Origin of the sequence: Longivirga aurantiaca (assembly GCF_042660085.1) — a bacterium.
Taxonomy (GTDB): Bacteria; Actinomycetota; Actinomycetes; order S36-B12; family CAIYMF01; genus Longivirga; species Longivirga aurantiaca.
Genome location: NZ_JBHSTI010000002.1, coordinates 616,701 through 660,413 on the forward strand (window position 1 = coordinate 616,701; position 43,713 = coordinate 660,413).

Here is a 43,713-nt window from a genome sequence, read left to right on the forward strand (position 1 = left end):
CGTCGAAGCCGACCACGTCGTGGCCGATCTCCGCCATCGCTGCCGCATGCACCGCCCCCAGGTAGCCGCAGCCGACGACGGTCACACGACGGGGCACGAACTCGTTCGACGTCATCCCTCGACCCTATCCGGGCAGGCGTGTCGAGGGTGTTTCACCCGCACCCGATCGGGGCTCGAGGCCCCGCGCGCGGCGGGGGTTACCGGTCGTTAACATCGGGAGCACCGTACGAGAGAAGGTGGCCACCATGGCCGGCAGCAGCGATTTCGACCTGTACCGCCCGCGCGAGGAGCACGACCTGCTCCGCGAGGCGATCCGGGCACTGGCGACCGACAAGATCGCGCCCCGCGCAGCGGAGATCGACGAGACCCACGAGTTCCCGCACGACGTGCTGGCCGCGCTGACGGCGTCGGACTTCCACGCGATCCATGTGCCGGAGGAGTACGGCGGCGCCGGTGGCGACGCGCTCGCCGCGTGCATCGTGATCGAGGAGGTCGCACGCGTCTGCGCGTCGTCGTCCCTCATCCCGGCGGTCAACAAGCTCGGCTCGATGCCCCTGATCCTGGCCGGGTCCGAGGAGATCAAGCAGGCCTACCTGCCGAGGCTGGCGCGCGGCGAGGGCATGTTCTCCTACGCGCTGTCCGAGCCCGGTGCTGGCTCCGACGCCGGCGGCATGACCACCAAGGCCGTGCGCGACGGCGACGACTGGGTGCTCGACGGCGCCAAGCGCTGGATCACCAACGCCGGCGTCTCGGAGTACTACACCGTGATGGTGCTGACCGATCCGGAGAAGCGGACCCACGGCGGCATCACGGCGTTCGTGGTGGAGAAGGGCGACGAGGGATTCTCCTTCGGCGCTCCCGAGCGCAAGCTCGGCATCCAGGGCAGCCCCACCCGCGAGCTCTACTTCGACAACGTGCGCATCCCCGACTCCCGCCGCATCGGCGAGGTCGGGGAGGGCTTCGCGATCGCGATGCAGACCCTCGACCACACGCGCGTGACCATCGGCGCGCAGGCAGTCGGGATCGCGCAGGGCGCGCTCGACGCGGCCGCGGCGTACGCCAAGGAGCGCAGCCAGTTCGGCAAGGCGATCGCGGAGTTCCAGGGCATCCAGTTCATGCTCGCCGACATGGCCATGAAGCTCGAGGCCGCCCGCCAGCTCGTGTACGTCGCTGCCGCCAAGAGCGAGCGCAACGACGCCGACCTCACGTTCTTCGGCGCTGCCGCCAAGTGCTTCGCGTCGGACGCCGCGATGGAGATCACCACCGACGCCGTGCAGGTGCTCGGCGGCTACGGCTACGTGAAGGACTACCCCGTCGAGCGCATGATGCGCGACGCCAAGATCACCCAGATCTACGAAGGCACGAACCAGGTTCAAAGGATCGTGATGGCCAGGAAGCTGCTCGAGCAGTACTGACCTGAGCGGTCAGAGCCGTCCGCCGGTCGACCACCTGCGTCGCCACGGCACGTCCGGGTTCGGGGCGACGACGAGGGTCTCCAGCGCGCCGGCCGGCCACCGAGCCTCGGTGCCGGTCCAGTCGAGCAGCTCGTGCTCGACCGAGTCGTCGAGCGGCTGGCCGGCGTCGTCGAACCCGGGCACGGCGGGGCTGCGCACGATCCCGACCATGCGAGCCGCCATCTCCGCAGCATGGCACCGGCCGGTGCCCTCGGGCGCGTCGACGGCGGATGTCGCCCGTTCGGGGACACTGCGACGGCAGACGGGGCCATGATCTGCCCATGCGGAGCCTCCGGTGGACGGTGCCCGTGGCTGCGGCCGGGCTGCTCCTGGCCGGCTGCGCCTCGGGGCCGTCGGCCCCCGCCGAGTCGTCCACGAGCGCGGCTGCCTCGTCGCCCGGGCCCCTGCTGCTCGGTCCGGTCGGCCTGGCGGACGTCGACGGCACCGCCTGGGTCGCCTGGTCCGCGAGCGGCGTCGTCACGTCGATCGACGCCGACGGGGTGCCGGGGGAACCGGTGCCCGTCGGCGACACCCCGCTGCGGATGGCGGTGCTCGACGGCTCGCTGTGGGTCACGACCATCGCCGACGGCCGGCTCACCGAGGTCGACCCCGCCACGGGCACCGTCGGGCGCAGCGTCGACATCGGCGATGAGCCCGAGGGGGTCGTCGCGTTCGACGGCCATCTGTTCGTCGTGCTGCAGAAGGAGGCGGCCCTCGTCGAGGTGGACCCGGCGAGCGGCGAGGTGGTGGCGCGGTACGACGTCGGGGGTGCTCCCCGGCTCGTGACCGGCGGGCTCGGCTCGCTGTTCGTCACCGACTTCGAGGGCGGTCGCATCGTGCGCGTCACGCCGCGCACGGGCAAGGTCACCGCGTCGAAGGTGGCGTGCCCCGGGGCTCAGGACGTCGCGTACGTCGACGGCACGGTCTACGCGAGCTGCATGGACGACGACGTCGTGCTCGGGCTCGACCCGGACAGCCTCGCCGAGGTGGCCCGGTTCGCCGTCCCCGGCGACCCGGACGGCCTCGCCGCGGGGGTCGCGGGCAGCCTGCTGGTCGGGCTGCAGGAGGGCCCGGGCGCGGTGTACGTCGACCTCGGATCGGGTGCGGTGTCGCCCCTGTTCGACGCCGACGCCGGTGGCCTGCGGGACCGGTCGAACGTCGACGTGCTCCAGCTCGCCGGGTCGGCGCTCGTGAGCGACGCCCTCGCCGACGCCGTGGTCGTGCTCTCGGTCGAGGGCGCCGGCTGAGCGCGCTCGCCTGATCCTGCGGCAAGGTACGGGTGACCCAGCCATCGGGGGCTTCGACCACCTCGTCGGCGCCGAGAGCGCGGTCCTGAGGGCTTCCTCAGCGGTGCACGGCGGCAGGCATGGACATCGCAGGCGCGAGGTCGCGCGCCGGTCCGGGCCGCCCGAAGTGCCAGCCCTGGCCGTAGTCGACGCCGTGCCGGCGGAGGGTCTCCGCGTCGTCCTCGGTCTCGACCCCCTCGGCGACGACGGCGGCTCCCGCAGCGTGCCCGAACTCCACGAGGGAGTGCACGAGGGTCGCGAGCACGTCGTCGTGGGTGAGGCCGTCCACGATCGACCGGTCGAGCTTGATGACGTCCGGCTTGGTCAGCACGATGTGGCGCAGCGAGGAGAAGCCCGCGCCGACGTCGTCGATGGCCAGGCGCATCCCCTTGGCGCGCAACGGCTCGAGGCCGTAGGCGAGCGCGTCGTAGTCCTCCACCTGGTCGTGCTCGGAGAGCTCGAGCAGCACCCGCTCGGCGTCCACCCGCTCGAGGAGGTCGAGGGTCTGGGGGAGCAGCAGCGTGGCGGGGGAGACGTTCATCGCCACGTAGCCGCCGACCTCGTCGAGGTGGTCCGCCGCGCGCTCGAGGGCGAGGAGCTCGAGCCGGTGCCCGATGCCGATGCTGTGCGCCTGGGCGAAGCACATGTCCGGGGCGAGCTCCCACTCGGCGGGGAAGCGCGACAGCGCCTCGGCGCCCACGCGAGCGCCGTCCGACAGCCGCACGATGGGCTGCAGCACCACGACCGGTCCGCCCGAGCGCATCAGGGGCAGCAGCCGGCTCTCGATCTCGTCGCGGACGACCTGCTCGCGCAGCTCCGGCTCGAGGATCACCGAGGCCGCCCGGGCGAGCACCTCCATGAGGGCCTGGTCGCGCTTGGTCAGCCCCTTGTCGGCCGTGAGCCCGGCCGCGCAGAGGGTGCCGTAGAGCGTCCCGTCCGAGAGCGTGACCGGGACGGAGACGTAGCTGCGGATCCGCGGCAGCCTCGCCGCGGGCAGCCCCATGGCCCGGGGGTGCCGCGTGACGTCGGTGATGACGTGCGGGAGGTCGCCGTCGAGGATCGCCTGGCAGAACGACGTGGCTTGCACCTGGGTCGAGCCCTCGCGGAAGAGCAAGGCCGCCGGCCCGCTGGCCTCGACCACCTCGAGGTGCTGGGTGGTGCCGTCGAGGCGCGACAGGAACGCCACCGAGAGGCGCAGCGAGTCCTTGGCGGTCTCGAGCAGCTCGGCGATCTGCTGGGCGGTGTCGGTACGACGGTGTCGGGCCACGACTACTTGTCGGCCGAACCGGGTGTGTCCTGAACCCCTCGGACGGCCCCGCTGCGGTGACGCTCCGCAGTCCGATGGCTGAGGTGAGCGCTCCCACGGTGCGTTCACGTGACCCTCCGTGCAACTCGTGCAACGAGCATCACCGCAGGTCGTACAACCTTGAAGGACAAGGGATCGCGGAGTTCACACATATGTTGCAGCAACGACTCGCAACACTTGCAGGGTGTGCGTTAGCGTCGCGTCAGCAGCCCGTCCGGGGGGGCGGTAGCTGATCGGGGAGGCTCTCATGGATGCACGGATCGACCTCGGGCTCGACCACGAGCACGCGTTCTTCGCGCACGAGGACCCGCGGTACCTCATCTGCGCGTGCGGGCAGTACGCCGTCCGCACCCGCGACATGATCGGCCAGTCGTCGGTGCGTCTCATCGAACCGCCGCAGCCGGTGCTGCGGCTCGACACCAAGCTCGCCCAGTCGGCCTGATCAGACCTCGGCGCGCGGGCCGCTCTTCGGGCGGCGCAGCCCGGCCGCGGTCAGGCGCGCCACGAGGTCGCGCGAGGTGACGAGCTCGGCGCCCGCCTCGAGCGCGAGCGGGTGCAGGTGCTCGGGGATGTCGTAGTGGTCGCGCTCGAACCCGCGCCGGGGCACGCCCAGGCCCTCGGCGAAGCTGTGGAGTTCGTCGTACGACACGTCGCTCACCATGTGGCCCCACCACCGCTCGCGGTGCCACCACTTCGGCGGGTCGATGAGGATGGCCACCGGGGCAGCGTACGGGGAGCGGCCGGACGCAGAGGTCGTCAGCTGCAGAGGTCGTCGGCGGCGGTGCGCGGCTTGTCGGCCGTGGCCGAGGGCGACGCGCTCACGACCTTCACCTTCTGCGCCGCCGTGTACGCCGAGCCGACCGTGATCTCGAACGTCGGGCCGAAGCCCTTCACCGCCACGAGCTTCGCACCCGGGAGCGACGCGGCGAGGGTCTTCACCGACTCGCTCCACTCGGAGTCGTAGCGGATCACGGTGGTCTCGCCGACGGTCGCCGGTGCATTGGCCGGCGTGCCGACCACGACGAAGCCGACGGCCGCGAGGTCGGTCGCGGCCGTGGCGCCGAGGCCCTGCACGTCGGTGCCGTTGAGCACCTTCACCCTGATCGTGCCGGGCGCGACCGTGACGGACTTCGCCGGCTTGGGCGAGACGAGCGGCTTGTCGTCGCGGATGGCCGCGAAGAGCTCGGCCGACTTGACCTTGTCCCAGATCAGCACGTCGCCGAGTTCGGCGTCGCGGACGTTGCCCGAGATCGGCACGGTGGTCATCGCGATGCGGCCCGGGCTGATGCCCTTGAACCGGTCGACGAGGTCGAGCATCTGGTCGGTGCCGAGCGAGTCGTCGGTCTTCATGCTGCTCGCGACCGCGGACAGGAAGTTGTCGACGGTGACCGGGTTGGTCAGGGTGCCGGCCGAGAGCGCCTTGCTCGCCATCGCCGCGACGAACTTCTGCTGGCGCTTCATGCGGCCGATGTCGGCTGTCGGGTCGATGTAGCGGGCGCGGACGTAGGCGAGCGCCTGGGCGCCGTTCACCGTCTGCTTGCCCGCGGGCAGGTCGAGGCCGGAGTTCTTGTCGGTCGTGGCCCTGGGCAGGCAGACCTCGACGCCCCCGAGCGCGTCGACCATGGTGAGGAAGCCCTGGAAGTTGATCTCGGCGTAGTGGTCGATCGTGATGCCGGTCATCTTCTCGACCGTCTCGACCATGAGCTTCGGGCCGCCGACGGCGTACGCGACGTTGAGCTTGCCGGCCCTCGAGCTGTGCCGCTTGCCCTCGCTGTCGGTGAAGGCGGGGATGGTGGCGCGGGTGTCGCGCGGGAGCGAGACGACGCTGATGCTCTGCCCGTCGCCGGACAGGTGCACGAGCATCATCGTGTCGGTGTGCTGGCCGTAGTCGTCGTAGCCGAGGTGCAGGGCCTTGCGCTGCTGGTACGACAGCCCGGCGCGGTCGTCGCTCGCGACGACCAGCATCGTCAGCGGCTCGCCGTCCTCGAGGGCGCCGCCCGAGGTGCCGGCGTCGACCCTGATGATCTGGTTGCCGTAGCGGTTGGCCGCGGCCCAGCCCGCCCCGCTCGTCAGCAGGATCGCGACGGACGCCACCGTCGCGGCGACCCGGAGGCCGCGGCGCGGGCGTGCGGTGGGAGCAGAGCTCATGCGGGGAAGTCCTCGTCCGATCGACAGGGCCTGACCACGGTACGACGCACGGGGGCCCGTGCCGGTGCCGCAACGCCGGGGTCGAGTGACGTGACTCACGTCGCTCCGGCGCCCCCTACGCTCGTCCCGACATGAGCGAGCAGACCCCTCCGCCCCCCGGCGTCTCCATCGTGGTGCCCGTCCTCGACGAGGAACGGCACCTCGAGGACGCCGTCGCGCGCCTGCTCGGCCAGCGCTACGACGGCCCGCTCGAGGTCGTGCTCGCGCTCGGACCGAGCACCGACGGCACCGACGGGATCGCCGCGCGGCTCGCGGCCGCCGACCCGCGGCTGCGGCTCGTGCCCAACCCCACCGGACGCACCCCGGCCGGCCTCAACGCGGCCATCGCCGCATCGACGTACGACATCGTGGTGCGCTGCGACGGCCACGCGCTCGTGCCGGACGACTACGTCGCGATCGCGGTCGAGGTGCTGCAGCGCACCGGTGCCGACAACGTCGGCGGGATGATGGCGGCCGAGGGCACGACGCCGTTCGAGCGCGCGGTGGCTGCGGCGATGACGTCCCGGCTCGGTGTCGGATCGGCGTCGTTCCACACCGGCGGGCAGGAGGGCGAGGCGCTCACGGTCTACCTCGGGGCCTTCCGCCGCTCGGCGATCGACCGGGTCGGCGGCTACGACGAGACGATGGTCCGCGCGCAGGACTGGGAGATGAACCACCGGATCCGCGAGAGCGGCGGCCTCGTCTGGTTCACCCCGGGCATGCAGGTGACCTATCGCCCGCGCAGCACGGTGAAGGCGCTCGCCCGTCAGTACCTCGAGTACGGCCGGTGGCGGCGCGAGGTGGTGCGCCGCTACCCCGACACCCTCAGCATGCGCTACCTGGCCGCGCCGGTCGCGGTGGCGGGCGTGGCCGTGGGGACGGTGGCGGGCGTGGCCGCGGCGGCCGGTGCGCCGTCGTGGCTGGCGCTGGGCTGGCTCGCGCCCGCGGGCTACGCCGCGCTCGTGACGGTGGGCGGCGCGGCCGCGGCCCGGCACGAGGGCGTCGCGGTGGCCGCGCGGATGCCGCTGGTGCTCGCGACGATGCACGGCTCGTGGGGGTTCGGGTTCCTCACGTCGCCGCGCGACGTCGCCTCTAGCTGACGCAGACGTTCTCGTCCGCGGGCTTGGCGGTGACGCCCGAGCTGGGCGACCCGGAGCCCGACGACTTGATGACGACGGTCTGCGTGCCCGTCCAGTCCTTGCCGATGGTCAGCGTGAGGACGTTGCCGCTGCCCGTGGCTGTGCGCTCGCCGGCCTTGGCCGCGAACGCCAGCGTGCGGGCGGACTCGTCGTACTTCGGGTCGTAGTCGACCGTGGTGACGTCGAGGATCTTCGGGGCGGTGGCCACGCCGACGACCACGAAGCCCTGCGCGGCGAGCTGCTCCGCGGCCACGCGTGCCTGGCCGTCGACCCCGCTGCCGTTGAGGACCTTGACCCGGACCGCGGACGGCGCCGTCGTGAGGACCGCGCCGTCGAGCTTGGAGGCGCCGGGCGGGTAGGCGGTGTCGTTGATCATCGACTGCCAGATCGGGTCGGCCTTGGCGTCGTTCCACTCGATCGTGGCGCCGTCGCTGCGCGCGACCCAGGGGACGGTGACGAACTTGACCTTGGACGGTGTGAGCCCCTGCATCGACACGGCCAGGCCCGTGAGGTCGTCGACGGTGCCGAGGCCGGTGTCGACGGTGAGCGACTCGGACACCGAGACGAGGACGGAGTACAGCGTGCCGGCATCGGTGAGCAGGCTCTTGGACTGCACCTGCCGGATGAGAGCCGAGAGGAACACCTGCTGGCGGTCGATGCGCGAGAGGTCGCTGCCGTCGCCGAGGGTCTTGCGCGCCCGGGCGAAGGCGAGCGCCTGGGTGCCGTCGAGCACGTGCGTGCCGGCGTCGAGCTTGAGGCCGGAGAGGGGGTCGTCGACGGCCTCGGCCAGGCAGATCGGCACGCCGCCGACGGAGTCGACGACGGCCTGGAAGCCCTTGAAGTCCACCACCACGAAGTGGTCGATGCGCACGTCGGTCAGCGCCTCGACCGCGCGGATGGTGCAGCTCGGGCCGCCGGCGGAGAACGCCTCGTTGAACCGTCCGGTGACCGTGCTGGTGTCGCCGTCCTTGCACGAGGGGCGGGTCACCCAGGAGTCGCGGGGGATGCTCACCGCGAGCGCGCGCGACCGGTCGGCCGACACGTGCAGCAGGATCGTGGTGTCGCTGTGGCCGTTGCCCGACGCCGTGGTGCCCGGGTTGCCGAAGTCGTCGCCCTGGCCGGTGCGGGTGTCCGTGCCCATCACGAGGATGTTGAGCGGCTCGTACTCGGTGGGATCGGTCGGCGCGGGCTTGGTCGGGCGGTTGGTGCCGGCCTGGATCTCCTGCTTGTCGATGTTGTCGTTGATGCCCTGCAGGCCGGCCCAGGCGACCGTGCTGCCGAGCGTGGCGACGACGGTGACCGCGGAGGCGACGGCGACGGCGATGCGCACGGTCCGGTGGCCGTGGGCGCCGGCGATGCGGGACGCCTGCACCGGACGCGGGGTCTCCGCGGGCGCGCCGTCGTCGGGGGTGCTCACCCGGTGATTCTACGGGCGGTGTCGCGGGCGGACGTCCGGGAGCGGGTGCGTTCGGTTACCGGTCAGATTGCTACGAAAAGGGACAAAGCGGCCCGCTGAGTCCCATGAGGGCTCAAGAGTCACACGCATCACTCCGATGGGTGAAGCAGGAGGCGCGAGGAACAACCGACCGCGCGCCGCTGCCACCCCCGCCCCCACGGAGGCCCCCAGTCATGCGTCGTGTCGCCGCCAGCGTCGCCGTGCTCCTCGCGGTGCCCGCCCTGATCGCCCTCCCGGTGGTCACGGGGCCGCAGGCGCAGATCCGGCCGGTGACCCCGACGGTGGCGCACCTCGCGCTGACCGGCGTCGACCCCGTGGCGCTCGCGACCTCCCGCGCTCCCGACCCCGAGCACGACCACGGCCACGACGCGATCGACGACGGCGCGGCGCCCGACGCTCCCGCGACCGAGGCAGCGCACGACGAGGCAGCGCACGACGAGGCAGCGCACGACGACGCTGCGCCGGCGAAGGTCGCCGCAACGCAGGCCCCGCACGCCGAGGAGCCGGAGCCCGGACCCGCCGTGCCGCTCGAGCCCGCCGCCGTCACGCCGCCCACCGACACCGCGCCGTTCTCGCTCGTGGCCGTGAGCTGGACCGGTGAGGCCCCGGCCGGCACCACGGTGCAGGTCCGCGTCCGCGAGAAGGACGGCGTCTGGACCGACTGGCAGGAGCTGGGCTCGGGCGCCGAGCACGGGCCCGACCCGGGCACCGCCGAGGCCGAGGCCGCGGGTCTGCGGCACGGCACCGACCCGCTGCTCACCGCCGGCGGGAGCGACGGCGTGCAGGTGCGCATCGACAGCCCCGGCGGCGTGCTTCCGGCCGACGCCTCGGTGTCGCTCGTCGACCCCAAGACCTCCGAGGCCGACGTCCTCGCCGCATCGACGCCGCCCGCGACGGCGGTAGCCGCGGGCGACCCGCTCAAGCCCTCGATCATCACGCGCGCCCAGTGGGGTGCGGACGAGTCGCTGCGGGGCAGCGCGCCGGTCTACACCGGCCCGATCAAGGTGGGCTTCGTCCACCACACGGCGTCGACCAACAACTACACCGCCGACACCGCCGCCGCGCAGGTGCGCGCCCTGTACGCCTACTTCACGCTGAGCCTCGGCTACAGCGACATCGCGTACAACTTCTTCGTCGACCGCTTCGGCCGGCTCTACGAGGGACGCGCCGGCGGCATGGACAAGAACGTGCTCGGCGGCCACACCGCGGGCTTCAACCAGAACACCTTCGCGGTCTCGGCACTCGGCAACTTCGACATCTACAAGCCGACCTCGAACGAGGGCACGGCGATGGCCACGGCGATGGCCCGCCTCCTCGCCTGGAAGCTCGCGCTCAACCACGCCGACCCGAGCGGTACGGCGTCGCTCGTCTCCAACAGCGGCGCCGGCACGTCGAAGTATGAGCCCGGCCAGACCGCGGTCGTGCCGGTGATCTCCGGGCACCGCGACATCGGCCTCACCGCCTGCCCCGGCCAGTACCTCGAGTCGTACCTCCCCAGCATCCGCACCCAGGCCAAGGCGTTCATGGGCACGCAGCTGCTCAACCCCGCGCTGGCGCCGTCGGTGTCGCCGTACGCCGGGACGGGCGGCTCGATCAGCACGCGCGCCACGGGCGCGGTGTCGTGGAAGCTCGAGGTGTTCTCGCCCTGCCTCGCCACGCCCATCCGCACCGTCACCGGGAGCCTCGCCTCGGCGGGCACCGTCACGGCCACGTGGAACCAGCGCCGCGCCGACGGCAGCGCCGCACCCCCCGGCACCTACCGGATGGTGCTGTCGGCGACCGCGGGCGACGGGGTGCCCTACCCCGTGAGCAAGACCTTCGTCGTGACCGAGACGGCCACCTCGCCGCTCGGGCCGTGCACCCAGGTCGCCCGCGTCGCGGAGTCGGAGCGGTACGCCGCAGCCGTGCGCGTCGGTCGCATCGCCGCGCCGAGCTCGAAGGTCGTCGTCCTCGCCCCGGGCTCGGACGCGTACGAGCCCGAGGCGCTCGTCGCGGCACCGCTCGCCGCCGCGAAGAAGGCGCCGCTTCTGCTCACCGGCACCGCGAGCGTGCCGGCCGCCGTCGTCACCGAGATCAAGCGCCGCGGCGCCACCACGGCCTACGTCGTCGGCACGAGCACGCAGGTGTCGAGCGCTGTCATCACCCAGCTGAGGTCGCTCGGCGTCACCACGATCACCCGCCTGTCGGGCACCACGCGCTCGGCCACCGCCACCGCGGTCGCCGGCGCGATGGGCCAGCGCACCAAGGCCGTGGTCGTGTCGTTCAGCAGCGGCTCGTCGTCCGACGTCAACGCTGCCGCATCGGCCGCGGCCGCGTCGCTCGACCGCCCGCTGCTCGTCGTGGCCCCGACCAGTGCGCCCGCCGTGACCCTCGCGGCGATGAAGACCCTCGGCATCACCTCGACCACGGTCGTCGGGTCGAGCACCGCGATCTCCGCCGCCGTCGTCACGGCGGTCAAGGGCACGCGGGTCACCGGGTCGGACGCCGCCGCGACCTCGGTGGCTCTGCTCGCCGCGCTGGCGCCGTCGGCCACGAAGGTCTCGGCGCTGCCCACCGGCTCGGGCTACGGTCGGGCCGTGGCTGCCGGTGCTCGTCGTCCGCTCGTGCTCGGCGCGGGCGGCACCGCGGGCATCGCGCGGTGGCTCACCACCGCGACCGCCGTCCACGTGCTGGCCGTCGCCCCGACCGCGGTCTGGGCCGACTCGGCGCTGACGCCGATGGTCACCTCGATCACCTCGCGCACCGCGGCGCCGGCGCCCACGCCGACCCCGACCACGACGCCCGCCCCGGCGACGGCGGCGGCCACGACCGTGACGCCCTCGGTGCCCACCGGCTTCGTGTTCAACGGCGCGGGCTACGGCCACGGCGTCGGCATGTCGCAGTACGGCGCCCGCGGCATGGCGCTCGAGGGGAAGACCGCCACCGAGATCGTCACGCACTACTACACCGGCACCACCGTCACGCCGGTGAAGGACGACGCCGCGATCCGCGTGAACCTCCTGCACCGGGCCACCAAGGCGCTCTTCCGGACCGAGGCGCTCACCACGGGCGGCGGCGGCATCGAGGTCACGCTGGCCGGCCAGGATCCCGAGCTCGGCACGTCGGCCGACATCTTCAGCGTCGTGCAGGCCGGCTCGTCGGTGACCGTCATCAAGACCCGGGGCACCGCGACCCGCACGCTCGGCACCGCGGCCTCGGTCACCATCCGGTGGGAGGGCACGCGCGACCCCGGTGGCGCCGGCACGACGCCGACCGTGCTCAACGTCGTGCCCGAGAAGCAGGCGAACTTCGCCTCCGAGGGCCACCGCTACCGCTACGGCACCGTGATCGTCCAGTCGGCGAGCGCCGGCACGTTCCAGGTCAACAACCGGGTGCGGATCCACGACGAGTACCTGCTCGGCATCGCCGAGGTCTCCAACTCCTGGCCGGCGGCGTCGCTGCAGGCGCAGGTGCTGGCCGCGCGCAGCTACGTCCTCAGCAAGGCGGGCACGCTGCGCAGCGCCTGCCTCTGCCACGTGGACGACGGCGGCGGCCCCTACTACGACCAGACCTTCGCCGGCTGGATCAAGGAGTCGGGCGCGCTCGGCCAGAACTGGCGCGACGCCGTCAAGGCCACCTACGCCAACACCACGGTGGCCGGCGAGACGGTGCTGCGAGGCAAGGCGATCCTGTCCGGCGGGCAGCCGATCACGGCGTTCTACTACGCGGCGTCCGGCGGCCGCACCCAGAGCTCGGCCGACGTGTGGGGAGGCGTCCTCCCGTGGGCGCAGAGCGTCGACGACCACTGGAGCCTCGACGCGTCCGTGCCGTGGTCGCAGTGGATCCCGCGCGAGCGCACCCAGGCCCAGGTGGCCGCCGCGTTCGGCCTCCCCGACGTCATGCGCATCGACCTCTCGGCCCGCACCGCCGGCGACGGCGTCAGGACCGCGATCGCCTGGTCGTCATCGGGCGCCTCGGCCACGATCAGCGGCGAGTCGCTGCGCACGCGCCTGTCGCTGCCCGGCACCTGGGTCAGCCGCGTCGCCGACGTCCGCTCCGGCGACGCTGCCACGATCGCGGTGCGCACCGCGCAGAAGTCGTCGTCCGAGACCGTCGTCCTCGCGCCGATCGCCGACCCCGCCTCGGTCGCCGTCGCCGGCAACCTGGCCGCGCAGGAGGGCTGGGCGCTCCTGCTCACCACCTCGGACGCGCTCAGCGCCGTCACGCGCACCGAGCTCGCTCGCCGTACTCCCACCACGGTGTACGCCGTCGGCACGCCGACCGACCTGCCCGCGGCCCTCGTCTCCGACGTCGGTGCCATGGCCGGCGTCGGCACCGTCACCCGCGTCACCGGCACCAACGCCACCGGCGTCTCGGTCAACGCCGCCAAGCTGCTGGCCCCGGCCACCGGTGCGGTCGCGGTCGTCGTCGGCGAGACCGACCTCGGGTCGCTCGCCGTCGGGTCCGGCGCCGCGCGCGCCAAGAAGGGCCCGCTCCTCGTCGTGCCCGGCGGGGCGGCGCCGTCCACCTCGGTGCCGGCGTACCTCGACGCCCTCGCGCCGAAGGCCACGGTGGTCATCGGGTCGACCGACGCCGTCGCCGACAGCGTGGCCGCCACGCTGCCCCAGGTGAGCCGCCTCGCAGGCGCCGACGCCGTCGAGACCGCGAGCAAGGCCGCCACCTGGGCCGGCTCGGCCAACGCCCGTCTGGTGGTGCTGGGCAAGGCCCTGGCACCGGTCAGCGCCGTCGCGCTCGCCCCGGGCGCGGTCGTGCTCGTGGTCGACACCAGCGTCGCGACCTCGACCAAGGTCGTGCTCCAGCGCGGTGTCGCCACGATCGTGGCCGGGCCGAACATGCCCGACGCGCTCGTGACGACGGCGCGGCGTCTCTAGATCAGCGGCGTCCCTGGATCAACAGCCTCTAGGCGAGCACGGCTCCGCAGCCCTCGCGGTCGGCCACGTCCGACGCGTCGGCGGCAGGGTCCGTCAGCAGCACCACCGCGACATCCGCGGCGAGCGGCAGGGCGATCAGGGCGAGCGCGGCTGCCGGGAGCGCTGCGGTGACGAGCACCCGCGAGCCCGGGGCGGCGCCGAGGTCCGCCGCGAGCGCGAGCGCCTCGGCGAGCGCCTCGGCCTGGGTCAGCGTGCGGTCGCCGTACCTCAGCCACGCGTCGTCGCCCCGCACCGTGCGGTACGCCGAGAAGCGGTCGCCGTGGCCGCGCACCTCGATCGCGGCGTCGAGCACGCCCGCGGGCAACGGCTCGCGGAACGGCATGCCGAGCGGGTGCAGCGCGGTCCCCAGGGTGAGCGGCGCGCGCTCGGTGCCGAGGTCGTCCGGGCCGAGCACCGCCACCTCGACGCCGGGATCCTCGACCGGGCCGCCGATCCAGGCGATCCCGCCCACCAGCGCCGCCGCTCCGAGCCAGACGCTGGTCTGCCAGTGCACCGGCAGACGCAGCGACACCGCCGAGCCGGGCTGGAGGTCGGCGTCGTCGCGCAGCAGGTTGGCCGCCTTGGCGATGTTGTTCTCGTACGTGCGCACCGAGAGCTCGGTGCGGGCGCCGTCGGGGCCGAGATGGGTGACGAGGGGACGGGCGGGATCGCGCGCGAGCAGCGCGGCAAGGGCGACGGGCACGGTCACGGGCGCGGTCACGGCATCGAGCCTAGGGCGGCCTGACGGCTGCGCCCGGTGTGGGAGAGTGGCGATGTGCTCGAAGCCGTCCTCCTCGTCGGGGGCCAGGGGACTCGCCTGCGCCCGCTGACCGTCACCACGCCCAAGCCGATGCTGCCCGTCGCGGGCGTGCCGTGCACCGAGCACCAGATCGCACGCGCCCGCGAGGCGGGCGTCACGCGCGTGGTGCTGGGCACGTCGTACCGGCCCGAGGTGTTCCTCGACTACTTCGGCGACGGCTCGCGCTTCGGCGTCGAGCTCGTCTACGCCACCGAGGACGTGCCGCTGGGCACCGGCGGCGCGATCCGCCACGTGGCGCCGCACCTGCTGTCCGGCCCGGACGACCCGGTCCTGGTCTTCAACGGCGACATCCTCTCGGGGCACGACATCGCCGGCCAGGTGCAGGCGTGGCGCGACTCGTCGTCGGACGTGTCGCTCTACCTCACCCGCGTCGAGGACCCGCGCGCCTACGGCCTCGTGCCGACCGACGCCGACGGACGCGTGACGCAGTTCCTCGAGAAGCCCTCGACGCCCGAGGAGATCGTCACCGACCAGATCAACGCCGGCTGCTACGTCTTCCGCCGCTCGGTGATCGACAGCATCCCCACCGGTCGCCCGGTGTCCGTGGAGCGCGAGACGTTCCCCGGCCTGCTGGCACGCGGTGCCGTCGTCACCGGCTTCGTCGACGACGGCTACTGGCTCGACCTCGGCACGCCGCTCGCGTTCGTGCAGGGCTCGTGCGACCTCGTCCTCGGCCGCGCCCCCAGCCCCGCCCTGCCGGGGCGGACCGGCCAGTTCCTCGTGCGCCCGGGCGCCGAGGTGGAGCCCGACGCGATCCTCAGCAACGGCACGTTCGTCGGTGCCGGCGCCACGGTCGGTTCGGGCGCCGTGGTCGACGGCTCGTCGCTGTTCGACAACGCGATGGTGGCCGCGGGCGCGTACGTGAAGGACTCGGTGATCGGCTCCGGCGCGATCATCGGCAGCGGCGCGCGCCTCGACGGCGTCGTCGTCGGCGACCGCGCGGTGATCGGCCCCGGCAACGAGCTCGTGCGCGGTGCGCGCGTGTGGCCCGGGGTCGCGCTGTCGGAGACCTCGGTGCGCTTCTCCTCCGACCGCTGAGCGCATCCCGCGTGGAGCCCGTCGTCCGCGAGTGGGCGCCGTCGTGGCCGGTGAGCCTCGGCGGCACGCTCGGCGCCCTGGGCCGCGGGCGGCACGACCCGACCTACCGGCGTACGCCGGACCGCGCGCTCTGGCGCACGATGCGCAGCCCCGACGGCCCGGCGACGCAGCGGCTCGAGCTGCGCGACGGAGTGGTGGTCTCGACGGCGTGGGGGCCCGGCGCTGCGTGGGCCAGCGACCGGCTGCCGCGGATCCTCGGCGCCGACGACGACGTGTCGGGGTTCGACCCGTCGCCGCACCCGCTCGTTGCGCAGCAGTGGTCGCGCTACGGCGCCGGGATGCGCACGCCCTCGACCGGGGTGGTGCTCGAGACTCTCGTGCAGGCGATCCTCGAGCAGCGCGTCACCGGCCTCGAGGCGCGCCGCTCGTGGGGGTGGCTGCTCGCGACGTACGGCGAGCCCGCGCCCGGGCCGGCGCCCGAGCGCATGTTCGTGTTCCCCACGGCGGACGCAGTCTCGGCCGTGCCGTCGTGGGCGTGGCACCAGGCCGGCGTGGACGGGTCGCGGTCGGCGACGATCCTGCGCGCTGCGTCGTACGCCGGCCGGCTGCAGCAGTGCGCCGACCTGCCGCACGCGGAGGCACGGGCCCGGATGGAGGCGCTGCCTGGGGTGGGGCAGTGGACCTCGGCCGAGGTGGCGGCGCGCGCGCTCGGCGACGCGGATGCCGTGAGCTTCGGCGACTTCCACGTGGCGAAGAACGTGGTCTATGCGATGACGGGCGAGGAGGACGGCACCGACGAGCGGCTCGCGGAGCTCCTCGCGCCGTGGCCCGGGCACCGCGGCCGGGTGCAGCGGCTGGTGGAGATGACGGGCATCTCGCGCCCGGCTCGCGGACCCCGCTACTCGCCGCAGGACTTCCGCGGCCGGTAGGGGCGCGACGCCCGCTCGGAGGGTCGCGCGCCTGCCGCGCGTCCGGGGATGCGCTGCGCGTAGCGTGAGGGCGTTCGGGAACCGACCGGAAGGGGACTGTCATGACGCGTCGTCCTGCTCGTCTCGCACGCGTGGCCGCTCTGCTCGTCGTCCCCCTGCTCGCGGTGACCGCGTGCGGCGGATCCGGTGGGGGCGAGGGCATCTCGGCCTCGGCGACGTCGTCGTCGACATCCGCCGCCCCGGAGACCACGAGCAGCTCGCCCGAGCCGTCGGAGGAGTCGTCCTCGCCCGAGGAGACCGCCACCCCCGCGACCGGGATCCAGCTCGCGGACGTGCCCGGCTACACCTACGGGGACGCGCCCGCCGACTTCGCGACGATGGGCAAGGCCTTGACGGACACGGGCCTGGTGAGCGAGGTGAAGGTCGTCGGGCTCGACACCCCCGACGGCGAGACCGCCGTGGTGCTCGTCGCGGCCCAGTACACGCCCGAGGTCACGAAGTCGTTCGAGGGCATGCCCATGGAGTCGATCCTCGGGGGCGTCGCCGGGGGCGTGAAGCCGTCGCTCACCGGCAAGGTGACGGAGGAGACGATCACGGTCGACGGGACCGACATCGTGGTCCTCGCCTCGCCGGACCTCTCGGTCGCTCTGGTCTACTTCGACGGCGGGCTCCTCGCCCAGATGTACGGGCCCGACCGGGACGCCCTCGTCACGGCCGCGAAGGCCTTCGTCACGGCCCAGAACGCGGGCTAGTCAACCAACTGGTTGACAATCTCGGCCACCCTGCGGCACCTGCTCCTCCTCGACCGACTGGTCGAGGAGGAGCAGGTGTCCGCTGATCCGCTGTCGCGGGTGTTCGCCGCGACAGCCGACCCCACCCGGCGCGACCTGGTCGCGCGGCCGACGGTCGCCGACCCAACGCTCACCGAGCTCGCCGAGCCGTACGACGTGAGCCTGCAGGCGGTCTCCCAGCACCTCCGGGTGCTCGAGGACGCCGGCCTCGTCACGCGCGGCCGCGACGCGCAGAAGCGGCCTGTGCACCTCGAGGCGGAGGTGCTCTCGTTGATGACCGCCTGGATCGAGCGCTACCGGCGTCAGGCCGAGGAGTGCTACTCCCGTCTGGACGACGTCCTGGCCTCGATGCCGGACGACGTCGCCCCCTTGCCGCCGGCTCGCGCGGTATCCCCGAATCCCCGTCGTACGAAGGGAAAGCAGGCATGAGCAACACGACAGAGATCCACGTCGACCCCGAGGTGCCCCTGGTGCGGATCACGCGCGAGTTCGACCACCCCGTCGACAAGGTGTTCCGTGCGCACACCGACCCCGCGCTCGTCGCGCAGTGGATGGGGCCGCGCAGCCTGACGAACGAGATGGTCCGCTGGGACTGCGAGACCGGCGGCGGCTACGTCTTCGTGCAGCGCCGCGGCGACGAGGAGTACGCGTTCCACGGCTCGTTCCACGACGTGCGGCCCGGCGAGCTCATCGTGCAGACCTTCACCATCGACGGGATGCCCGACGGCGTGGCGCTGGAGAAGCTGCGGTTCGAGCCGCTCGACGGCGGTACGCGTACGCGCCTCACGACCACGTCGCTCGTCGACTCGTTCGAGGACCGCGACGCGTTCGTGGCCGGCGGCATGGAGACCGGCGTCGTCGAGGGCTACGAGCGCCTCGACGAGCTCCTCGACGCCTGATCCGACGCAGACCAGCGGGCGGTGGGGCCCGGGAACGTCCACCGACGCGCCTGTGCGGTCTGAGATCGTAGGCGCGTGGGGTACTTCTGGTACGTGCTCGTCGGCCTGGTTCTCCTGGGCCTGTCCGGCCTGATGCTCTATGCCCTGGTGACCGAGCGGGGCGACTGGCTCAACCGGCTGTGGATGCCTTTCCCGTGGGAGAACACCAATGGTGGGCGTGGGCCAAGAAGCACGGAGTTCTCGGCGCTGGTTGTAGGTGTCGTCTTCGGGGTCATCGGATTCTTGGTACTGACGTATGTCGCGCTGTCGTTCTTGCTCTGAGCTCGGGGAGCTTCAGTGAAGGGCCGTGCGCCCTGACGTCGGTCGTGCGAGGTCAGGGCCGGCGTCGGCTCGGCGGCACCAAGGTGAAGTAGCCGTGCTCGGTGGGGCGCTTGCCGGGGGTCGGGACGAGCGTCCAGCCGCCCTCGTGGAGGTCGTGGTGGTGGCGGTCGCACACGAGGACGCAGTTGTCGACATCGGTCGGGCCGCCGTCCTCCCAGTGGACGACGTGGTGGGCGCGGCAGCGCGCTGCCGGGACACCGCAGCCGGGGCGCGAGCAGCGGCCCTGCTCGCGGGTCTCGAGCGCGCGGCGCTGGCGCGGGGTGACGACGCGGTGCGCGCGGCCGACGTACAGGACCTCCTTGGCTGCCTCGCGCAGGAGGTCGTCGAGCGTCGGGCTGCCGTCGTCGCACCCGCAGTGCGGGCAGCCGCAGGTGCAGCGCGGGCGGGCACCGGTCACGATCGCAGCGTTGATCTCGGCGTCGCAGAGCAGGCGGCGCACGCTCTGCCGGCCCAGCGGGGTGCCCTCCGGGCATCCGGTCGTGCGCAGCATCCCGCCGAACGCCGTGTGCAGGTCGTGCAGGTCGACGTCGATGGTGACGCGGGGGATCACGCCGTGGCGCGCGCCGAGGTCGCCGTTCTCGAGCAGGGCGCCGCAGATGTCGCGAAGTGCGATCACGTTCAGGTAGGGCTGGCGACGACGACGCAGGCGCGCGGCTGCGGGGTCGTCGCCGTCGACCCGGTCCTCCTCGGGCAGGGTGCCGTCGCGGTGGCGCTGGTCGATGGCCTGCTGCAGGGCGGTGGCGATGAGGGCGTGGTTCTCCGGCGTCAGGTAGCCGGAGACCTTCACGCCGTCGCCGTCGGGCTGGAAGCGCAGGAACTGGGCGCGCTCGGCCTCGTCGGAGTCCTTGGCCAGGCCCCACTCGTCGACCCAGGCGCGTACGCGCTTGGCCTTGATGGCGAGCTCGGTGGGGGTGGCACCGTCGAGGGCGAAGCCGAGCAGCGCCTGCTCTGCGGAGGCGCGGAACGGCGCCTGGTCGGCGTGGGCGAGGCCGCGGGCGACCTTGTCGATGCTGGTGGTGATGGTCGTGACGTGGGCGCGCGAGATCCCGCCCGCGACCCAGGCCGCGCCGGTGGCGGAGTAGCCGCCGGCCAGGGCGCAGCCGCGCGCGAGCACGGCACCCGCTGCCTTCGGGTTCATCGAGGCGGCATCGCGCAGCCAGGCGGTGGTCGCCACACGCAGCGAGCCGGAGGCGTGCACGCGCGCGACGCCCGTGGTGACGACGGCCTCGAGCTGGTCGTGCACCCGCGCGAGGCCGGCCACGAGCGCGGGGAGGTCGGCCAGCGGCACCGCCTCGAGCCCGCCGGTCTGGGTCAGGTGCGCGAGCCGGGCGACCAGCGTGGCGAGCTCGGCCGAGGTGTCAGCCACCTCGCCGAGTGCAGTCGTCTGGTCGATGCGCATGACCACATCGTGTCAGGCGCCTCCGACAGTGCCGTCCCCCGAGAACCCTCTATCCACAGACGATCTCGGCTGATCGCCTATCGGGATCGGGGTCAGAGCGCGGCGGCGATGATGGTGGTGAGGCGCTCGTGCGCAGGGACCAGCGACGGGCCGTACCAGGTGAGGTCGCGGCCGCTCACGAGCAGCGTCGGCACGCGCGTGAACGCCTCGGGCCCGTCGTACGCCGTGAACACGTACGGCTCGTCGGGCAGCAGCACGAGGTCGAACCGCGAGGGGTCGTCGAGCGAGGCGACCTCGACGTGCGGATAGCGGCCCTCGTGCCCGGCGAGCACGTGGGTGAGGCCGAGCCGCGCGACGAGGTCGCCGGTGAAGGTGTCGCGGCCGACGGCCATCCACGGGTCGCGCCAGACCGCGACGCCCACGCGGCCGCGCAGCGCGCCGGGGCCGGCCCACAGGGCCTCCGCCTCGGGCAGCCAGCCGGGCACGTCCCACCCGAGCGCCGCAGTGAGCAGCCGACGCAGCGAGGAGAGCGAGTCGGGCACCGACTCGGTGCGCGTGACCCACACGGGCACGCCGCTCTCGCGCAGCCGGCGCACGTCGAGCTCGCGGTTCTCCTCCTGGTTGGCGATGACGAGGTCGGGCGCCAGCGACCTGATCGCGTCGAGGTCGGGGTTCTTGGTGCCGCGCACCCGGGCGACGTCGAGGTCGGCGGGGTGGGTGCACCAGTCGGTGGCCCCGACGACGGCCGAGCGGTCGACCGACACCAGCGACTCGGTGATCGACGGGACGAGCGAGACCACCTGGGCGGCGCGGACCGGCACGTCCACCGCATGCCCGAGGTCGTCGTTCGCCATCGGCATGTGGCGACGGTATAGCGTCGCGATCGGACCCGGCGACGAGGCCGGGCGAAGGAGTGGACATGGCGCTCGACAAGGTCGTCGGCTCGGCTGCCGACGCCGTCGCGGACATCCCGAGCGGTGCCTCGCTCGCGGTCGGTGGCTTCGGCCTCAACGGCATCCCGTCGGTGCTGATCGACGCGCTGCTGGCGCAGGGCGCGTCGGAGCTGCGGGTGGTGAGCAACAACTGCGGTGTGGACGAGTGGGGCCTGGGCGTGCTGCTGTTCGCGAAGCGGATCGCGCGGATGACGAGCTCGTACGTCGGTGAGAACAAGGAGTTCGAGCGGCAGTACCTGCACGGCGAGCTCGAGGTGGAGCTGATCCCCCAGGGCACGCTCGCGGAGCGGCTGCGTGCGGGCGGTGCGGGGATCCCGGCGTTCTACACCCCCGCGGGCGTCGGGACTCAGGTCGCCGAGGGCGGGATGCCGTGGCGGTACGCCGCCGACGGCAGCATCGCGTTGCCGAGCCCGGCGAAGGAGACGCGGGAGTTCGACGGCCGCGAGTACGTGCTCGAGCGCGGCATCACCACCGACTTCGCCCTGGTGCGGGCGAGCGTGGGTGACCGGCACGGGAACCTGGTGTTCGACAAGGCGACCCGCAACTTCAACCCGCTCGCCGCGACCGCGGGCCGGATCACGATCGCCGAGGTCGAGCGCCTGGTGGAGCCGGGCGAGATCGACCCGCAGCAGGTGCACCTGCCCGGCGTGTTCGTGCAGCGCGTCGTCGCACTGACCCCGGAGCAGGCCGCCGACAAGCGCATCGAGCGCCGCACCATCACCAAGGAGGCCTGAGCCATGGCGCTGACCCGTGACGAGCTCGCCGCGCGCGTGGCCCTCGAGCTCCAGGATGGCCAGTACGTGAACCTCGGCATCGGCCTGCCGACCCTCGTGCCCCAGCACCTGCCCGAGGGCGTGACCGTGGTGCTGCAGTCCGAGAACGGGATCCTCGGCACCGGTCCCTACCCCACCGACGACCAGGTTGACCCCGACCTGATCAACGCCGGCAAGGAGACCGTCACCGTCCTGCCCGGCGCCAGCTTCTTCGACTCGGCCACCAGCTTCGGCATGATCCGCGGCGGCCACATCGACGCCGCGATCCTGGGCGCCATGCAGGTGAGCACCGCCGGCGACATCGCGAACTGGATGATCCCCGGGAAGATGGTCAAGGGCATGGGCGGGGCGATGGACCTCGTCCACGGCGCCAAGCGGGTGATCGTGATGATGGAGCACGTCGCCAAGGACGGCACCCACAAGATCGTCGACGAGTGCACCCTGCCGCTGACCGGCAAGGCTGTCGTCGACCGGATCATCACCGACCTCGCCGTCATCGACGTCACCCCCGACGGCCTCGTGCTCGTCGAGACCGCACCCGGCGTCACGGTCGACGACGTCCGCGCCGCCACCGGCCCGGCCCTCGCCCTGGCGCCCGCGCTTGCCTGAGACCACGGGCGACCCGTTCCTGCTCCTGGAGGTGCTCGGGACCATCGCCTTCGCCGTCTCCGGCGGCGCCGTCGCCGTCCGTGCAGGTATGGACTGGCTCGGCGTGATGGTGCTCGCCGTCGTGACGGCCGTCGGCGGCGGTACCGTCCGCGACCTCCTGCTCGGCATCACGCCCGTCAGCTGGATCGAGAGCCCGTGGCCGATCGCGGTCGCGCTGGCCGCCGGGGTGCTCGTCATCGCCCTCGGGCACCGCGTGCCGCACCTCGCCCTCGACTCCCGCAGCGCGGTGCTCGTGGCCGACGCCGCGGGCCTCGCGGCGTTCACGGTCACGGGCACCTTCGTCGCGCTGGCGGCAGGGGTCTCGGGCTGGATCGCGGTGGTGCTCGGCGTGGTCACCGGCGCCGGCGGAGGCGTGATCCGCGACGTGCTCGCGCGGCAGCGGCCGCTCATCCTCGTCGGCCAGATCTACGCGCTCGCCGCGCTGCTCGGCGCCGCGGTCGTCGTCGGTCTCGACGCCGCGGGCGCGGGCGAGGGCCTCACCCGCTGGCTCGCGGTGGCGGTCGTGCTCCTGGTGCGGCTCGCCGCGATCCGCTGGCAGTGGACGCTGCCGAGCTTCGAGCCGCAGGACGGCCAGCCCCGGGACGAGTAGCGGCCCTCAGCGCACGAACAGGTGCGCCGCGAGGTCGCGCGGCGGGCGCTCCGCCGGGGCGTCGGCCGGATGCCCTACGGCCACACCGCCGAGCGGCTGCCACGACGCCGGCAGGTCGAGCACCTCGTGGACGACCTCGGGGCAGAACATCGTCGAGCTGATCCACGCCGATCCGAGGCCCTCGGCTGCGAGGGCGACGAGGAGGTTCTCCACGGCAGCGCCGCCGGCGACCAGGAAGAGGTCGCGCTCGAAGCCGTTGCGCCGATCGTCGGGATAGGTGTGCACGGCGCCGTCGAGGTCGCTGAACGGCAGCACCACCACCGGTGCGTCGCGCAGCACGTCGCCGCGGCGCAGCCGCTTCGTCACCGAGGCGTCGTCGTACGAGTCGAGCGCGCGCAGGTCGCCCTCCCACCGCGCCGCCATCGCGTCGAAGAGGCGCGTGCGCAGCGCGGGGTCGCGCAGCACGACGTACCGCCACGGGGCCGTGTGGTGCGGGCTCGGTGCGGTGACCGCTGCCGCCACCGCGCGCTCGACCGCGCCGGGGTCGACGAGCTCGTCGGTGAAGCGCCGCACCGTACGACGAGCGGCAGCGGCGGTACGACGGCCCTCCGCCACCGCCTCGGCGGTGCCGAGCCGGAACATGTCGTCGGCCGCCCGCCGCACCAGCACCTGGGCGCCCGGCCCGTCCTCGGCCCCGACGTACGCCGACAGCCCGCGCACCACGGCCACCGGTGCCCCGGAGAGCTTGCCCTTCACGAGGTCCGCGGCGGCGGCCACCTCGTCGGCGATCGAGGTCACCGTCATCTCGAGCGCGTGGCCGTGCGCGTCGACGCGTCCGCGGAAGTCGTCGAGCGGCGCGATGCCCGCGGCACCGATGGCGGAGTCGGTGAGGCCCTCGCGCCACGGCCGGCCCATCGTGTCGGTGACGACGACACCCACGATCACGCCATGGTCGCGCTGCCACGCGGCCCGCAGCGCGCGGGCCGACGCGTCGGGGTCGACGGGCAGGAGCACCACGGTGCCGGCGGGGGTGTTGGACGCGTCGACCCCGGCCGCAGCCATGACGAAGCCGTGCGCGGTCTCCACGATCCGCGTGACTCCTCGAGGGGTCTGCCGCGTCGCCACCACGCGGACGGTCTCGGCCGTGATGGCGTCCTCGCGGTCGTCGGCGGCCACCACGCGGCCCTCGGCCTTGCTCACGACCTTGCTCGTCACGACGAGCACGTCGCCGTCGCGCAGGCCCGTCGAGCTGTCGGGCCAGGCCACCGCGCCGAGCAGAGGGGAGGCGAGCGCCGCGAGGTCGGCGCCGGGCGCGATCTCGGGCAGCCCCTCGACCGCCACCACCATCAGCGGCTCGGTCACCGTCGGAGGTCCTCGGCGAGCGCGAGGGCTGCCGCGCAGATCGCGGCGGTGGCCACGACGTCGGTCATCATCAGCGGCACCGCACGCGAGGCGATGCCCGTCGAGGCCAGCCTCCCCGGGACGTCGGAGTCGGTGGCGTCGTCGACGAGCCAGCCGTCGAGGATGCCGCCGCCGTCGGCACCCACGGGCACGGCCGCGACCCGCGGGCCGTAGTGGCGGGCCACGGCCTCGGCCGTGGTGTCGACACCTATGGCCGAGAGGCACGCGTCGGCCATGCCGCGCACGGGGGCGCCGCCGACGATCGGGGAGACCCCGACCACGGGTGCCGCGGTCGCGCGCAGTGCGTCGCGCACGCCGGCGACCTGAAGGATCGTGCCCACCGAGACGACGGGGTTCGAGGGCGGCAGCAGCACCACATCAGCGCCCGAGATCGCTTCCAGCACACCGGGTCCCGGCTTCGCGACGTCGACGCCTACCAGCGGGAACGCGAGCGCGGGGAGCGACGCGCGGTGCCGCACCCACCACTCCTGGAAGTGCAGCGCCCTGCGCGTGCCGGGCTCGTCGCCGTCGACGACGACGTGCGTCTCGAGCCGGTCGTCCGACATCGGCAGCAGCGTCACGCCCGGCTGCCAGCGCGCGCACAGCGCCTCGGTGACGGCCGACAGCGGGTAGCCCGCACCCAGCATCTGGGTGCGCACGATGTGGGTCGCGAGGTCGCGGTCGCCGAGGCCGAACCAGGTCGGCTCGACGCCGTACTTGCCGAGCTCGCCCATGACCGTGAACGTCTCGTCCTCGCGGCCCCAGCCGCGCTCCTCGCTGATGCCGCCGCCGAGCGTGTACATGATCGAGTCGAGGTCGGGGCAGAGCTGCAGGCCGAACATCCGGATGTCGTCGCCGGTGTTCACGACCACGGTGATGTCGGCGTCGAGGCCGGACGTCGCGACGTGGTGGAGGAGGCCGCGGGTGAACCGGGCGCCGCCGATGCCGCCGGCGAGGAGGGTGATGCGCACGGGGCGATCCTCGCACCCGCGAGACCGAGGCACACCGGGCGGCGTGCGCCCGCCGACGTAGAGTCACCGCCGTGGACCACCTTCGTACGGCGACCGCGCGCGAGACCGAGCGCGCGCTGGGTCGTGCCGCGCGCGGGGTGGCCCTGGACGTCGACGAGGCGTCGGCGCTGATGCAGGCGCAGGGCGAGCACCTCGAGCGGCTGCTCGACCTCGCCGGAGCGGTGCGCGACCGGGGCCTGGAGAGCGCGGGCCGCCCGGGCGTCGTCACCTACAGCCGCAAGGTGTTCATCCCGCTGACGCGGCTGTGCCGTGACCGGTGCCACTACTGCACCTTCGCGACCGACCCTGCGTCGCTGCGCCGCGACGGGCACGGCATGTTCCTGAGCCCCGACGAGGTGCTCGAGATCGCCCGCGCCGGAGCGGCCCTCGGCTGCAAGGAGGCGCTGTTCACCCTCGGCGACCGGCCCGAGGAGCGCTGGCCCGCGGCCCGCGAGTGGCTCGACGCGCACGGCTACGACGACACGCTCTCCTACGTCCGCGCGATGGCGGTGCGGGTGCTCGAGGAGACCGGCCTGCTGCCGCACCTGAACCCGGGCGTGATGTCGTGGGAGGAGATCGGCCGGCTCAAGCCCGTCGCTCCGTCGATGGGCATGATGCTCGAGACGTCGGCGACGCGGCTGTGGTCCGAGCCCGGCGGCCCGCACTTCGGCAGCCCCGACAAGGAGCCCGCGCTGCGGCTGCGGGTGATCGAGGACGCCGGCCGGCACGCGGTGCCGTTCACCACCGGGATCCTGGTCGGCATCGGCGAGACCTACCTCGAGCGCGCGCAGTCGGTGCTCGACCTGCGCCGGGTGGCGCGCGAGCACGGCCACGTGCAGGAGGTCATCGTCCAGAACTTCCGCGCCAAGCCCGACACCGCGCTGCGGCACCGCGACGACCTCGGCCTGACCGAGTACCTCGCGGCCATCGCCACGACCCGTCTGCTGCTCGGCCCGCGGATGCGGATCCAGGCGCCGCCGAACCTCACCGATGCCGCCGAGTTCGCGCTGCTCCTGCGGGCGGGCGTCGACGACTGGGGCGGCGTCTCGCCGCTCACCCCGGACCACGTGAATCCCGAGCGCCCCTGGCCGCACCTCGACGAGCTCGCCCGCCTGACGGCGGAGGCGGGGTTCGTCCTGCGCGAGCGCCTCACCGTCCACCCGGAATACGTCCAGCGCCCCGACCCGTGGCTCGACCCGCGTGTCCGCCCGCACGTGCGGGCGCTCGCCGACGACGTCGGCCTCGGCGTGGAAGGCCTTGAGCCGCACGGCATCCCGTGGCAGGACCCGGACCAGTCCTACGCCGGTTTCGCCGCCGCGCACTCCGGCGGCCGCACCGACCTCAACGACACCGTCGACACGGAGGGCCGCACCGGCGACCGGCGCAGCGACTTCGACGAGGTGTACGGCGACTGGTCGCAGGTCGACGAGCACGCCCGCGACATCGCCCGCCGCGACGCCGAGGCCGGGCTCGGCGCCGTCGAGCGGCTCGACGCCGACGTCCGCGCCGGCCTGGCGCTCGCCGCGGACGACCCCGCGGCCCTCGCGCACCCCGACAACACCGCCCTCGCCGTCGCCCTGATGTCCTGCGACGGCGCGGGCCTCGACGCGCTCGCACGGATCGCGGACGACGTCCGCTGCGACACCGTCGGCGACGACGTCACCTACGTGGTCACGCGGAACATCAACTTCACCAACGTCTGCTACACCGGCTGCCGGTTCTGCGCGTTCGCCCAGCGCCGCACCGACGCCGACGCGTTCACGCTCTCCCTCGACGAGGTCGGGCAGCGCGTCGCCGACGCGTGGGACGTGGGCGCCACCGAGATCTGCATGCAGGGCGGCATCCACCCCGACCTGCCGGGCACGGCGTACTTCGACCTCGCCCGCGCCGTGAAGAAGCACGCCCCCGAGATCCACCTGCACGCGTTCTCGCCGATGGAGGTCGTCAACGGGGCGACCCGATCCGGGATGTCCGTGCGGGAGTGGCTGATCGAGGCCAAGGCCGCGGGCCTGGACTCCATCCCCGGAACCGCCGCGGAGATCCTCGACGACGACGTCCGCTGGGTGCTCACCAAGGGCAAGCTCCCCACTGCCGCGTGGCTCGACGTCGTCACCACCGCGCACGAGGTCGGACTGCCGTCGACGTCGACGATGATGTACGGCCACGTCGACAACCCGTCGCACTGGGTCGGGCACCTCGCGCTCCTGCGCGAGACGCAGGAGCGCAGCGGCGGCTTCACCGAGTTCGTGGCGCTGCCGTTCATCCACCACAACGCGCCCGTCTACCTCGCGGGCGTGGCCCGCCCCGGGTCGACGGCGCGCGACGACCGCGCCGTGCACGCCATGGCCCGCCTCATGCTCCACGGAGCCATCGACCACATCCAGTGCTCCTGGGTGAAGCTCGGCGCCGAAGGTGTCGTCACCGTCCTTCAGGGCGGCTGCGACGATGTCGGCGGCACGCTCATGGAGGAGACCATCAGCCGCATGGCGGGCTCCGAGCACGGCTCGCGCAAGAGCGTCGAGGAGCTCGAGGCCCTCGCCCACGCCGCCGGACGCCCCGCCCGCCAGCGCACCACGACGTACGGCGAGGTCACCCCCGAGCGACGCGCGGCAGCGCTCACCACCCACGCGCTGCTGCCGCTCCTGCCGTCCGCTCGGGCCTGACCGCGCCCACGCCCGGGCCTCCTCCTGGCCCACCCCCGCGCCCGGGCGTGTTGCCCCGGAGGCGTTCGCAGCGGCTCACGTGCGCGTCAGCCGTTCGGCCGGAATGCTGCTCCGGGGTTGACTCGCGGACACTTACATCGGTGTAATTCCCCCCAACGTCGGCGCGCGAGCAGCTGGACGTGGGGAATCCGGCACTGTGCGTCGCGAAGCGCACAGGGCCACGGTCGAGGAGGTTTACCGGTGAGCAGCAGCAATGCCACCGTCCTGCCGCTGACCGACGCCGAGGAGCTCGGCTGGCAGGAGCGGGCGCTCTGCGCACAGACCGACCCTGAGGCCTTCTTCCCGGAGAAGGGCGGCTCCACCCGCGAGGCCAAGCGCGTCTGCACGACCTGCGAGGTGCGGGTCGAGTGCCTCGAGTACGCCCTCGACCACGACGAGCGCTTCGGCATCTGGGGCGGCCTCTCCGAGCGGGAGCGCCGTCGCCTGAAGAAGCAGGCCGTCTAGCCGCACCGGTCGCGCCCGAGGGCCGACCGGAGCACCCATCCACGTCGCGTAGGGTCGTCGAGCCATGTCCCACGACGAGCCTGCTCCCGATTCCCTCGAGGAGCTCCGCCGCCTCGGCGAGCACGTCCGCGACCTGTCGTCCGAGCTCCGGGGCGAGGCCCACGACGTCACCGAGATCGTGGCGACCACATCGGGCACCACGGGCTCGCTCGAGCCCGGCACCGAGGTAGCGCGCGAGGCCGCCGACGAGGCCGCCGACGCCGAGGCCTACCTCGCACCCGTCGTGCCCTCGGCACCGCTCGACGCCGTCCCGCTCGAGGACGAGGACGACGACCTCCCCGGCATCTTCCACGTCGACGACCACGTCGACGACCGGCCGCCGCGACGGCACGACGTCACCGCCGTGCTCGTCGCGCACGACGGCGCCCGCTGGCTGCCCGCGGTCCTCACCGCCCTCGGCCGCACCACGCGGCTGCCCGACCGGCTCGTCGCCGTCGACACCGGCAGCACCGACGAGACCCCCGACCTGCTCTCCCGCGCCGTCGAGGCGGGGCTGGTGTCGTCCGTGGTCACCGCCGCGCGCGACTCCGGCTTCGGCGCGGCGGTCGCACGCGGCATCGAGGCGGCGGCCACCGCACCGCGCCGCGCGGTGCCCCTGCCGGACGGTGCCGACCCCGACGAGCCCGCCGTCCGCTGGGTCTGGCTGCTGCACGACGACAGCGCGCCGGCGCCGCACGCCCTCGAGGCGCTGCTGCGCACGGCCGACCGGCAGCGCAGCGTCGACATCCTCGGCCCGAAGGTGCGCGGCTGGGGCAACCGCTCCGCCCTGCTCGAGGCGGGTGTCACCGTCGCCCGGTCGGGCAACCGCTGGACGGGCCTCGAGCGCCGCGAGCTCGACCAGGGCCAGCACGACGGCGACCGCGACGTCCTCGCCGTCGGCAGCGCGGGCATGCTCGTGCGCCGCGAGGTGTGGGACGCGCTCGGCGGCTTCGACCCGGCGCTGCCGTTCTTCCGCGACGACGTCGACCTCTGCTGGCGGGCCCGGCGCGCGGGTCATCGCGTGCTCGTCGCCACCGACGCCGTCGTGCACCACCGCGAGGCCGCGGCGCACCGCCGTCGCGACGTCCACGCCGGCAGCCCGCCGCACCCCGAGCGCCCGCACCGCATCGACCGCGCGTCGGCCGTGCACCTCATGCGCGCCCACGCCTCGGGCCTGCGCGGGCCGCTCGTCACCCTGCGCCAGCTCGTCGGCTCGCTCGTACACGCCCTCTTCCTGCTCCTCGGCAAGGACGCCGATGCCGCCCGCGACGAGTGGGGAGCGTTCCGCGACTCGGTCGCCGACCGGTCGGGGCTCAAGGCCTCCCGGGCCCGTGTCGCCGAGGCCGGCGCGGCGCCGGGCGCCGTCCCCGACAAGGACGTCCGCCATCTCCTCGCCGCGCGCGGTGCCCAGGCGCGGCACGCGTTCGACCGGGTGGCCGACCTCGTGGCCGGTCGCGAGCAGGCCGACGCGTCGCGGTCCGTCCTCGACTCCACCACCGACGACCCCGACGGCTGGTACGACGACGACACGCGCCCCAGCAGGCTGCGCCGCCTGCTCAGCCGCCCCGGCACCCTCGTCGTCCTCGGTCTGCTCGTCACGACCCTGATCGGCGTGCGCGGCCTGCTCGGCGAGGGCGTCCTGCTCGGCGGGGCGCTCGTGCCCGCACCCGAGGGCGCCGGCGACCTGTGGGCGGCGTACACGACCGCGTGGCACCAGGTGGGCGTCGGCTCGGCGTCCGACTCTCCGGCGTGGCTGCTGCCCCTGGTGGGCCTCGCCGGGGTCCTGCGCGGGTCGGCGAGCGCCGCGGTCGACGTCGTGCTGCTCTTGTCGATCCCGCTGGCCGGCCTCACCGCGTGGCTGGCCCTGCGCGGGCTGACGATCTCCGCTCCGGCACGCATCTGGGCGGTCACGGCGTACGCCACGCTCCCGGCGTTCACCGGTGCGCTGTCCGGCGGTCGGCTCGGCACCGCGGCCGCGCTCGTCCTGCTGCCGTGGCTGATCCGGTCGAGCGCGCGGCTGGTCGGAGTGGGGCGCCCGGTCACGTGGCGGCGAGCCTTCGGCACCGGACTGCTGCTGTCGGTCACGGCGTCGTTCACCCCGGTGGTGTGGCTGATGGCCGTGCCGCTGGCGGTCGCAGCGGCGTTCAGCGTCGCCCGCAGCGCGCCGGCGCGCATCCGCCTCGCCGTGACCGTGCTGCTGCCGGTGGTGCTGCTCGTCCCGTGGAGCCTGCGGGTCGTGCGCGAGCCCGCGCTGCTGCTGCTCGAGCCGGGCCTCGTCGGCCCGGTCGACCCCACGCTGTCGTCGCTCGACGTCCTCCTGCTCCGGCCGGGCGGCCCCGGCATGACGCCGCTCTGGCTGGGCCTCGGCATCCTCGTCGCGGGCATCGGCTGCCTCGGTGTGCGCGGCCGCCGCCGCCAGGTGCTCGCCGCGTGGGCGGTCGGCCTGGTGGGCCTGGCCACCGGTGTCGTCATGACGGTCGTGCGGGTGAGCGTGCCGTCGATCGACGGCTCGATCGCGCCCTGGCCGGGGATCCCGACCGCGCTGTGGGGCGGGGCTCTCGTCGTGGCGGTCGCCCTCACGGTCGACCTCATCCCGCGCCACCTGTCGGGGCGCGACTTCGGCTGGCGGCAGCCGACGGTCGTCGCGCTGATCGTCCTGCTGGTGCTCGCCCCCATCGGCGCCCTCGCGCTGCTCGTCGTGGGGGCCGACGGCCCCCTGCGCCGTGGCGACCGCGACGTGCTGCCCGCGTTCGTGGCGGCCGAGATGCGCGGCGACGACCGCCCGCGCGCCCTCGTCCTGCGCCGCGCGGGGGAGTCGGCGATCGTCTACGACCTGATGTCGGTGCCCGAGCCGCAGCTCGGCGATCGCGACGTCGCGCCGTCGCTGGAGACCTCGGCCGTCCTCGACCGCCTCGTCGCCCGGCTCGCGGCCGGCATCGGCGCGAGCGAGGTGGACGACCTGGCGACCCACGGCGTGCGGTACGTCGTCCTCGCCGACGCGCGCGGCACCGAGGACCCGCTCGTGTCCTCGCTCGACAGCCAGCGCGGCCTGCGCCGCGTCGCCGCCAGCGCCGGGGACACCCTCTGGGAGCTCGTGCCCACCTCCGCCCGCGCGCTCACCCTCGCGACGCGGACGGTGAACGGCGTGCCGGTCCGCTCCGCCGAGTCGGTCCCGACCAACGGAGGCGACCCCCGAACGACCACCGAGGTCGACTCCCGCGTCGACGCCGGCCCGCCGGCGCGCACGCTGGTGCTGGCCGAGGCCGTCGACAGCAGGTGGCGGTTCGACGTCGCCGGCCAGGCGGTCACGCCCGCACCGCTCACCGACGGCGACTCCCTCGACCCATCCGCCCAGCAGGTGCCGCTCGGCGGGGGGACGGCGCCGGTGCGCGTGTCCTTCGACGGCTCGAGCCGGTCTGCGTGGCTCTGGGTGCAGGCCGTGGCGGTGGCCCTCACCGTGGTGCTCGCGCTGCCGGCGCGCCGCCGCGACCTGGACGACGACAGCGAGGACCTCGGTGCCGAGGACCCGGCGGAGGTGACGGCATGAGCGCCCTCGACACGGTCCGCGCCTTCGTGCGACGCCCCTGGGGCTCGGTGCTCGCGGGCACCGTCGCCGTGGCGGTCGTCGTCGGCGTCGGGCTGCTGGCGGCGCCCGACCAGGTCCCGGTCGTCGCCGAGCCCGTGGTCGAGCCGGTCGCGTCGACCGAGCTCCTCTGCCCGATCACCGTCGCGACCAGCGCGCTCGTCACCACCGTGAGCGCCGGGGTCGCGCCCGTGCCGGGCGTGCAGGACGGCAGCGCGAAGCTCGCCACGCTCTCGTCCACCCCCGACCAGGCGCCGCAGGTGATCGAGGCGCCGGGTGTCGTGGTCCGCGACGTCATCGAGGACAAGGTCTCCGCGCCGCGCACCGCGCGCGCCACCGGGTCGTGGGCGGCCGGCTTCGGCGCCGACCAGGTCGCCCGCTCCGGCGTCGGCGCGAGCCGGGGCCTCGCGGCCTCGCCGTGCGCCCGACCCATCACCGACGGCTGGATCCTCGGCGGCGCCTCGACCGTCGGTCGCAGCACGCAGCTGCTGCTGGTCAACGACGACGACCGCGCGGCCCAGGTCGACCTCCTCGTGTTCGGACCGGACGGCGAGGTCGTGTCGCCGGCCGGCTCGGGCGTCGTGGTGCCGCCGCTCGCGCGCAGCGTGGTGCGGCTCTCCGCCCTCGCCCCTGACCAGGCGTACACCGCCGTGCACGTCGTCGCGCGCACCGGCCGCATCGCGGTGTCTGCGCTGCAGACCGCCGCCGACGGACTCATCCCGCTGGGCATGTCGGTGCTGCCCGTCACCCAGGCCTCGCGCCGCGTCGTCATCCCCGACATCCCGAAGGTCGCCACCGCGCGCCTCCTCCTGCTGTCGCCGTCCGGCCCTGCCGACATCGGCGTCAAGCTCCTGACCGCGGACGGCGCCATCACGCCGGTCGGGCTCGACTCGGTGTCGCTCGACGAGAACCGGCTCGAGGCGATCAGCCTCACCGAGGCGCTGGCGGGCGAGGCGGCCGGAGTCGTCGTCACGTCCGACGTGCCCGTGGTCGCCGCGGTCGTGGTGACCACCGGCGGCGACGGCGACCTGCGCGAGGGCGACGTCACGGCCGGAACGCCGGCGCTCACCGCGCCCGGTGTCGTGGTCGGCCTCGACGTCGGCACCGTCAAGCACGTCGTGGGCATCGCCGCGCCCGGAGGCGCGACCGCCGTACGGCTCGACCTCTACGTCGGGGCCGGCACCACCCCGGTGCTCACGCGCACCGTCGAGGTGGGGGCCGGGCAGTCGCGGCGGGTCCGCGTCACCGTGACCGAGGACGGCTCGCTGCTCGTGATCACACCGCTGGGGGACGGCCCGGCGTACGTCACGCGCGAGGTCGCCGAGCAGGGCCCGCGCGGCCCGCTGCTCGCGCTCGCGCCCGTGCTGCCCACCCGGGCCACGACGACCGTGCCACCGGTGGTCTCGCGGCCGGGCTCAGCCCTGTCGTAACGGCCTAGGCTGGCGCCGTGGCAGTGAAGCGGGACCGGCACGGCCGCGGGGTGCGTGGCCCCCTCGCGCCGTCGTCGTCCCCGGCGTACGTCCCGCGGATGGAGCGGTTCGGCAACCTCGTCGCCCAGGCGGTCGACCGGCTCGAGCCGCGCTGGCGCGCCCATGTCAGTGCGGTCGACATCGAGGTGCAGGACTCCCCTCCCGTCACGGCGGCGGACGTCGCCGACGGCGCCGAGGTGCCGCTCGCGGGGTACCGCCTGGCGCCCGACCGGCGCTCGGCCTCCGGGGCGCCGGTGACCGTGGTCGTGTTCCGCCGGCCGGTCGAGCTGCGCGCCCCTGAGCGCGCCGCCCGGGTCGACCTCGTGCGCGACCTCGTGGCCGAGCAGCTCGCCGACGCCCTCGGGCTCGCGCCCGGCGACCTCGACCCGGCGTACGACGACCCGGCCGACTGAGGTCGTGGCGCCCCCGCCGGACTAGCGCAGGGGGAGCAGCTCGCGCTCGAGGTACGGCGTCAGCAGGACGCTGAACGTGCCCGTCAGGTGGTTCGCGTCGCGGTAGACCCGCACGCCGCCCACCGCCACCGGGCAGGTGCCGTCGGCGCAGAAGTACCGCGTGAGGTCGAGCACCCGCAGGCCCAGCGCCGCCGCCGCGTCGCGCCGCCCGTCGTCGTTCCTCATCGCCGCGGCCTTCGTGGGCGAGCAGCGGTTCACGTCGTCCGGGTGCGCCTGCGCGCAGGCCCAGGCGCCGGAACCGATCGACGGGGTGTCGCGCAGGACCACGACCTCGATGCCCGACCGTACGAGCGGGGCCCAGGCCGCCTCGAAGCCCGCCGCGGAGACCTGGTCGGGGTCGGCCGCCGACCCCGTGTCGTAGGCGAGGCCGGCGAAGCTGGAGACCACGACCGTCCGGAAGCGTCCCGCGAGGAGGGCTTCCTGCACGCCGTGGCTCCACGACATGCAGCCCGCCACGTGTGCCGCCGGCGCCTCGCGCGGCGTCTCGGTGAGCGGGCAGCCCGAGCGCGCGAACAGGTGCAGCTCGAGATCGTTGCGCCGGGCCGTCGCCTCGAACGCAGGAAGCCACTGGAAGGCGTGGCTGTCGCCGACCAGTGCCACCGCGGTGCCGCCGCGCACGCCGTAGACGCAGTCGTGCACCGCGTAGTCGGAGCCGTAGGAGAGGCACGTGCCGCTTCCCGCCGTCTTGCTGATGGGGGTGAGGTTCGCCGCGGTCTCCTCCTCGACGCCCACTGCCGGCACGACGTCGTCCCACGTGAACCGGGCGCACTCCGGTTCGACCAGGGCGCTCGGACCGCGGCACGACTCGGCGTCCCACGTCGCGGCCGGCTTCGAGGTGGAACGTGGGCCGATCCGGCTGACGAGGTCGTCCTGAGCGGCCTGGTCCGCGAGCTGCCGCTCGTCGAGGCTCCGGCCGGCGCCCAGGCTCGCGGCCTGCACCCCGGCCGCGAGGACGAGCATCGAGGCGAGACCCAGCACGAGCACGCGCCGCGGTGGGAGGCGCATCGCCCACGGGTGGAACCGCACCGGGTTCTCGACGAGCCGGACGGTGAGCCAGGCGAGACCGGTGACGGCCAGCCCGACCGGGATCAGCTGCCACCATCGCAGGGCGGTGCGGCTGGGCTCGTCGGTCACGCCCCAGGCCGTCAGGGCGAAGGGGAGCAGGACCAGCACGGGCCAGTGCCACAGGTAGATGCTGTACGAGGTCTCCCCGACCAGCTGGACCGGCCGTGCCGCCAGCGGTCGCGCGAGCGACCAGCGAGCCTGCGGGTCGCGTGCCCAGATGAGCAGCGCGGTCGCGGCCACCGGGACGACGGCGTTGAGGCCGGGGAAGCCGAGCTCCACGCGGAACAGCGCCATGTAGGCGAGCAGCACCGCCCATCCGACGTACGACGCGGCCAGGCGCAGCGGGGAGTCGTAGCGGAAGGGGCCCGTGTCGCGCACGCCGGCGTCCCGGCGCATCGCGAGGCCGACCAGAGCGCCGGCCCCGAACTCCCAGACGCGTGCCGTGGTGACGAAGTACGCCGACGGATCGCCCTGCGCGACCAGGACGGCCCCGACGACGAAGCTGGGGACGCTCACGAGCAGGACGGCGCCGAGCAGCGCGGCGCGCGGCCGGACGAGGCGCCCCACCCAGGTCGCGGCACCCAGGAGCAGCAGCGGCCAGAAGGCGTACAGCTGCTCCTCGACGCCGAGCGACCAGAAGTGCAGCACGGGCGACTCGACGCCGCTCGCCTGGCTGAAGTAGTCGACGGACTGGGACGCGAACAGCCAGTTGGCGCTGTAGAAGACGGCCGCGGTGATGTCGGAGTAGAAGCGCTCGCGGATCGACACCGGCACGAGCACCGCGACGGCGACAGCCGTGACGCCGAGGACGGTGAGGCTCGCCGGGAGCAGCCGGCGCGCGCGCCGTGCCCAGAACCGCCCGAGGCCGATCGATCCTGTGCGGTCGAGCTCGCCGAACAGGTGGCTCGAGATGAGGTAGCCCGAGAGCACGAAGAACACGTCGACGCCGACGAGCCCGCCCGAGAGCAGCGCCGGGTTGGCGTGGTAGACGAAGACCCCGAGCACGGCCAGGGCCCGCACGGCCTGGAGGTCGGGGCGCAGGTCCGAGCGCGTGGACGCGCGGACGGGAGCGCGCCGTGATGGTGGCGCGAGTGCGGCCATGACGCGGTGTACCCCCCCAGCCCGGACGGTAACCCGTCCGCTCCGGTTCCTCCGGCGAGGCCCGACCTGGTGGACCGGGCGCGGCGTGGCGCCCGAGTCGGAGGCCCCAGCACGGTCCTGCTCCGGCGTCTGCTCGACCGTAGCAGCGCGGCGCCCGCGGTAGCCCGTCGGCGCGGCCGCCCCCGGCGCACCGTGGCGGACTTCACCGCGTGGCGATGCGGGGCGGTGTCGGCGCACGGCCGTAGATTCGCGACGTGAGTCCGGTCCGGCGCTGCTCCAAGCCCTCCTGCACCCGTGCGGCAGTGGCGACGCTGACGTACGTCTACGCCGACCAGACCGCGGTGCTGGGCCCGCTCGCGACGTACGCCGAGCCGCACTGCTACGACCTCTGCTCGCACCACTCCGAGCGGATGACGGCGCCGCGCGGCTGGGAGGTCGTCCGGCTCGAGCCCGACCCCGAGGCGCTGCGCCCGTCGAGCGACGACCTCGAGGCCCTCGCCGACGCCGTCCGCGAGGCCGCCCGCCCGCGGGTGCCCGTGCCGGCCCCGGTCGAGGTCGGACGCCGCGGCCACCTGCGCGTGCTGCGCACCGACGTCGACGCCTGAGCGTCACCGTCCGCACCCGGCCGTCCCTGGGTCACCCGCCGAGACGATAATCCCTCACGCTCTGTAGTGTTACGATCCCGACACGTAGTCACATCCGCACCATCTGACCCGTAACCCTCGCCACGTACCAGGCGCCTCTTCCCAACAGGCGCCCGCACCCGTACTGTCGGCTCACGGCGCGTGGGGCGCCGCTCGCACGTGATCGGGGACCGCACGACGAAGGGATGGGGGACGACCTCCATGGCCCGCAGCTCTCAGGCCGCCGAGCCCGCACAGCTCGGCTCGCTGACCCAGCGAGGCGCCCGCACGGGCGCCTACTGCCGCGTGTGCGACTCCGAGCGCGTCACGCGCATCTCGATGGAGCTCACCGACGGCTCCCAGGTCGACTTCACCCACTGCCTCGAGTGCGAGAACCGCACCTGGCAGCAGGGCGACGAGGTGCTCTCGGTCGAGCACGTGCTCTCGCGCGCCCGCAAGAACACCTGAGCCGGCCCGTCGCCGGGTGGGCGAGTTCACGCGTCGACCGGCATGGGGAGCCCTCCGCGCTGTGTAGGGTCGCTCCCGTGCTGGACGCCGATCTTCTCGACCGCCTCATCAAGGCGTACGACGTACGCGGCGTCGTCCCCGACGACCTCAGCCCGGAGATCGCCCGCCTCGTCGGCGCGGCCTTCGTGCGCGTGGTCGGCGCCTCCACGGAGGCGGGCGGACCGGGCACGGTGGTCGTCGGCCGCGACATGCGCCCGTCGGGGCCCGCACTCGTGGCCGCCTTCGCCGAGGGCGTGACCTCCCAGGGCGTCGACGTCCTGCTCATCGGGCTCGCCTCGACCGACCAGCTGTACTACGCCGCCGGCTCGCTCGACCTCCCCGGCGCGATGTTCACCGCGAGCCACAACCCCGCGCAGTACAACGGCATCAAGCTCTGCCGCACCGGTGCCTCGCCCGTCGGCCAGGACACCGGCCTGCGCGAGATCAAGCGCCTCGTGCTCGAGTGGTCGGGCACCGGGATCCCGGCGTACGACGGCCCCGCGGGCACCGTGACCGAGCGCGACCTGCTCGCCGACTACGCCGCGTTCCTCAACGCCCTCGTGCCGCTGGGTGCGAGCCGTCACCTCTCGGTCGTCGTCGACGCCGGCAACGGCATGGGCGGCCACACCGTTCCTGCTGTGCTCGCCGGCCTCCCGCTCGCGATCACGCCGCTCTACTTCGAGCTCGACGGCACCTTCCCGAACCACGAGGCCAACCCCATCGAGCCCGAGAACCTGCGCGACCTGCAGGCGAAGGTGCTGGAGACCGGCGCCGACCTCGGTCTCGCCTTCGACGGCGACGCCGACCGCTGCTTCGTGGTGGACGAGAAGGGCGCGATCGTCGACCCGTCGACGCTCACCGCGCTCATCGCGGTGCGCGAGCTCGGCAAGCACCCCGGCTCGGTGATCATCCACAACCTGATCACGAGCGCGGCCGTGCCGGAGATCGTGCTCGAGCACGGCGGCGTGCCCGAGCGCACGCGCGTGGGCCACTCGTTCATCAAGGCGCGCATGGCCGAGACCGGCGCCGTCTTCGGCGGCGAGCACTCCGGCCACTTCTACTTCCGCGACTTCTGGCGTGCCGACTCCGGGATGCTCGCCGCGCTGCACACGCTGGCCGCGCTGGGCGAGACCCCCGAGGGCACCACGCTGTCGAGCCTGCTCGCGCAGTACTCGCGCTACGCGATGTCGGGCGAGATCAACACCACGGTGGCCGACCAGGCCGCCGTCGTCGCGCAGATCACGGCCGAGTACGGCGCTCGCGCCGGGGTCGAGCTCGACGAGCTCGACGGTCTCACGGTGTCGGGCGACGGCTGGTGGTTCAACGTGCGGCCGAGCAACACCGAGCCGCTGCTGCGGCTCAACGCCGAGGGAAAGGACGCCGCGACGATGCAGTCGGTCCGCGACGAAGCACTCGCCATCATCCGTGGGGGAACCGCATGAGCCTCGACCCGCTGCTGCTCGAGGTGCTCGCGTGCCCGTGCGAGCATCACGCGCCCGTCGAGGTCGACGGCGATCCCGCGACCGCGATCGTGTGCACCCGCTGCCGTACGACGTTCCCTGTGCGCGACGGCATCCCCGTGATGCTCCTCGACGACGCCGCGCCGGGCCCGCACGGGATCGGCAACCCGGTCTCCTCCGTGGATGAGTGACGCCGTGACCCTTCCTGACGACCAGGTCCTCGACGACGTCGACGCGCTCGTCGCGGCCGACCCGGGGATGATGCTGCGCGCCACGGGGGACGCCGGTGCGCAGGTGCGCCGCGCGCTGGCCGGCATCGACCGCGACGCCGTACGCCGCATCGCCGCCGACGGCCGCCCGCGCTCGGTGGTCGTGGTGGGCATGGGCGGCTCCGGCATCAGCGGCGACGTGCTCGCCGCGGTCTGCGGTAGCGGCTGCCCGGTGCTCGTCACCACGATCCGCGACTACACGCTCCCGGGCTGGGTCGGCCCGCTCGACCTCGTCCTCGCGGTGTCGTGCTCGGGCTCGACCGAGGAGACGCTCAACGTCGCGGCCGAGGCCGTCAAGCGCGGCTGCCGCGTCGTCGGCGTCGGGTCCGCCGGCAGCCCGCTCGAGCAGACCGTGCGCTCGACGACGTCCGGTGTCTTCCTGGCTGTCGACGCGGGCGACCTCATGCCCCGCGCGTCGCTGTGGCTCCTCGCCACGCCGCTGCTCGTCGTGGCCAACGCCCTGGAGATCGCCGACGTCCCCGACTCCGCGCTCGAGCGTGCGGCCGACGTGCTCGACTCCGTCGCCACCGAGTGCGGCGTCGCCGTGCCGCTCGCCGACAACCCCGCGAAGATCCTGGGGCTCTCTCTCGCGGGCTCGCTCCCGATGGTGTGGGGCACGTCGTTCGTCGGCGACCTCGCGGCGTACCGCATGGCCTGCCAGTTCAACGAGAACGCCAAGCTGCCGGTCGTGTTCGGCGCGATCCCCGAGGCCAACCACAACCAGGTGGTGTCCCTCGACGGCCCGTTCGCCGGCTCGGCGGGCGACGACATCTTCCGCGACCCGTTCGAGGACGGCAGCGGGCCCGCGCGCCTCCGCCTCGTGCTGCTGCGCGACACTGACGAGCACCCGCAGGACGCGCGCCGTGCGGACGTCACCCGCGACATCGCCGAGCGCCGCGGTGTGGCCGTCCACGTCGTCACCGCCCGCAGCGGCCACGTGGTCGAGCGGCTCGCCTCGTTGACCGCCATCGCCGACTGGTCGAGCGTGTACGCCGCCATCGCCCTCGGCATCGACCCCTCGCCCATCGGCCCGATCAACGAGCTGAAGGGTCGCATCGCATGAGCACCGAGGGCGGCACCAAGGCGGTGGTGGCGGCGCTGATCGCCAACACCGGCATCGCGATCACGAAGTTCGGCGCGTTCGCCATCACGGGCTCGAGCTCGATGCTGTCCGAGGCGATCCACTCGGTCGCCGACTCCGGCAACCAGGTGCTCCTGCTCGTCGGCGGCAAGCGGTCCAAGCGCGAGGCGGACGACCAGCACCAGTTCGGCTACGGCCGCACGCGCTACGTCTACGCCTTCGTCGTCTCGATCGTGCTGTTCTGCCTCGGCGGACTGTTCAGCCTCTACGAGGGCTGGCACAAGTTCCACGAGCCCGAGGCGCTCACGAGCCCGATGGTCGCCTTCGTCGTGCTCGGCATCGCGATCGTCCTCGAGTCGTTCTCCTTCCGTACGGCGATCCGCGAGGCCAACAAGAGCCGCGGCACGAAGTCGATGCAGAAGTTCGTGCGCGAGGCCCGTCAGCCCGAGCTGCCCGTGATCCTGCTCGAGGACTTCGGCGCGCTCATCGGCCTCTGCTTCGCGCTCATCGGCGTCACGCTCGCGACCGTCACCGGCGACGGACGGTGGGACGGCATCGGCGCGCTCGCGATCGGCGCGCTGCTGCTGGTCATCGCGGTGTTCCTGGCCCTGGAGATGTCCTCGATGCTCGTCGGCGAGAGCGCGGTGCCGGAGCAGACGGACGCGATCCGTGCCGCGCTCGAGTCGGAGCCGTCGGTCACCCGCATCATCCACATGCGCACGCTGCACACCGGGCCGGACGAGGTCATGGTGGCCGCGAAGATCGCCGTCACGGGCACCGACACCGCCGCCTCGGTGTCCGACGCCATCAACGCGGCCGAGGCCCGGATCCGCGCCGCCGTGCCCGAGGCCCGCTGGATCTACCTCGAGCCCGACCTCGACCGCGAGACCTCCGCCTGAGCGTCCGAAGAGGGACTTTGGCCGGATCGGCGCGCGTGCGGCACAATGGCAGCTGCCCTGCGGTGCAGATCCCCGCGTGAGCACCGGTGAGCCAACGAGGCCTCGTGACGCCCGCCGCGTACCGCCCGTCCCTCGGGCGTAGAAACCGGAGTACCCGCATGAGCACGCCCGACTTCAAGGTCGCCGACCTGTCCCTGGCCGAGTTCGGCCGCAACGAGATCCGCCTGGCCGAGCACGAGATGCCCGGCCTCATGGCGATGCGCGCGCAGTTCGGCGAGAGCAAGCCGCTCTCCGGCGCCCGCATCACCGGCTCGCTGCACATGACGGTGCAGACCGCCGTCCTCATCGAGACGCTCACCGCGCTCGGCGCCGAGGTCCGCTGGGCCTCGTGCAACATCTTCTCGACCCAGGACCACGCGGCCGCGGCGATCGCCGTCGGCCCGACCGGCACCCCCGAGGCCCCCGCCGGCGTCCCGGTCTACGCCTGGAAGGGCGAGTCGCTCGAGGAGTACTGGTGGTGCACCCAGCAGGTGCTGCAGTGGCCTGACGGCGGCGGCCCCAACATGATCCTGGACGACGGCGGCGACGCCACCCTGCTCGTGCACAAGGGCCGCGAGTTCGAGATCGCCGGTGCCGTGCCCTCGACGGACGCGAACGACTCCGAGGAGTACGCCGTCATCCTCGACCTGCTCCGCAGGACGATCGCCGACGCCAGCGTGAACTGGACGGCCATCGCCGAGGGCATCAAGGGCGTCACCGAGGAGACCACGACCGGCGTCCACCGCCTGTACGAGATGCACAAGGCCGGCTCGCTGCTCTTCCCGGCGATCAACGTCAACGACTCGGTCACCAAGAGCAAGTTCGACAACAAGTACGGCTGCCGCCACTCGCTCGTCGACGGCATCAACCGCGCCACCGACGTCCTCGTCGGCGGCAAGGTCGCGGTCGTCTGCGGCTACGGCGACGTCGGCAAGGGCTCGGCCGAGTCGCTCCGTGGCCAGGGCGCGCGCGTCATCGTCACCGAGATCGACCCGATCTGCGCGCTGCAGGCGGCGATGGACGGCTACGAGGTCGCCAAGCTCGAGGACGTCGTCGGCCGCGCCGACATCATCATCACGGCCACCGGCTGCTACGACGTCGTGACCGTCGACCACATGGCGGCCATGAAGCACCAGGCGATCCTGGGCAACATCGGCCACTTCGACAACGAGATCGACATGGCCGGCCTCGCGGGCCTCCCCGGCGTGAAGCGCACGACCATCAAGCCGCAGGTCGACGAGTGGGTCTTCCCCGACGGCCACTCGGTGATCGTGCTGTCCGAGGGCCGCCTGCTCAACCTGGGCAACGCCACCGGCCACCCGTCGTTCGTCATGAGCAACTCGTTCACCAACCAGGTGCTGGCCCAGATCGAGCTCTTCACCAAGCTCGACGAGTACCCGCTCGGCGTGCACGTGCTGCCCAAGCACCTCGACGAGATGGTCGCCCGCCTGCACCTCGACGCCCTCGGCGTCCGGCTCACCGAGCTGACCAAGAAGCAGGCCGAGTACCTCGGCGTCGATGTCGCCGGCCCGTACAAGGCCGACCACTACCGCTACTGAGGCTCCGTGACCGACCAGCCTGACCTGACAGGGGCGCCCTACCCGGGCGCCCCTGTCACGTATGCCGAGGCACGTGACGCCGGCGTCGACCTGCGCCGCCAGCGCTGGGGCCTCGCCGACATCGCCATCGCGATGCTGCTCTCGCTGTTCGCCCCGATCCTCGTGCTCGGCCTGGGCCAGGCGGTCGGAGCGACCCCGGGCACGCCCGTGTGGCTCGTCCTCGCCATCGCCTCGCCGTGGATCGGGTTCGGGCTCTGGCCGTGGCTCACCACCAGGCTGCAGGGCAACGGGGCACGGATCGACCTCGGCGTCGCGTTCCGGTGGTCCGACCTCGGCTGGGGGCTGCTGGGCGGCGTCGCCTGCTGGGTGCTCGCCTCGCTCGTGGCGGGCCTGACCCAGCGGTTCTTCGGCGACTTCTCCTCCTCGGCGGCGGACGCGATCGTCGAGTCCGACGGCTCGAAGGTCGTCACGATCCTCGTGCTCGTCGTCGTGGTGACCCTCGGGCCGTTCTTCGAGGAGCTGTGCTTCCGGGGGCTCGCCTTCGCGGCCGTCGCCAAGTCGTCGGCGGCCCGCGGGCTGCCCGCGGTGCCCCTCGCCACGGTGGTCTCGGCGGTGCTGTTCACCCTCATCCACTTCGAGGTGGTGCGCATCGGCGTGCTGCTCACGATCGGCCTGGTGCTCGGCCTCCTGCGCGCCCTCACCGGGCGCATCGGCGCCAGCGTGGTGGCCCACGGCGTCAACAACCTCGTCGCCGTCGTCGGCATCGTGCAGGTCATCGACTGGTAGTCCGCTGCGCGGTGCCAGCGCCGCGCGGAGCGATGCTCGCTGGTCTTCCGACGCCATATCGCGTCGTACTCTTGAAGCCCCAGAACCGACCCCAGGAACGCCCATGACCACATCCGCCCCGGAGGCGCCGGTTTCCGGCCGTCACCGGTCGTCGGCGTGGGTGCACATGCCGGGTCTGGACGGTGTGCGTGCGGTGGCTGTGG

39 protein-coding genes (1 of these 39 cut by a window edge) are annotated in these 43,713 nt (G+C 73.5%); 27 read left to right on the plus strand and 12 right to left on the minus strand.

Features of this window, described 5'->3' with window-relative positions; genetic code table 11:
- On the minus strand, positions 1-115 hold the 5' end (the start) of the coding sequence (locus ACFQGU_RS03205) for a UDP-glucose dehydrogenase family protein (protein WP_386763901.1). Its footprint begins 1,235 nt before the window's first position; 115 of the gene's 1,350 nt are visible here — the first part of the coding sequence; its start codon is at positions 113-115; its stop codon lies beyond the left edge, outside the window.
- Positions 116-245: 130 nt separating this feature from the next.
- Here ACFQGU_RS03205 and ACFQGU_RS03210 point away from each other — a divergent pair, with 130 nt between their 5' ends.
- Positions 246-1,415 (plus strand): acyl-CoA dehydrogenase family protein, encoded by a 1,170-nt coding sequence (locus ACFQGU_RS03210; RefSeq protein WP_386763902.1) that lies wholly within the window; start codon positions 246-248, stop codon positions 1,413-1,415.
- A gap of 9 nt (positions 1,416-1,424) precedes the next feature.
- Here ACFQGU_RS03210 and ACFQGU_RS03215 read toward each other — a convergent pair whose 3' ends face one another.
- Positions 1,425-1,637 carry a hypothetical protein gene (locus ACFQGU_RS03215; protein ID WP_386763903.1) on the minus strand — a complete coding sequence of 71 codons (213 nt, stop codon included), beginning with the start codon at positions 1,635-1,637 and terminating at the stop codon, positions 1,425-1,427.
- A 98-nt stretch (positions 1,638-1,735) separates the two neighbouring features.
- Here ACFQGU_RS03215 and ACFQGU_RS03220 point away from each other — a divergent pair, with 98 nt between their 5' ends.
- A complete protein-coding gene (locus tag ACFQGU_RS03220; RefSeq protein ID WP_386763904.1) occupies positions 1,736-2,701 on the plus strand; it encodes a Vgb family protein in 966 nt (321 codons plus the stop codon).
- A gap of 97 nt (positions 2,702-2,798) precedes the next feature.
- Here ACFQGU_RS03220 and ACFQGU_RS03225 read toward each other — a convergent pair whose 3' ends face one another.
- Positions 2,799-4,007 carry an EAL domain-containing protein gene (locus ACFQGU_RS03225; protein WP_386763905.1) on the minus strand — a complete coding sequence of 403 codons (1,209 nt, stop codon included), beginning with the start codon at positions 4,005-4,007 and terminating at the stop codon, positions 2,799-2,801.
- 286 nt (positions 4,008-4,293) lie between these two features.
- Between ACFQGU_RS03225 and ACFQGU_RS03230 the strand changes: the two genes are divergently transcribed.
- Positions 4,294-4,488 carry a hypothetical protein gene (locus tag ACFQGU_RS03230; RefSeq protein WP_386763906.1) on the plus strand — a complete coding sequence of 65 codons (195 nt, stop codon included), beginning with the start codon at positions 4,294-4,296 and terminating at the stop codon, positions 4,486-4,488.
- Here the strand turns inward: ACFQGU_RS03230 and ACFQGU_RS03235 are convergent, their stop codons facing one another.
- Positions 4,489-4,764: a DUF4031 domain-containing protein gene (locus tag ACFQGU_RS03235; RefSeq protein ID WP_386763907.1), complete on the minus strand. Its 276-nt coding sequence runs from the start codon at positions 4,762-4,764 to the stop codon at positions 4,489-4,491.
- A 38-nt stretch (positions 4,765-4,802) separates the two neighbouring features.
- A complete protein-coding gene (locus tag ACFQGU_RS03240; protein WP_386763908.1) occupies positions 4,803-6,194 on the minus strand; it encodes an LCP family protein in 1,392 nt (463 codons plus the stop codon).
- 131 nt (positions 6,195-6,325) lie between these two features.
- Between ACFQGU_RS03240 and ACFQGU_RS03245 the strand changes: the two genes are divergently transcribed.
- The gene (locus ACFQGU_RS03245; protein WP_386763909.1) at positions 6,326-7,333 is read left to right on the plus strand and encodes a glycosyltransferase family 2 protein; all 1,008 of its coding nucleotides are present in this window, start codon (positions 6,326-6,328) and stop codon (positions 7,331-7,333) included.
- On the opposite strand, the gene ACFQGU_RS03250 is transcribed toward ACFQGU_RS03245, so the two are convergent.
- Positions 7,326-8,789, minus strand: coding sequence for an LCP family protein (locus ACFQGU_RS03250; RefSeq protein WP_386763910.1), 1,464 nt, complete (start codon positions 8,787-8,789; stop codon positions 7,326-7,328). The genes ACFQGU_RS03245 and ACFQGU_RS03250 overlap by 8 nt on opposite strands.
- 212 nt (positions 8,790-9,001) lie before the next feature.
- Here ACFQGU_RS03250 and ACFQGU_RS03255 point away from each other — a divergent pair, with 212 nt between their 5' ends.
- The gene (locus ACFQGU_RS03255) at positions 9,002-13,699 is read left to right on the plus strand and encodes a cell wall-binding repeat-containing protein (protein WP_386763911.1); all 4,698 of its coding nucleotides are present in this window, start codon (positions 9,002-9,004) and stop codon (positions 13,697-13,699) included.
- A gap of 28 nt (positions 13,700-13,727) precedes the next feature.
- On the opposite strand, the gene ACFQGU_RS03260 is transcribed toward ACFQGU_RS03255, so the two are convergent.
- Positions 13,728-14,459, minus strand: coding sequence for a TIGR03089 family protein (locus ACFQGU_RS03260; protein ID WP_386763912.1), 732 nt, complete (start codon positions 14,457-14,459; stop codon positions 13,728-13,730).
- Between the two features lie 54 nt (positions 14,460-14,513).
- Here ACFQGU_RS03260 and ACFQGU_RS03265 point away from each other — a divergent pair, with 54 nt between their 5' ends.
- From ACFQGU_RS03265 to ACFQGU_RS03290, 6 genes are all read left to right on the plus strand, one after another.
- Complete coding sequence (locus ACFQGU_RS03265; protein WP_386763913.1) at positions 14,514-15,596, plus strand: sugar phosphate nucleotidyltransferase; 1,083 nt, start codon at positions 14,514-14,516, stop codon at positions 15,594-15,596.
- Positions 15,597-15,607: 11 nt separating this feature from the next.
- Positions 15,608-16,525, plus strand: coding sequence for a DNA-3-methyladenine glycosylase family protein (locus ACFQGU_RS03270; protein ID WP_386763914.1), 918 nt, complete (start codon positions 15,608-15,610; stop codon positions 16,523-16,525).
- A 101-nt stretch (positions 16,526-16,626) separates the two neighbouring features.
- Positions 16,627-17,277 (plus strand): hypothetical protein, encoded by a 651-nt coding sequence (locus tag ACFQGU_RS03275; protein ID WP_386763915.1) that lies wholly within the window; start codon positions 16,627-16,629, stop codon positions 17,275-17,277.
- Between the two features lie 75 nt (positions 17,278-17,352).
- Positions 17,353-17,745 carry an ArsR/SmtB family transcription factor gene (locus ACFQGU_RS03280; protein WP_386763916.1) on the plus strand — a complete coding sequence of 131 codons (393 nt, stop codon included), beginning with the start codon at positions 17,353-17,355 and terminating at the stop codon, positions 17,743-17,745.
- The gene (locus tag ACFQGU_RS03285; protein WP_386763917.1) at positions 17,742-18,215 is read left to right on the plus strand and encodes an SRPBCC domain-containing protein; all 474 of its coding nucleotides are present in this window, start codon (positions 17,742-17,744) and stop codon (positions 18,213-18,215) included. Before ACFQGU_RS03280 ends, ACFQGU_RS03285 begins: the two co-directional genes overlap by 4 nt.
- 75 nt (positions 18,216-18,290) lie before the next feature.
- A complete protein-coding gene (locus ACFQGU_RS03290; RefSeq protein WP_386763918.1) occupies positions 18,291-18,536 on the plus strand; it encodes a hypothetical protein in 246 nt (81 codons plus the stop codon).
- 52 nt (positions 18,537-18,588) lie between these two features.
- Here the strand turns inward: ACFQGU_RS03290 and ACFQGU_RS03295 are convergent, their stop codons facing one another.
- Together ACFQGU_RS03295 and ACFQGU_RS03300 are read right to left on the minus strand one after the other, a co-directional pair.
- On the minus strand, positions 18,589-19,995 hold the full coding sequence (locus ACFQGU_RS03295) for an HNH endonuclease signature motif containing protein (RefSeq protein WP_386763919.1): 1,407 nt from the start codon (positions 19,993-19,995) through the stop codon (positions 18,589-18,591).
- Between the two features lie 92 nt (positions 19,996-20,087).
- The gene (locus ACFQGU_RS03300) at positions 20,088-20,849 is read right to left on the minus strand and encodes a helical backbone metal receptor (RefSeq protein WP_386763957.1); all 762 of its coding nucleotides are present in this window, start codon (positions 20,847-20,849) and stop codon (positions 20,088-20,090) included.
- 65 nt (positions 20,850-20,914) lie between these two features.
- Here ACFQGU_RS03300 and ACFQGU_RS03305 point away from each other — a divergent pair, with 65 nt between their 5' ends.
- From ACFQGU_RS03305 to ACFQGU_RS03315, 3 genes are read left to right on the plus strand one after another with little or no spacing between them, the layout of a single operon-like run.
- Complete coding sequence (locus tag ACFQGU_RS03305; protein WP_386763920.1) at positions 20,915-21,682, plus strand: CoA transferase subunit A; 768 nt, start codon at positions 20,915-20,917, stop codon at positions 21,680-21,682.
- Between the two features lie 3 nt (positions 21,683-21,685).
- On the plus strand, positions 21,686-22,330 hold the full coding sequence (locus ACFQGU_RS03310) for a CoA transferase subunit B (RefSeq protein WP_386763921.1): 645 nt from the start codon (positions 21,686-21,688) through the stop codon (positions 22,328-22,330).
- Complete coding sequence (locus ACFQGU_RS03315; RefSeq protein WP_386763922.1) at positions 22,323-22,979, plus strand: trimeric intracellular cation channel family protein; 657 nt, start codon at positions 22,323-22,325, stop codon at positions 22,977-22,979. Before ACFQGU_RS03310 ends, ACFQGU_RS03315 begins: the two co-directional genes overlap by 8 nt.
- Before the next feature lie 6 nt (positions 22,980-22,985).
- Here ACFQGU_RS03315 and ACFQGU_RS03320 read toward each other — a convergent pair whose 3' ends face one another.
- Together ACFQGU_RS03320 and cofD are read right to left on the minus strand one after the other, a co-directional pair.
- Complete coding sequence (locus ACFQGU_RS03320) at positions 22,986-24,326, minus strand: coenzyme F420-0:L-glutamate ligase (RefSeq protein ID WP_386763958.1); 1,341 nt, start codon at positions 24,324-24,326, stop codon at positions 22,986-22,988.
- 11 nt (positions 24,327-24,337) lie between these two features.
- Positions 24,338-25,351 (minus strand): 2-phospho-L-lactate transferase, encoded by a 1,014-nt coding sequence (gene cofD / locus ACFQGU_RS03325; protein WP_386763923.1) that lies wholly within the window; start codon positions 25,349-25,351, stop codon positions 24,338-24,340.
- A 71-nt stretch (positions 25,352-25,422) separates the two neighbouring features.
- Between cofD and ACFQGU_RS03330 the strand changes: the two genes are divergently transcribed.
- The 5 genes from ACFQGU_RS03330 to ACFQGU_RS03350 all read left to right on the plus strand — a co-directional run bounded on the left by ACFQGU_RS03330 (position 25,423) and on the right by ACFQGU_RS03350 (position 34,061).
- Positions 25,423-28,053, plus strand: coding sequence for a bifunctional FO biosynthesis protein CofGH (locus tag ACFQGU_RS03330; RefSeq protein WP_386763924.1), 2,631 nt, complete (start codon positions 25,423-25,425; stop codon positions 28,051-28,053).
- Positions 28,054-28,293: 240 nt separating this feature from the next.
- Positions 28,294-28,557: a WhiB family transcriptional regulator gene (locus ACFQGU_RS03335; protein WP_386763925.1), complete on the plus strand. Its 264-nt coding sequence runs from the start codon at positions 28,294-28,296 to the stop codon at positions 28,555-28,557.
- Positions 28,558-28,621: 64 nt separating this feature from the next.
- Positions 28,622-32,143 (plus strand): glycosyltransferase, encoded by a 3,522-nt coding sequence (locus tag ACFQGU_RS03340; RefSeq protein ID WP_386763926.1) that lies wholly within the window; start codon positions 28,622-28,624, stop codon positions 32,141-32,143.
- Entirely contained in the window at positions 32,140-33,609 is a 1,470-nt protein-coding gene (locus tag ACFQGU_RS03345; protein ID WP_386763927.1) for a DUF5719 family protein, read from the plus strand. The genes ACFQGU_RS03340 and ACFQGU_RS03345 overlap by 4 nt, the downstream gene beginning before the upstream one ends.
- A 17-nt stretch (positions 33,610-33,626) precedes the next feature.
- Positions 33,627-34,061, plus strand: a complete 435-nt coding sequence (locus ACFQGU_RS03350) for a metallopeptidase family protein (RefSeq protein ID WP_386763928.1) — start codon at positions 33,627-33,629, stop codon at positions 34,059-34,061.
- Between the two features lie 21 nt (positions 34,062-34,082).
- Here ACFQGU_RS03350 and ACFQGU_RS03355 read toward each other — a convergent pair whose 3' ends face one another.
- Positions 34,083-36,287, minus strand: coding sequence for an acyltransferase family protein (locus ACFQGU_RS03355; RefSeq protein WP_386763929.1), 2,205 nt, complete (start codon positions 36,285-36,287; stop codon positions 34,083-34,085).
- Positions 36,288-36,541: 254 nt separating this feature from the next.
- Here ACFQGU_RS03355 and ACFQGU_RS03360 point away from each other — a divergent pair, with 254 nt between their 5' ends.
- The 8 genes from ACFQGU_RS03360 to ACFQGU_RS03395 all read left to right on the plus strand — a co-directional run bounded on the left by ACFQGU_RS03360 (position 36,542) and on the right by ACFQGU_RS03395 (position 43,510).
- Positions 36,542-36,892 (plus strand): DUF3499 domain-containing protein, encoded by a 351-nt coding sequence (locus tag ACFQGU_RS03360; protein ID WP_386763930.1) that lies wholly within the window; start codon positions 36,542-36,544, stop codon positions 36,890-36,892.
- 240 nt (positions 36,893-37,132) lie between these two features.
- The gene (locus tag ACFQGU_RS03365) at positions 37,133-37,378 is read left to right on the plus strand and encodes a hypothetical protein (protein ID WP_386763931.1); all 246 of its coding nucleotides are present in this window, start codon (positions 37,133-37,135) and stop codon (positions 37,376-37,378) included.
- Positions 37,379-37,455: 77 nt separating this feature from the next.
- Positions 37,456-38,859, plus strand: a complete 1,404-nt coding sequence (locus ACFQGU_RS03370; protein ID WP_386763932.1) for a phosphomannomutase/phosphoglucomutase — start codon at positions 37,456-37,458, stop codon at positions 38,857-38,859.
- Complete coding sequence (locus ACFQGU_RS03375) at positions 38,856-39,068, plus strand: Trm112 family protein (RefSeq protein WP_386763933.1); 213 nt, start codon at positions 38,856-38,858, stop codon at positions 39,066-39,068. Before ACFQGU_RS03370 ends, ACFQGU_RS03375 begins: the two co-directional genes overlap by 4 nt.
- Positions 39,069-39,072: 4 nt before the next feature.
- A complete protein-coding gene (locus tag ACFQGU_RS03380; protein ID WP_386763934.1) occupies positions 39,073-40,209 on the plus strand; it encodes an SIS domain-containing protein in 1,137 nt (378 codons plus the stop codon).
- Positions 40,206-41,126, plus strand: coding sequence for a cation diffusion facilitator family transporter (locus ACFQGU_RS03385; protein WP_386763935.1), 921 nt, complete (start codon positions 40,206-40,208; stop codon positions 41,124-41,126). The genes ACFQGU_RS03380 and ACFQGU_RS03385 overlap by 4 nt, the downstream gene beginning before the upstream one ends.
- Before the next feature lie 158 nt (positions 41,127-41,284).
- Positions 41,285-42,724: an adenosylhomocysteinase gene (gene ahcY, locus ACFQGU_RS03390; protein ID WP_386763936.1), complete on the plus strand. Its 1,440-nt coding sequence runs from the start codon at positions 41,285-41,287 to the stop codon at positions 42,722-42,724.
- 6 nt (positions 42,725-42,730) lie between these two features.
- Complete coding sequence (locus ACFQGU_RS03395; RefSeq protein WP_386763937.1) at positions 42,731-43,510, plus strand: CPBP family intramembrane glutamic endopeptidase; 780 nt, start codon at positions 42,731-42,733, stop codon at positions 43,508-43,510.
- The last annotated feature ends 203 nt before the right edge of the window (positions 43,511-43,713 follow it).

Excerpts from the sequence above, each read along its gene's own strand:
- ACFQGU_RS03210 (WP_386763902.1), top strand. The coding sequence starts at position 246 with ATGGCCGGCAGCAGCGATTTCGACCTGTACCGCCCGCGCGAGGAGCAC.
- ACFQGU_RS03215 (WP_386763903.1), bottom strand. The coding sequence starts at position 1,637 with ATGGCGGCTCGCATGGTCGGGATCGTGCGCAGCCCCGCCGTGCCCGGG.
- ACFQGU_RS03220 (WP_386763904.1), top strand. The coding sequence starts at position 1,736 with ATGCGGAGCCTCCGGTGGACGGTGCCCGTGGCTGCGGCCGGGCTGCTC.
- ACFQGU_RS03230 (WP_386763906.1), top strand. The coding sequence starts at position 4,294 with ATGGATGCACGGATCGACCTCGGGCTCGACCACGAGCACGCGTTCTTC.
- ACFQGU_RS03240 (WP_386763908.1), bottom strand. The coding sequence starts at position 6,194 with ATGAGCTCTGCTCCCACCGCACGCCCGCGCCGCGGCCTCCGGGTCGCC.
- ACFQGU_RS03245 (WP_386763909.1), top strand. The coding sequence starts at position 6,326 with ATGAGCGAGCAGACCCCTCCGCCCCCCGGCGTCTCCATCGTGGTGCCC.
- ACFQGU_RS03255 (WP_386763911.1), top strand. The coding sequence starts at position 9,002 with ATGCGTCGTGTCGCCGCCAGCGTCGCCGTGCTCCTCGCGGTGCCCGCC.
- ACFQGU_RS03275 (WP_386763915.1), top strand. The coding sequence starts at position 16,627 with ATGACGCGTCGTCCTGCTCGTCTCGCACGCGTGGCCGCTCTGCTCGTC.
- ACFQGU_RS03285 (WP_386763917.1), top strand. The coding sequence starts at position 17,742 with ATGAGCAACACGACAGAGATCCACGTCGACCCCGAGGTGCCCCTGGTG.
- ACFQGU_RS03295 (WP_386763919.1), bottom strand. The coding sequence starts at position 19,995 with ATGCGCATCGACCAGACGACTGCACTCGGCGAGGTGGCTGACACCTCG.
- ACFQGU_RS03300 (WP_386763957.1), bottom strand. The coding sequence starts at position 20,849 with ATGGCGAACGACGACCTCGGGCATGCGGTGGACGTGCCGGTCCGCGCC.
- ACFQGU_RS03305 (WP_386763920.1), top strand. The coding sequence starts at position 20,915 with ATGGCGCTCGACAAGGTCGTCGGCTCGGCTGCCGACGCCGTCGCGGAC.
- ACFQGU_RS03310 (WP_386763921.1), top strand. The coding sequence starts at position 21,686 with ATGGCGCTGACCCGTGACGAGCTCGCCGCGCGCGTGGCCCTCGAGCTC.
- ACFQGU_RS03320 (WP_386763958.1), bottom strand. The coding sequence starts at position 24,326 with ATGGTGGTGGCGGTCGAGGGGCTGCCCGAGATCGCGCCCGGCGCCGAC.
- ACFQGU_RS03340 (WP_386763926.1), top strand. The coding sequence starts at position 28,622 with ATGTCCCACGACGAGCCTGCTCCCGATTCCCTCGAGGAGCTCCGCCGC.
- ACFQGU_RS03345 (WP_386763927.1), top strand. The coding sequence starts at position 32,140 with ATGAGCGCCCTCGACACGGTCCGCGCCTTCGTGCGACGCCCCTGGGGC.
- ACFQGU_RS03355 (WP_386763929.1), bottom strand. The coding sequence starts at position 36,287 with ATGGCCGCACTCGCGCCACCATCACGGCGCGCTCCCGTCCGCGCGTCC.
- ACFQGU_RS03365 (WP_386763931.1), top strand. The coding sequence starts at position 37,133 with ATGGCCCGCAGCTCTCAGGCCGCCGAGCCCGCACAGCTCGGCTCGCTG.
- ACFQGU_RS03375 (WP_386763933.1), top strand. The coding sequence starts at position 38,856 with ATGAGCCTCGACCCGCTGCTGCTCGAGGTGCTCGCGTGCCCGTGCGAG.
- ACFQGU_RS03385 (WP_386763935.1), top strand. The coding sequence starts at position 40,206 with ATGAGCACCGAGGGCGGCACCAAGGCGGTGGTGGCGGCGCTGATCGCC.
- ahcY (WP_386763936.1), top strand. The coding sequence starts at position 41,285 with ATGAGCACGCCCGACTTCAAGGTCGCCGACCTGTCCCTGGCCGAGTTC.